This is a genomic window from Bifidobacterium vansinderenii (assembly GCF_002234915.1).
In the GTDB taxonomy this organism is placed as follows: Bacteria; Actinomycetota; Actinomycetes; order Actinomycetales; family Bifidobacteriaceae; genus Galliscardovia; species Galliscardovia vansinderenii.
Genome location: NZ_NEWD01000016.1, coordinates 115,343 through 173,013, shown reverse-complemented (window position 1 = coordinate 173,013; position 57,671 = coordinate 115,343). Strand labels below are relative to the sequence as shown.

Genomic DNA, 57,671 nt, shown 5'->3' with positions numbered 1-57,671 from the left:
GTCGGCGTCCGGTTGTTCGCGGCCCTGTCGGGTCACAGCCCTTCCATCTGTTCGACAAATTCTGATGGGTGTTCGAGGAACTGTGCGGTGGCCACCGCGGCGGCGCCGTTGAGCGTGGCGTCGACGGGCAGATCGGACAGTATGATCTCGGTGGTTTCGTCCAGTACGGGGATGACGCGCTGGGCCACGATGCTTCGCACCCGTTGCAGCATCGGCTCCCCGGCTTCCGCCATGATGTCGCCGATGATGATCTGTTTGGGATTGAAGGCATTGATGATGGTGACGCAGCCGTATCCGATGTAGGTGGACACCTCGTGCACCAGCGCGAGCGCCTCGGGGTTGCCGTTGTGCGCGAGGGTGAACGCCGCGCGGCAGGCTTCGACATGGTGCATGTTCTCGGAGCCGGGGACGAGTCCGGACTCGTTGACCATTTCGTGGAAGGCAATGGCGGAGCAGTAGTTCTCCAGACATCCGACGTTGCCACATTCGCATGGACGGCCGTCGGCGTCGATACTGATGTGCCCGATCTCGGTGGCCGCGCCGAGCTCTCCGTTGACGAGCTCGCCATGGTCCATGAGTCCGAGTCCCACGCCTTCGCCGATCAGGTAATAGCCGAGGTTACGCGAGGTGGCTTCCGGGTTGAACAGGGCCTGGGCGAGGGCGCCGGCGCGGGCGTCCTGCTCGATGAACACGGGCACGCGGAATTCGGAGGCGAATTCGCTGATGAAGTTGACGTTGCGCCAGCCAAGCATGGAGGTGACCACGGCGGTGCGTCCTTCGGCTCGCAGGTAGGGGCCGGGCACGGCCATGCCGATGGCGACGATGGAGTCATCCTTGGCCAGAATGGCACGGATGCGGTTCTTGATGTCCTCGCAGGTCTGCGGGATGGTGTCGTTACGCACCGGGGGCAGCGTCTGCATGGATTCGAGGTTGCCGCCGAGATCGAATACGCCGATCTGGGCGAGGGATCGCGCGAACTTGACGGCGATCACGCGGTACTTCGATTCGTTGAGCTGCAGGCCGATCGAACGGCGCTTCTTGATGCCGTCGAGGTTGCCGGTCTCGCTGATCACGCCCATGTCGATGAGCTGGGCGGTGATCTTGGTGATGGCGGCGGGGGTGAGGTCGAGTTTGCGGGCGATGTGCGCGCGGGAGCAGACGCCGTCGCGGTGGAGCAGCTGGATGATGCGGGATCGGTTCAGCTCTGCCATGGAGGCGTGCGTGCTGCCGGGTGGTGCGATCATGCGTCCTCCTTGACTTCGTTGTCGGCGGCAGGCGGACTTGGTATTACTGTAGCCCGTATCGTCGTCAATCGTTTGAATTACGTGTTGTGAATATATTAACCTCGTTAATCAATTAAATGCAAATGCGACACGCGGACGACGTGGCGATTCTCGGACCGCGTATTCGAACGGACGTTCGTGTATGGTTTGATGACACGGGGTGGAAACGGACGGCGTTTTATCGTTTCGATGTGGGAGAATGTGACCACGAGCAATCATGCTGACGAGTCCGGCGAGTAGGAGGGTGCGTTGCCAAGACAAAGAAATGCGGTCGTTGTCACGCATAGGCAGCTGGCGACCACCGGCACCGAAGTCAAGGAAGTGGTGGAGCAGCTCAAGGCCGTCGGCTTCGACGTGACGATCGTGGACAATCTCGAGGCGCCGCCGTTCGCCGCCAGCGAGGTGCAGACGTTCAACCCAGACACCGAGATCGTGATCGTGCTCGGCGGAGACGGCACGATCCTGCGCGCCGCGGAACTCGTCAAGGGCACCGACGTGCCGATCGTGGGCATCAACATGGGACACGTCGGCTTCCTCGCGGAATTCGAAAGCTTCCAGACCCAGGACGCCATCGCCAAAATCGCCGCGCGCGACTACTCGATCGACGAGCGCGTGATCGCATGGGTCGACGTATGGGTGCCCGGCGCCACCGAACCCATGCACGACTGGGCCCTCAACGACGTAACCCTCGAACGCGCCGACCGCGGCAAGATGGTCGAGCTCAGCATCAGCGTGGACGACGTGGAGATGAGCTCCTTCGGCTGCGACGGCGTGATCGTGTCCACGCCCACCGGATCCACCGCCTACGCGTTCTCCGCGGGCGGGCCGATCATCTGGCCCAACGTGGACGCCCTGCAGCTCGTGCCGCTCGCCGCGCACGCCCTGTTCTCCCGTCCGCTCGTCATCGGCTCCAAGTCGTCGTTCACGCTCGACATCTCCGAGGACTCCTCAAGCGAGGGGTGGATCTGCTGCGACGGACGCCGCCAGCGCGCCCTGCCCAGAGGATCTCGCGTGGTGGTCCGGCAGTCGCCGAACTCGCTGCGCCTGGCACGCTTGGTCGGTGTGCCGTTCACCAGTCGTCTCGTAGGCAAATTCGATCTTCCCGTGATGGGATGGCGTGAGTCGGGCAAGAACCGCGGCTCAAAGGAGGGCAAAGGCCGGTAATGCTCGAGGAACTGGAGATCCGCTCACTTGGCCCCATCCGTCATGCAGTGGTGAATCCGGCCCGCGGCATGACCGCGATCACCGGCGAGACCGGCGCCGGAAAGTCCATGCTGCTCAACGCGCTACGACTGATATCCGGTGGTACCGTTTCTGCGCGCACCGTGTCGGAAGGCGACCGCGAGGCATGGGCGCAGGGTGTGTTCGACGTCACGCCGGGCAGCGCCGTCGGAACGCTCGCACAGGACGCCGGCGCCGAACTCGACGACGACGGACTGTTCCTCTCACGTACCCTGCCCGCACAGGGCCGTTCGCGGGCCGTGCTCAACGGTCGAAGCGTACCGCGCTCCGTGCTACGCGACCTGACCGACCAGCTGGTCGCCATCCATGGTCAGGCCGACCAGCTGCGCATGGCCTCGCCGGCCAGGCAGCGCGAATTCCTCGACTCGTATACGGGCGACGTCAACGAACTCGACGCCTACCGCGCCGCATGGAAACGACTCAACGACTGCGACGCCAAACTCCGGGCGATCACCGAACAGGAGTCGGAGACCATGCAGCGCGCCGACTACCTGCGCGAATCCATCGACCGCATCGACCGCGTCGACCCCCACGACGGCGAGGACACCGAACTCAAGGCCATGCGCGATCGTATCGAGAACTCCGCCGCCATCATGCAGGGCGTCGGCGGCGCGCTCGCCGCGCTCGACCCGGGGCAGATGGGCGTGGATTCCGAAACCGGCGGCGCGCTCGCCATGATCGAACAGGCCGTGCACTCCCTGCAATCCATCGGCGTGCACGGAACCTACGACGAGACCGCGGAACGACTGGGCACGGTGGAGACGGAACTGTCCGACATCGTCTTCACGCTCGGCGGCATGCTCGAGCAGGAGGATGGGGAAGGCGACCTCGACCAGATCAACGGGCGCATCCACGACCTCGACGAACTCACCAGACGATGGGGGCCCACGCTCGCCGACGTGATCGCATGGCGTGAGAAGGCCGGCTACGAGCTTGAGGATCTCGACGCATCCCCGGAACGCGTGGCGCAGCTCACTCGCGAGCGCGACGCCGCCCGTGCCGCGGCGGTTGAGGCCGCCGAACGTCTGGGGGAGCGGCGTCGCGAGGCCGCCGGTGAGCTTGCCGAGCAGGTGACGGGCGAGCTGGAGTCGCTGGCCATGTCCGGCGCCCGGCTCGATATCGAGGTGGAGCGTCGCGCCGACGACGGGCTTGATGCCCACGGCGGCGACGACATCCGCTTCCTGTTCACCGCCTTCCCGGGAGCGCCGCGGCTGCCGATGGGCAAGAGCGCGTCCGGCGGCGAGCTGAGCCGACTCATGCTCGCCTTGGAGCTGTCCGCGGCGCAGAAGGGCTTCTCGTCCGTGGCCGGTCAGGGCATGACGTTCGTGTTCGACGAGGTGGACGCCGGCGTGGGCGGCAGAACCGCCGCTGAACTCGGTAGGCGGCTGGCACGGCTCGCCGAGAACGCGCAGGTGATCGTCGTCACCCATCTGGCGCAGGTGGCCGCATGGGCGGACGCGCAGTTCGTCGTCTCCAAGCACGTTGCCGGTTCCAAGTCCGACACTGCCTCAGCAGACGCCGATACGGTCACCACCGTTGACGAGGTGCGCGACGACATGCGCGTGCACGAGATCGCCCGCATGCTCGATGGCGGCGAGACCGAAACGTCGCTGACGCACGCACGGGAACTGCTCGACGCCTGCCGGCTGTGACGGTCGCGGCGGCACGGTGATGTCGGCTCCCGCGGATAGCGTGGGATCCGTCAAGTTGCAGGGGAACCCGACTCGATGCCGATGGCGTGACGCGTCCGGCGTGCGGTGGAACGGGTTGAGAAAGGCATGACGCCTGACCCTTTGAACCTGTTGGTTAACACCATCGTAGGGAGGAACGATTATGAGCGTACTGACGCCCGTATTGTCCATTGCCGGCTCCGACTGTTCCGGTGGCGCCGGAATCCAGGCCGATCTCAAGACCATGAGCGCCAACGGATGCTTCGCCATGTCTGTGATCACGTCCGTCGTGGCGGAGAACACGGCCCGCGTGATTTCCGTGCTCGACGTGGATCCGAAGATCATCGCCGACCAGATCGACGCCGTATTCGAGGACATCCGTCCCAAGGCCGTCAAGATCGGCATGCTCGACAACCCGGACATCATGCAGGTCGTGGCCGACAAGCTCGTCGAATACAAGGCGGAGAACGTGGTCATCGACCCGGTTATGTACGCCAAGAACGGCGCGCCGCTCATGGACCCCAACTGCATCGACTCGCTCATCAGGATCGTGATTCCCCACGCCGACGTGCTCACGCCGAACATCCCCGAGGCCGAATGCATCTCCGGCCTGAAGATCACCGATCTTGAGGGGCAGAAGGCCGCCGCCAAGGCCATTCAGGAGATGGGCTGCACGTCCGCGCTCGTCAAGGGCGGCCATGCCACCGGCGACGCCATCGACGTGCTCTATGACGGCAAGGACTTCTACGAGTTCTCCGCCAAGCGTATCAACACCAAGAACACGCACGGCACCGGCTGCACGTACTCGTCGGCCATCGCCGCCAATCTTGCGCTCGGTCACCCGTTCCACGAGGCCATCGGCCGCGCCAAGAAGTACGTGACTATGGCCATCGAGCACTCGCTCGAACTGGGCAACGGCAACGGCCCCACCAACCACTTCTGGGATCTGTACGCGCACGGCCTGGCCGGCTTCGACGCCAATGCCTGATCCCCGCCCCGATCTTCGGATGACAGCACCCGCCGGCGACGCATCCGCCCTGGTTCCGTCGGACGCGAACGCCGGCAAGGCCGCCATCTTCGACCTCGACGGCACGCTGCTCGACTCCATGCACGTGTGGACCGACGTGGACAACGAATTCCTGCACAAACGGGGATTCGACGTGCCCGCCGACTATGCCGAATCCATCGCCCACCTGTCGTTCGAAGACTGCGCGGAGTACACGATCCGCCGGTTCGGTCTGCCGGACAGCCCGCAGGATCTCATGGACGAGTGGAACCGCATGGCGTTCGACGCGTACACCACCACCGTGCCGCTCAAGCCGCACGCGGGGGAGTACCTGCGGCATCTCAAGGTCACCGGCGCCAAGCTCGCCGTGGCCACGAGTCTGCCGCCGCGCTTCCGCGAGGCCGTGCTGCGTCGGCTGGGCGTCTACGACCTGTTCGACGCGTTCAGCAGCGTGGACGACGTGGGAGACGTGTCCAAGGACCAGCCCGACGTGTACCTGCACGCCGCCGCTCAGGTGAGCGTGCAGCCGACCGACTGCACGGTGTTCGAGGACATCCTCGTCGGCATCCGCGTGGTCAAGTCCGTCGGCATGCATGCGTGGGCCATGTACGACGCGTCGTCGAAGAACCACTGGCCGCAGATCCAGGCCGTCGCCGACGGCGTCATGCACGACTTCTCCGAAGCCCCCCGAGTCCTCTGACCCCTTCCGTTCCCATCCCTCATGTTCCCTCCCAAGGAAGCCCGGCCGTAATAACACTGGTCCCATTCTTTCGTGCTCCCTCCTTGGGAGGGAGCTGGCCGGCCAAGGCCGGTCTGAGGGAGGGATCGCACCCCTGACCTTCCCCAACCTTCCGCCACCTCCGAAAGGACAATCATGCCCCTTACCCGTTTCCTCCCCGACCACCCCTTCGCCGAACGCCTCTACAAGGCCGCCGAACCCGTATGGGAGGAGGGCGTCGACCAGCCCTTCCTGCGTGAACTCGGCGACGGCACCCTCGACCGCGAGAAGTTCGTGTTCTACATGCTGCAGGACTACCTGTACCTCAACGACTACGTGAACGTGCACGCGCTCGCCTTCGCCAAGTGCGACGATCCGAAGATCCGCACGCACCTGTCGAACGCCATCGCCGGCGCGTCCAACGAGACCGAGCACGTGCACGACTTCTTCCGCGACGTGTTCGGCATCACCAGGCAGCAGATGGACGACGCCCGCCAGTCGGCGTTCGCCCGCGCCTACACGTCGAACATGATCGCCATCGCGCACACTAAGCCGCTGGTCGACGTGCTCGTCGCCCTGCTGCCGTGCGCCTGGGTGTACGCCGACTACGGCACGCGCATCGCCGCGCGCATCGGCGACGGGATCGAGACGAACCCGTACCGCGCGTGGATCGACATGTACAAGACCGACGAGTTCTGGAATTCCGCCGTATGGCTGATCGACGACATCGAGAAGCTCTCCGCCGACCTGACCGAGGAGCACAAGCAGACCCTCGTCGAACAGTTCGTGGTGGGCGTGGAACACGAATACATGTTCTGGGACAGCGCCTACCGCCTCCAGCAGCGCTGGAAGCCCGAGTGGAAGTAGCCTCGGACTCCTCTACTGACGCAAGAAGCCACGATTTCTTCCGGCTCCCCTCCCTAAGGGGAGCCGGACAGCCAGATTCTATCGTTCTCACGCCAGTCTGCGGAACGTGGTCGGGTAGTCGTGCCGGCTGCGAAGCGCCGACACGCCCAACGCCAGTACGCCGGCGCCGAGCATGATCGGCAGCGCCGCCCACGGCGAGACGAGTGAGGACATCAGCGTGAACCCTATCATCGGGATGAACGTGATCAGTATCGGAATGTTGAGCGTGCCGGTGGTGGTTGCACGGGACGCCAGCAGTATCTGCTCATTGACGAACGTGAGCGCCGGCACGGCGATCAGCGTGTAGACCATCTCCGGAGTGAGCAGGGAGCGGACCGTCAGCGCGCCGCCGTACAGGCAATACAGCACCGGCGGCAGCAGCATGACCAGGCCAAGCATCATGGGAAGCACGCTCTTCGCCAGCAGATACTGTGTCATCGAACGTCCCGAGCAGCGCATGGCCTCCACCGTGCCGTCGGTTTTCAGTGGCGCGTTCATGCTCATGGTGAGCGTGTGCCCGTTCGGATAGGAGGTTCCCGCGGTGAGCGCCGGAGGAAAATAGGCGATCATCGGCCCGAACAGCATGAACACCATGGTGGTGTTCTCGTTCCCCAGCCACATGACGAATCCGACGATGTAGACCAGCATCATCACCACCATCAGCACGGTCACCAGCCAGAATGGGCGGCTACGCCTGCAGATCATCCAATCCTTCCAGAGTATTGCCTTCATCAGTATCTCCTTTGCAATAAGTCGCGTTGCGGCATCGCATTATTTCGTATGCAGGCCGAAGTCCACGTCGGTGGTTTCTCTACCGAGCGTGGCGGCTTCCATGAACGTCTGGTAATCCGCGAAATCATGGGTCATGCAGTCCCTGACCAGATGCCTGTTGTCAAGGATCACCACGCGGTCGGTCACCTCCCAGCAGTAGTCGAGATCATGCGTGATCGTCATGATCGTGCGGCCGTCAGCCCGAAGCTGCTTCATGAGTTCGATGAGCAGCTGCCGGGTGAGCGGGTCCACGGCGTTGGTGGGTTCGTCGAGCATGATGAGCTTCGGTTCGAACAGCATGCCCGTCACAATGCCGGCGCGCTTCTTCAATCCCGACGACAGCTCCCTCACCTTCTTGTCCAGATGCTCGCCCAATTCGAATGCCCGGACCATCGGCAGCTCGTCCAGATGTGCGACGTCCACCGGATGCGGATTCTCATGTGTGGCGTAGAGCATGGCACGGAAGCGGATATTCTCTCGCACGGTCATATCGGCGGTCAGATTGTTCGAGTCGGTGAGCTGGAACACGTCCCGCATGGAGGGGAACACGTCCGCGTTGATCACCGCGTCGCCGTGCTGCGGGCGCAGCAGGCCGAGGATCACGCCGAACAGAGTGGTCTTGCCCACGCCGTTGTAGCCCAGAATGCCGATCGACTGGCCGGCAGGAACGTCAAGGCTGATATGACTGAGCACGGGCTTGCGTCTCTTGTATCCGAAGGTCATGTCCCTTACGGATACGGCGATCGGCGTGCCCGCGACGGGCTTGGATTGTCCATTGATGGAATCGGTGATGGGCTTGGTGGTGGTTGCGGTCATGATGAGTGCCTTTCCTTTGAAGAAGATTGACCAGAGAAACAGAACGAATGCGGCCAGTAGCGGTTCGCTCAGCAGCAGGAGGCCGTTTGCGCCGGTGATGACAGTGCGCAGCGATGGTACGAGCAGGCGGAACGCCAGCACGATCAGCGCACCGAGCGCGCCGGACGGTATGAGTGCAACGATCACCTGTGCGATCAGATACTGCCGTTTTGGCCGTCCGCTCGCCGTGAACGCGGTCAGTGTGCCGTTGCCGATGTCGCCGCGGACGAGCTCCATCGCGCAGGTGGGCACGAACGACATGAGAAACAGGATCAGCGTGATCTGCAGCAATACCGTGGCGAATGTTCTGCCGGGCTGGATGACCGTCGCAAGTACGATGAACAGCACCGTCATGATGCCGGTCACGATCAGCATGATCAGCAGTCCGGTATTGCGACGAACCTGCAGCAGATCCTTGTAGAAGATGGCTTTCATATGAGCCTCGAATGCGTGATGAGGGAATTTTGGGCAGGCTCACGCCAACCCAATGACAATGAGTGGTTGATAGATACCTATTTTTGGGAAACGATCTCTCCTGTTGACCCCCTCGCTGAGGGGAGATGGTGTTTCCCCTTGTCCTTCCCCTCGAGGGGAAGGTGTCCGGCAAAGCCGGACGGATGAGGTGACCGTGTTCGGAGCTTGGTTGGTGCTCGGCCGCACCTCCCCTCAAGTCACCTGCGGTGACAGCTCCACTCGGAGAGGAGAGCCGGGGAAGATCGGCTAGCCGCCGGCGACGATCTGCTTCAGAGCGGCGACGTGGGCTTGGAAGGCGGTTCGTCCGACGTCGGTGAACGATACCCAGGTGACCTTGTAGCCCTTGCCGCTGTCACGTTCCGCCTTCTTGCTCAGTGTCACGTATCCACGGTCTGCGAGCGTCTTCAGATGCTTGGAGCAGACGGCGTCGCTCACGTCGAGCGTGTCCCGCAGCGCGTCGAACCGCAGCTTGCCGTACGCGTCGAGCATTCCGCAGATCCGCAGTCGGATCGGCGCGTGAATCGTCTCGTCAAACTTCGGCTCAATCGGAGAATCGTTTGATTTATCAGGCATGTGGATCCTCCTCCGGAACAACGGGGAGCCTGCTTACGCGGGTCCATTCCCGGATGTGCCAGCGTTCCAGCCCATAGATCGCCAGCGCGGTGAGCACGGCAAGGACGACGGCTCCGATCCAATTGCCGCCGATGAATCCCCATGCGAAACCGATCCAGGGCAGCACTATCTGTGCAACCGTGGTCGAGATGCTGGCGACAATGAATTGAGTGTCGTGGGCGGCTTTGCGTTTATTTGGAGCCAGGGTGAACGCCGATATGCCGGTGGCTTTTTGGTAACGGATGATAACAACGAATGCGGCGATCATGAGCAGCGCTAATGCCGCCATGATGGTGATATATCCAATATCCGAATAGAAATATCCGCCAAACATCAAACCGACACCCCAATAGACGAAGGCCATGAGGCCGTAAATCCAGGAAGCGCGAACACACATTGCTCTCATCCCGCGCTCCGATCGTTTGGCCATGCGATCTCGGTCTGAATTCAGTTCATGCAGGCTGTTCAGCGCATCCATGGCTCCGAGGGCGTCGATTCCGGGAGCGGGGCTTGAGGGTGTGGCTTTGCCGCCGTCTGCAACGGTATTCGTCATGACGGGGGCTGTGGCCGTGTCGATGGGCATGTCGGTCCTTTCCTTTTCTGAATCGGTTGCTGCGGCCTGCGAATCGGCCTCCGGGTTTCGTGTTTCGTCTGTCATCGCATCCTCCCGACGATGAACCGGTGAACGGTGGTATGGATCGAGAAAAACCTCTTTCCGTTGTGGAAAGCATACCTCTTTCCAAGATGGAAAGAAGTTCGCGTGTCGCGCTCGCTAAGATGGCATACGGATCGCGTCCGGCGAACTGATCGAACCGTATGGCGGTCGTGAAAAGACAGGCCGCACATCGCCGGACGCCAGTGAAGTCAACGATGTCAGTCAAGGAGAACCGAATATGAAGATCGCCGCTTTCGAAGTGCGCGACGACGAACGCGAATCATTCACCGACGAATCGAACCGGGTCGGCGTGGATGTCGAGCTCCACGCCGAATGTCTCGACCCGTCCAACGTCGGTCTTGCGGCCGGCTGCGACGGCGTGAGCATCCTCGGCCAGAGCCACATCGACGCCGCGATGATCGACGCGCTCGCCGACGCCGGAGTCAAGGTGGTCGCCACGCGCACCATCGGCTACAACCATATCGACCTCAACGCCGCCAAGCGCCGCGGCATCATGGTGCTCAACGCCGACTACGCGCCCAACGGCGTGGCCGAATACACGGTGATGTTCATCCTGCTCGTGCTGCGCAACTACAAGCCCGCCCTGTGGCGCGGCCAGGTCTACGATTTCTCGCTCGAAGGGCTACAGGGCCGCGAGCTGCGCAATCTCACCGTCGGCGTGATGGGAACCGGCCGCATCGGCGCCACCGTGATCCAGTGTCTCACCGGCTTCGGCTGCCGCATCCTCGCCTACGATCCGCATCCGAACCCGAAGGTCGCCGAGCATGCCGAATACGTGGATCTGGAGACTCTATACGCGCAGAGCGACGTGATCACGCTGCACATGCCGCTGCTCGACTCCACATTCCACATCATCAACCGCGAGACCATCGCCAAGATGAAGGACGGCGTGGTGCTCATCAACTGCGCCCGCGGCGAGCTTATGGACCTCGACGCGCTGATCGACAACATCGAGGCCGAGAAGATCGGCGGACTCGGGCTCGACACCGTGGAGACCGAAGGAGACCTGATCCACCGCGACCGCCGCACCGACATTCTCACCAACCGCGGCATCGCCTACCTGCGTCAGTTCCCCAACGTGGTGATGACCCAGCACATGGCGTTCTACACCGACGCCGCCGTGCGCAGTATGGTCTCCTGCTCGGTCGACGGCATCCGCGCCGCGATCGTTGACGGCGATTTCCGCACGCGCATCGCGTAAGAGGTTTCCGGTGCTGATCCCTCCCTCTGTCGTGACTTCGTCCCGACATCTCCCTGCCTCGGAGGGAGAACGACGATGAAGAGGACGTGCTCCCTCCCGGGGAGGGAGCTGTCCGACGTAGTCGGACTGAGGGAGGGTCCCGGATGTCATTCCGCGGATGGTGCGGCATCCGACCTATGATGAACACGTATTCTTCGTGATGTTCGCGCAATACGGAAAGGTTCGACCATGATGTTCTCCGGCATGCCGCTCGCCATGCGGGTGGAGTATGCCGTGTTCATCATGACCGTTCTGCCGTTGATCGTGCTGGGCGTGCTGTCCGCGCTCATTCGTACGCATCTCACCGCGACCTCGGCGCGACTGCGGTCCGAGGGTGGTGTCTCCGCGCGACTGCTGCCATACGGTGCCATGGCATCGTTGATCGTATCCGCGATCATGGCGTCGCTGGTGTTCGGCATGAACAGCATGGGCGATATGGCCTCCACGGCCGGTGCGGACTCAACGTCGTTCGGTGGCGCGCTGATGATCTGCGGCATCGCGATCATGCTGTGTGCACTGACCATGGTAATGCTGGTCGCCGTTGCGATGACATCGTCGACGGTCGGCGAGCTGCTGCGTCTGGCGCTCGGCCTGCCGTCCACCCTGCGTTGCGATCGGCACGTCGCCGACGCCGCACGCTCCTGGGCCCGCCCGCAATGGGTGCCGCGCTGGGCCCGCTTCTCCCTTCCTGACCCCCGAATCTGAATATTGCCCGCCTCTCATCTTTTCTCTTTTCCTTCCCCTTGAGGGGAAGGTGTCCGACAAAGTCGGACGGATGAGGTGACGCCACCTTATGACTTATTCAGATTCATTATTCGCGTACCACTCCCATCTCCGTGAAACAACTATCCCCATACGTGTTCCACATGTTTCACGCTACTGTTTCACGACAACGCGTAGCGGTACACCCACCCGTCAGGACATCATCATGCAATTCATCACCACCGTTCTTCAGCCGTTGGAATGGCTGATCGCCCAACTACTTATCCTTGGCCACGCGCTGCTCGTCGCCCTCGGCATGCCCGACGGACCGGGCCTCGCCTGGTGCCTGTCCATCATGGGGCTGGTGCTCGTCATCCGCCTCTGCCTGCTGCCGCTGTTCATACGCCAGATGGCATCCATGCGGCGCATGCAGTCCATCCAGCCGCAACTCCAACGCATCCAACGCAAATACGCCTCGCGAAAGGACCCGCGCTCGCAGGAGGCCATGCAGCGCGAAACCATGGAGCTGTACCGCAAGGAGGGCGCGAATCCCATGGGCTCATGCCTGCCGGCGCTCGTGCAGATGCCGGTGCTGTGCTCGCTGTTCTACACACTGCAGCGTCTGCCGATGATCGCGAACGGTGCAACGCCCGCGATCGGCGGTCTCGGTCGTGCTGTCGCCGGCGACATTGAGTCGTCGCGATTCCTGGGCGTGCGCGTGGCCGACACGTTCATGACCGCGAGCGGGGCGGGGGAGCGCGTCGCCATCGGCCTGATCGTGGCGTTGATGTGCGTCACTCTGCTGGTGATGCAGTGGCTGCTGACGCACCGCAACACGTCCCGCGAGATCATGAAGTCCCCGCAGTTTCGCATGCAGAAGGTGACGGTGTTCGCATTCCCGCTGATCTACGTATTCTCCGGATTCACGCTGCCGTTCGGCGTGTTGATCTACTGGGTGACCAACAACCTGTGGAACCTCGGCCAGACGCTCGTGCAACTGCACTGGTTCCCCGCCCCCGATTCCATCGCCGGCGAGCGCAAGGCTCTGCGAGACCGTGACCGCGAGAATCGCCGTCGCGGTCTCGCCGGACTGCCGTCCCTTGAGGACCGTGGACGTTGCTCGAATCGTCGAAATGCAACGAGGCCGAATTCCTGAAGACAGGGAGGTGTCCGAAGTGGCTGGTGTGGGGTCTGATCCCGTGCTGTCGAATGTGGTGCGGCGATCTGGCCCTGCAACGGCCACTCGTCGGCCGGGGTCTTGATACTGTCGGCAATTGCCGATGACTCCTATTGCCTGATGTCAATGGCGTTTCGAGTGTGAACAGTGTGGACTATCGGCATGAGCCGGAGATCGTTATTCGTCATATAGCTCAAAAGAGAGATCGGTACTCTCCACTTCAGGTATTTTTTCGATGATCCTCCGCATTATGCCGATCTTGGTTGGTGTATTGCTCTCTGGATTGAACCAGAGGTTATTTGATACCTCGAACCCGCGATTTATTTGTGAGTGAGAGAAGTATCGAGCGGGGAATCTGTCGCTGTCCGCGATCGCGTGAATCGTGGCCGGCGCGATTTCGTACAAGGAGACCAGAACACCTCGGATTGCCTCTACCCATGTTTTTGTCGTATGTCGTGCTCCTTGGAACGTATATGCGGCTATCTTGCGGTTTCGGTAGTCGAAGTCTTCGTCGAGAGAGTGCTGCTCGTGTTCCTTGACTGTGGGGTGGTACGTCGTATCGATTTGCGGCCATATCGTTAGGAAGCGTTTCCAGATAAGCTCTTGCCGTTGAAGAATTTCGTTCCGTCCCCATGTGTCGCAACTCGCGACGTAACGATTCAGCTTGAGGCCGCTATCGGCGAAACCGTGATCACGATTGCGTTTCTCGAGAAATTCGCTGTTTGAATACTGTGAGTTATACCCTGTGAGGGTCAGGTTTCCCATACGGTTCAGCCATTCCTTATGAGTGACGGAAGCATCCTCTCCAAGACTCTCCCGCCACTGTCGTGAGAGAGTTTGCGGCATGATGTGCTCGACGGAAAGAACCCCATCCTCGAGCATGGTAACGATGTTGACGCGTTCCACGTTGTCGGAGTTTTCCAGTCGGTCGTACAGATACAGGCGTTTGCGACCGATGGCGTAGAAGTTGCGATTCCAATACGCCTGTTTGAATTCTTCGTCACGGGGGAAGCGGCTGCTGGCTTCCCTGCGTAGTAACGCGTATTTAAGAGCTTCGCAGTATTCCGCACCGTCGGATACTGCTCGAAGGGCCTCGTAGTGCAGATCCTCGAACACCTTGTTCAGTGCGTTGGTGCCGATACCGCATACCCAGCGCCTGAACAGGTAATTCTCCACGACGTCGAGTGCGTTGACAAGATCTTCGCGCGAAAGGTGTCCGCTATCCGAATACTCCAAAACGGAGAGAAGGAATGGGTTCACTACTCCCATTTCAAGTAGTCCTAGTCGATGCAGTGCGATTTCCGTATTGGGATCGGTATGCAGTCTGCCAATAATGAAACCGTAATATTCCGAAAACCTCAGAAGCTCCTGGAGCAAGGGTTCCATTTCGTGGTTTGTGGCGAACTTGCGGAAAACGGGATAGACGCGATTGATGACGGGGGTTCTTCGGGTTCTTGAAGTGAGATAGTCGCGGATGAAAGCACTGACATCATAATCGGTGTTTTGCTCGATTGGGTTCCAGTACTTCTCGTAGTAGGCCTCTTGTTCGGCTTCCGGAAGATTCATCAAGATGAAGTTCCGGATCTTATCCCCTTCACTGAGCCCCAGACCAGTTGAATTCAGGCTCTCGAAAATGAGCTGTGCGTCGTCGTCTGGTTCGAGTCTGATGTCTATGACTTCTAGGCTTTCGATTGCATCTTTGAGTTGATCGGCGTTGAGATCGGTGTGGGAGATGCGGTCGAGGAAGTACCTATAGTTCTCGGTGATGTTGGACCCCTCCACGAAATTTTCCTCGTTGCCGTTCATGACTTGTGCGAGGGCATTCTGATCGTCCTTGACAAGCTTAAGCTTGAGTTTTTGATCGCTCTCATCGTAACGGTCCACAAGATATTCGTATCGTATGAAATCGTAAAGGTTGGCACGATTGACTTCGATATGGTTTTGCTGTATTTGTGTCAATAGCGCCGCCAAGAGAAGATACGTAGTGGTGATGCGCTGCTGCCCATCAATAAGGATCCGCCTGTCGTCGTAATCTGACTGCGACACGATACTGCCGAAGAAGTGTGATTGGCGATTCTCGTGGGCCACGTCTTCCAAGTCGTCGAACAATCTCTGACATTGTTCTCGTTTCCAGTCGTAGTTTCTCTGATAGATGGGAATGACAAAACGGGTACTGGCTCCCTGAAGCATCTTCGTCAGTCTCTTCGCATCGCCGTGCACGAATCTACCCTCCTTGATGGTTCTCGAGCGGGACGAACGGACATTGCTGCATTCGTTTCATTACGTATTCAACAACACTGTTGATCGGTGAATGCATAAATGTACATATGTTGGACTCTCAGAAGGGTATTGGAGGGGGTATTTGTGCTGTGGATTGCGGTTGTGGTGATTTTACATATTTCCGAAGTATGGAGGGGTGTGTATGTCTCGTTCCTGCGGTTATCGTCAAATTAAAAATAGGGAAGTACTAGGGGGTATTGATCTCAAAAGTGTTATAGTTGATCTATAACAAATAGCATACCTTGATGTGAGGGGAGGTTACGGTGATCATCGAAATCGATCAAAGCGACGACGTGCCCATTTACGAACAGCTGCGGCGACAGGTCATCGAGGCCATCGCCAATGGCGAACTGGTCCCCGGTGACAAACTGCCCAGCGTCCGATCGCTGGCCGTGGATCTCGGCGTCAATCTGCACACCGTCAACAAGGCCTACGCATTGCTGCGCGACGACGGATACCTGAACATGCGCCGAGGATCCGGTGCGGTCGTCGCCGAACGTCGTGACGAAGCAGGCCATGGTTCGGCCGCCGTGGATGGCGCGCAATGGTCCGCCATGAATAATGAGCTGCGCCGAATCATCCTTGAGCACAAGGCACGCGGCGGCACGGCGGAGTCGTTCCTCGACACCGTACGCCACCAATGCGCATCGATCTACGGGTTGCAGAACCCGAGCCGGGATGAGGGACGACGTTCCGGCAACGATGTCTCGTCAAGGAGGTCATCATGAACACGACGACAAGCGTCACGATCATGACGCTGATTACGTTTCTGCTGGCCGCGCTCGTCGCCATCGCCATGGCTGCGATGCCATGGGTGGCCGACCGGCGCGAATGCTTCGGCGTCTCCGTGCCGAGCAGCGCGCATACGGACGATCAGGTGCGCGGACTCAAGCGTGCCTACGCTGCGGCGGTGAGCATGGCCGCGGTCATCATGATCGTCATCGCAGCCCTGATGTGGTGGCGTCGTGGCGCCGTCTCGGCCATGGTGATCATGACCGTGGCTATGCTGCTGCAGCTGCCGGTCGGATTTGCCGCGCAACAGATCTGCCGTCGGCATATGCTGACACTCAAACACGAACACGGTTGGAAGACGGACTCGTCACGCCGGACTGTGCTGGTGGGGGAGAGAATGCCGCGCCCGCTGGGGCTCACATGGGAGCTGTTGCATGTTCCCGCGCTCGCCGTCACGCTCGTTGTGGGAAATCTGGGATACTCCGACATGCCGCAGCGGGTGCCCATGCATATGAACGCCGCTGGCGAGATCGACTCATGGGTGGACAAGAGTCCGATACTCATATGGTATGCCGTCGGACTGCAGCTGATGCTTGCCGTTCTGATGACGGTTTCGCATCTGGTGCTGTTGCATGCGAAGAAGCCGATCAACCCGAATCGTCCCGTATCCTCCGCCTACGCATATGGCGTGTTTTTGAAGGTGTGGAGCGTCTACCTGATCGTGGCCGGCCCGCTGGTGGCGATGGGCATCGGTCTGGGCTTGCAGCTGAGCATGATCGGCGTGGTGGGTCTCGACATGATCGGACTGATCATGATGGTCGTCGCCGTTGCCGCGCTCGCGGCCGCGGTGATGATCGGACTGATCTACGGACAGAACGGCTCGCGGGTCTATGCGGCGAGCCGTGCCGATGATGACCGCGATGCGGCTTCCGACGACGACCGGCATTGGAAGGCGGGCGTGTTCTACTGGAATCCCGACGATCCGGCTGTGATGGTGCCCAAGCGCTTCGGCGTGGGCTGGACGTGCAACTTCGCCCGCCCGCTCACATGGGTGATCATGCTCGCGCTGATGGCTCTATGCCTCGGCAGCATCGCCTTTGCTGTGATGATATAGCGATCCATACAATAATGCCGGCTCCCTCATCGAGGAGAGCCGGCATAAACGTGTTGCGTTTACCGGGCACCGCCCGGCGAACGGCCTACTTTTCGGCGGCGGTGCGGACGTAGTCCTTCATCGCGTCGATCTCCACCACGTCGTCGAAACGCACGTCAGCGGTCTCCAGTCCTCGCAGCGCGGCCGGAGCCGTCGTGCCGGTGGCCTTGGCGAGTACATCCATGCACTCGAAGTCGGTGCCCTCGGCGTCCAGACCGAGCGACTCGTTGACCACACGCGGGAACTTGTACGGGCTGGCGGTGCTCAGCAGCACGCGCGGCGTCAGCGGGTCGCGCGGAATCTGCTGCATCACGAAGTAGCCGCACGCCGTGTGCGGATCGATCACGTAATGGTTCTTCTCCCAGCAGTCGTGAATCGACTCGCGCACCTGATCCTCATCGGCCCAGCCGCAGCCGAACAGGGAACGGATCTTGGCCAGCATCTGCTCGGGCACCTCGAACGCGCCCCACTGGTTGAGGTCGTTCATGAGCATGGAGATCAGACGGGTGTCCTTCTCGGAGAAGTAGTAGAGCATGCGCTCCAGGTTCGACGAGACGAGGATGTCCATCGAGGGGGAGATGGTCTGGAAGAACGGGCGCTGACGGTTGTACGTGCCCGTGGTCAGGAAGTCGAACAGCACGTTGTTCTTGTCGGAGGCGACGATCAGGTGCTTGACCGGCAGGCCGAGCAGCTTGGCGTAGTAACCGGCCAGGATGTCGCCGAAGTTGCCGGTGGGCACGCAGAACTCCACCTCGTCGCCCACGTTGATCACCTGATCCTCGAGCAGCTGCGCGTAGGCGGCGAAGTAGTACACCACCTGCGGCACCAGACGGCCCACGTTGATCGAATTGGCGGAGGAGAGCACCGTGTGCGACTTGTCGGCGAGCTCGGAAGCAAGATCCTTGTCGCCGAAGATGCGCTTGACGGCGGTCTGCGCATCGTCGAAGTTGCCCTTGACCGCGCACACGTTCACGTTGGCGCCGGCCTGCGTGGTCATCTGCAGCTGCTGGACCTGGCTGACCTTGCCCTCCGGATAGAACACGGTGATGGCGGTGCCCGGCGCGTCGGCGAAGCCGGCCAGCGCGGCCTTGCCCGTATCGCCGGACGTGGCGGTGAGGATCATGATCTTCTCGTCCGGATCGCCGTCCGCCGGCGTGGTACGCGCCATGAACCGCGGCAGGATCTGCAGCGCCACATCCTTGAAGGCGCTCGTCGGGCCGTTGAACAGTTCGAGGATGTAGTCGTCGCCCAGGGGCTTGAGCGGCGTGATGGCCGGATCGGACCACTGGTCGCCGTAGGCCTCGCGGATGCAGTCGGCCAGCTCCTCCTCGGTGAAGTCCGGCAGCAGCTTGGCGAGCACGGTCTGCGCGATCTGCTGGTAGCTCTTGCCCGCCAGGGAGGCGATATCGACGTGTTCGGAACCCAGCGAATCGGAGACGAACAGACCGCCGTCGTCGGCGATGCCCTTGCGGATGGCCTGCTTGGCGGTGAGCGAATCGGTGGTGCTGCGCGTGCTGTGGAAAGTGGTCACGGTCAAAACCCTCGGAATCTCCTAGAAAACATTGTGTGGACAGCCGCCAGTCTACCGGCAGCGCTGGGCAAGCACGGTCATCCATCTCATACGGCTTGCGCATGACCGCGGCTAACGCACAACGTTTATGAGACAAAACCGTTGTGTGAATTGGTTCGTTACAAACGCCGTCCTAAACTGAACGGGTCATTCAACATCCGTGTGCAACGAAGTGAGGAGCACCATGACGGAACAGACGTCCTACCCCCAGAAGCCGGGCGACGCGTTCAACGCGCCGATTGCCGAGGCCGATCCCGAGATCGCCGATATCCTGACCGGAGAGCTGCATCGTCAGCAGGACGGCCTCGAGATGATCGCCTCCGAGAACTTCGTGCCGCGTGCCGTGCTGCAGGCGCAGGGCTCCGTGCTGACCAACAAGTACGCCGAAGGCTACCCGGGCCGCCGCTACTATGGCGGATGCGAGCAGGTCGACAAGCTCGAGACCATCGCCCGCAACCGCGCCAAGGAACTGTTCGGCGCCGAATACGCCAACGTGCAGCCCCACTCCGGCGCCCAGGCCAACGCCGCCGTCTACCAGGCGCTCGTCAAGCCCGGCGACACCGTGCTCGGTCTGGCGCTCGACCACGGCGGCCACCTCACCCACGGCATGAAGATCAACTTCTCCGGCCGCTTCTACCACGCCGAAGCCTACGGCGTGAACCCGGAGACCTTCCGCATCGATCCGGAGATCATCCGCCAGCGCGCGCTGGAAACCCACCCCGCCATGATCATCGGCGGCTGGAGCGCCTACCCGCGCATCGAAGACTTCAAGGCCATGAAGGAGATCGCCGACGAGGTCGGCGCCAAGTTCTGGGTCGACATGGCCCACTTCGCCGGTCTGGTCGCCGCCGGACTCCACCCGAGCCCGGTGCCGTACGCCGACGTGGTGTCCTCCACCGCGCACAAGACGCTCGGCGGCCCGCGCTCCGGCTTCATCCTGGCCAAGCAGGAGTACGCCAAGAAGCTCAACTCCGCCGTGTTCCCCGGCCAGCAGGGCGGCCCGCTCATGCACGTGATCGCCGGCAAGGCCGTGAGCTTCAAGGTGGCCGGCACCCCCGAATTCAAGGACCGCATGCAGCGCACGCTCGACGGCGCCAAGATCCTCGCCGACCGCCTCACCGCCGACGACGTGAAGGCCAACGGCATCTCCGTGCTCACCGGCGGCACCGACGTGCACCTGGTGATGGTGGACCTGCGCAACAGCGAGATGGACGGCCAGCAGGGCGAGGACCTGCTCGCCCAGTGCGGCATCACCATCAACCGCAACACCGTGCCGTTCGACCCGCGCCCGGCCTCCGTGGCCTCCGGTCTGCGCATCGGCACCAGCGCCCTGGCCACCCGCGGCTTCGGACCCAAGGAATACGAGGAGGTGGCCGACATCATCGGCACCGCGCTCGCCGCCGGCAAGTCCGCCGATGTGGAGGCACTCAAGGCCCGCGTCGACAAGCTCGTCGAGGACTTCCCGCTGTACCCGGGACTCGATCAGGTGCACTGATCCCCACCGGTCGGTGTTCGATGACCGTCGCTGACGGTCGTCGCTGACGTTGACATATACCGCCATGTCCACCCCGCCTTGGGGAGGATATGGCGGTATATTGGCATGAACGGACGTTTCACGCATACGGAGGGGAGTTTCATGGCCGAACAGAACAGCCCGGCGGACGGCGTCTTCGACGCGGTGTGCGCCATGGCCGACGAGGCCGCACACGCCCAACGAGCGCTTGCAGGGGCGAACACCGAGGTCAAGAACGCGCTGCTGCTCGACATCGCCGACGCTCTGGTAGCCGCCGCCGAGACCATCGAACGCGCCAACGCCGAGGACATGGCCGAGGCTCGCGAATCAGGCATGAGCCAGGGATTGCTCGATCGTCTGCGATTCGACGCGAACCGCATCGCATCCACCGTGGATGGTGTACGCAACGTGGCTACGCTGCCGGACCCGGTGGGGGAGATGGTGCGAGGCCGCAATCTGCCCAATGGCATGCGACTCAATCAGATCCGCGTGCCGATCGGCGTGATCGGCATGATCTACGAGGCCCGTCCGAACGTGACCGTCGACGTGGCATCGCTGTGCCTCAAGTCGGGCAACGCAGCGCTGTTGCGTGGCGGCCACGCCGCCCGACGCACCAACGAGGCCACGCTTGCGGTGATCGGCGACGTGCTGACCGCCCACGGCTTCGATCCGTCGCTGGTGGCCAGCGTCGACCGGTTCGGCCGTGACGGCGCCACCGCCATGATGCAGGCGCGCGGCCACATCGACCTGCTGGTGCCGCGCGGCGGCGCCGGCCTGATCCGCGCCGTGGTGGAGAACTCCAAGGTGCCGGTCATCGAGACCGGCGCGGGCAACGTCCATATCTACGTCGACGAATCGGGAGACCTCGCCAAGGCGCTGCCGATCATCATCAACGCCAAGACGCAGCGCGTGGGCGTGTGCAACGCCGCGGAGAAGCTGCTCGTGCACGCGTCGGTCGCGGAGGAGTTCCTCCCCGTGGTGGCGCATGCGCTCACCGAGCATGGCGTGAGGCTGCACGCCGACGAGGCCTCGCTGAGCATCATCGTCAACGCCGGCATCGACGGACTCGACATCGAACCCGCCACCGACGAGGACTGGTCCACCGAATATCTCGACTACGAGATGGGCATCAAGGTGGTGAACTCGCTCGACGAGGCCATCGACCATATCAACACGTACTCCACCGGCCACACCGAGGCGATCATCTCCGAGGACTACTCGCATATCGAACGCTTCACCAGCCGCATCGACTCGGCCGTGGTGATGGTCAACGCCTCCACGCGCTTCACCGACGGCGGCATGTTCGGACTGGGCGCCGAACTCGGCATCTCCACGCAGAAGATGCACGCCCGCGGCCCCATGGGACTGGAGGAGCTGACGACGACCAAGTGGATCGGATACGGAACGGGACAGGTGCGCGCATGAGCGAGAACAACGAGAACGAGTACGACTTCGACGAGATGGTCCGCCGGGCCGAAGCCTCCGGAGAACGCAACATATGGCTGCGCGTGGCCGCGGAACGACTGAGCATCGTCCGCTACGTGTTCCTGGTGCAGATCGAGGACGGCATTCCCACGGCGCCGCAGCGCGCCGCGCTGGAGTATGCGGACGCGGTGCTGATCGGCTGGCCCGACACGGACGCCGAGGACGTAGTCGATGTGCAGGGCGACGAGCTGAGAGTCATCACCGGACACGTGAAGATGATGGAGGAGTACATCTCCCGCTTCCGCGAATGCGAGCGCGAGAACAGCATCGACGGCATGACCGACGTGCTGATTCGTATCTCGGAGCAGGTGGCGGAGATCCGCAAGCGGTTCCAGCCAGGCTTCCCGCTGCCCACGTTCGCGGAGATCCGCCGCGTGGTGCAGGAGGAATGGGACGAGGACATGGACCGCATCGACCCGGATTCCAGCGGCAGCGCCAGCGAGGTGGAAAACGAGTCGAAGGTCGAGGACGCGGAGCAGCGCGCCGGGGGTCAGGCATGAGCGGCACGGCGAGCGAATCCTCCATGAACGACTCGTCCGCCTTGAACGAGCTGCCGTCGCGGAACATGTCTGAGCTCAGCGGGCTGGGCAAGGGCTCGTGGGGCCGTCGTTCGGCGCGTGGCAATCGGCATCGTGTTCCGCGCATCGGCATCATGGGCGGAACGTTCGACCCGATTCACAACGGTCATCTTGTGGCCGCGTCCGAGGTGGCGTGGGTGTATGACCTCGACGAGGTGGTGTTCGTACCCACCGGCCGGCCCGTGTTCAAGCTCGACAAGGCCGTGACCAATGCCGAGGACCGGTATCTGATGACCGTGATCGCCACGGCGTCGAACCCGCAGTTCACCGTCTCCCGCGTGGATATCGACCGTCCCGGCGTGACCTACACGATCGACACGCTGCGCGACATCCATGCGGCCCGTCCGGACGCCGAGCTGTTCTTTATCACCGGAGCGGACGCGGTGGCCGAGATCATGCGGTGGAAGGACGCCGACGAGATGTGGGGACTCGCTCATTTCGTGGCAGTCTCCCGTCCCGGATACTCGCCTGACCTGCAGACGCTGGACGTGCCGGCGCGTGCGGTCGACATGCTCGAGATCCCCGCGCTGGCGATCTCGTCGACGGATGTGCGCCGCCGCAGCCGCGACGGCGAACCGGTGTGGTATCTCGTGCCGGACGGCGTGGTTCAGTACATCTCGAAACACGGCCTCTATCACTGATCATCATTGATATTCCAAGGAAAATCACGGCCTGAGCATAGGTTGGCTGTCAAAGTCGGCCTCTATAGTGGGCAATTGTCGTCGGACCTCACACACGTTTGGAGATATGGTGAGCGCAATCCTTGAAGGAAAGCCTGATAAGAACCTCATTCTCGTCACCGGAAGGGCCCATCCCAGGCTGGCCACCGATGTGGCGGACCAGCTTGGCATCGATATTCTGGAGACGACGTCGTATGATTTCGCCAATGGCGAGATGTATGTGCGCTACACCGAATCGGTGCGTGGCGCCGACGTCTTCGTTCTGCAGAGCCACACCACGCCGGTGAACAAGTCGATCATGGAGCAGCTCATCATGATCGACGCACTCAAGCGTGCTTCGGCCCGTTCCATCACCGCCGTGTGCCCGATGCTCGGCTATTCCCGTCAGGACAAGAAGCACCTCGGACGTGAGCCCATCTCCTGCCGTCTGGTCTTCGACCTGCTGGCGACCGCCGGTGCCGACCGCATCATGAGCGTCGACCTTCACGCCGCGCAGTCCCAGGGCTTCTTCGACGGTCCGGTGGACCATCTCATCGCCATGCCGGTGCTGGTGGATTATGTGCGTGACCGTCTTGACCTGTCCAACATCGCCGTCGTGTCGCCCGATGCCGGCCGCATCAAGGTGGCCGAGCAGTGGGCCCAGCGTCTTGGCGGATGCCCGCTGGCATTCGTGCACAAGACCCGTGACATCACGCGCCCGAACCACACCGTCGCCAACCGTGTGGTCGGTGACGTCAAGGGCAAGGACTGCGTGCTCGTCGACGATCTGATCGACACCGCCGGTACGATCGCCAGTGCATGCCAGGTGCTCAAGGACGCCGGTGCCAAGTCCATCACCGTGGCCGCCACGCACGGCGTGCTGTCCGGTCCCGCGGTGGAGCGTCTCAAGAACTGCGGCGCGCGTGAGATCGTGCTCACCGACACCGTGCCGATCCCGGTGGAGAAGCGTTGGGAAGGCCTGACCGTGCTGTCCATCGCCCCGCTGCTGGCCAGCGCCATCAAGGCCGTGTTCAACGACGGTTCGGTGGCCGAGCTGTTCGACACCTATCCGACCCATCACGGACAGGGATTCCTGTTCGCCTGACCGATCGCGACACACTGCGGTACGGTTGACATTCCAACGGTGCCGCGGTTCCGTCCGTCACGTTCTCGAGGTCATGGCATAATAGAGACTCGGCGGTTCGTCCGCCGTTCCCCCATGGTGTAATGGCAGCACACGGGTCTTTGGAACCCTTTGTCTTGGTTCGAGTCCAGGTGGGGGAGCATGACCACAAGGGTCCGATGACGCTCGCGTCGTTCGGACCCTTTTCCATATCGACGATTATCGGACGATAATCAATCGACAACCATCAACAGCGGATCCATGTGGATCCGCGATCACAAGGAAAGTGAAGATTCCCATGGCATTCAGCGCCGCGATTATCCTGGCCGCCGGTGAAGGCACCCGCATGAAGTCCGCCGATCCGAAGGTGCTGCACACTCTGGCCGGCAAGACGTTCCTCAATCGTGTGATGTCGTCTATTCGCGCGCTTGACCCGGGCATTCTGGCCGTGGTGGTGCACTATCAGGCCGAGCGCGTGGCCGCGGCCGCCCGTTCGTACGACGAGAACGTGACCATCGTGCAGCAGGACGACATCCCCGGCACCGGCCGCGCCGTGCAGTGCGCCATGGAGCAGCTCTCCGCAAACGGCCAGCTGGACGGATCCGTGCTGATCGCCGCGTCCGACATGCCGCTGCTCGACAGCGACACGCTGCGCCAGCTCATGGACTTCCACGCCGCGTCCGGAAACTCCGCCACCGTGCTGACCACCATCCTCGATGATCCGACCGGCTACGGTCGTATCATCCGCGATTCCGAGGGCCACGTGCTGCGCATCGTGGAGCAGAAGGATGCCAACTCCTCCGAGCTGGCCGTGCACGAGGTGAACACGTCGGTGTACGTGTTCGACGCCAAGGTGCTGGCGCAGGCCATCGCCGGTCTGTCCAACAACAACGCCCAGGGCGAGTTCTACCTGACCGATGCCTTGGAGAAGGCCAAGGGCTTCGGCGGCGTGGGCGCCTACGCCGCGCCCGACGCGCTGGCCGTGGAAGGCGTGAACGACCGTGTGCAGCTCGCCTCGCTCGCCAAGCAGCACAACCGCCGCGTGTGCGAGGCGTGGATGCGTGCCGGCGTGACGATCCTCGACCCCGACACTACGTGGATCGAGGACGACGTCGAACTCGCCCGCGACGTGACCGTCCTGCCCGGCAGCTTCCTGCAGGGCCACACCACCGTCGGCGAGCGTGCCGTCGTGGGCCCGTACACCACGCTGATCGACGCGGTGATCGACGAGGAGGCCGTGGTCGAGCGCTCTCGCGTGCAGGGCAGCCACATCGGCAAGGCCGCCAACATCGGTCCGTGGACCTACCTGCGCCCCGGCAACGAACTGGGCGAGGGCACCAAGGCCGGCGCGTTCGTGGAAATGAAGAAGGCGCACATCGACAACGGCACCAAGGTGCCGCACCTGAGCTACGTGGGCGACGCGCACGTGGGTGAGCACACCAACATCGGCGGCGGCACTATCACCGCCAACTACGACGGCAAGCGCAAGCACCACACCGAGATCGGCTCCGGCGTGCACGTGGGCGCAGGCAACCTGTTCGTGGCCCCGGTGACCGTGGGCGACGGAGTGACCACCGGCGCCGGATCCGTGGTCCGCCACGACGTGCCCGCCGACTCCATGGTCTACTCGGAGAACACGCAGCACGTGGTCGAGGGCTGGAAGCCCGCCGAATAGTCAGATTGCCGGCCTACGGGCCGGCACTGCGTAGCGACAGCAACGACACAGCAACGACAGTGTGAAAGGAGCGTCCGTGCCCGCAGCACAGGATTCCATCGATTCCGTACGTGTCGCCGCCCAGGCGGCCGACTCCATCAAAGCCACCGACATCGTGGCGTTCGACGTGAGCGAGACGTTGGGCATCACCGACGCCTTTCTGGTCGCTTCGGGCTCCTCAGACCGTCAGGTCGTGGCCATCGCCGACGAGGTCGAACGCCAGCTGCATGAACGCCGCCATCTGGACGCGCGCAATTGCGAAGGCAAGACCGAAGGTGAATGGGTGCTGCTCGACTACGGCGACTTCGTGGTGCACGTGATGCTCGCCGACAAACGCGAATACTACGATCTGGAACGCCTGTGGGCCGACTGTCCGGCCATCGACCTGCAGCTCGAGCATCCGGAGACCACGTCCGCCGATCCGGCGTCGGCAGAGGAGCGCTGACATGACGCAGAACAGCCAGAGCCATCCCGGCGCCGCGGAACACGTTCGTTCGGTCACGCTCGTCCGTCACGGGCGCACGGCGTACAACGCCGCCGGACGCCTTCAGGGCCAGACCGACATTCCGCTGGACAGCGCCGGCATGTGGCAGGTGGAACGCGCCGGCGAATCGTTGCGCAACCTCTATGTGCGCGACGTGGACGGCCATGCGGCCGCGAAGCAGCTGGTCGTCAGCTCCGACCTGATCCGCGCCATGCAGACCGCCCACGCGTTCGCCGATCCGCTCGGCCTTGAGGTGCATCCCGATCCGCGCGTACGCGAGCGTGACTTCGGCGACTGGGAGGGACGCACCCTACGGGAGATCAAGGAACGCTGGCCCGAGGACTTTGTCTCATGGCTGGGATTCCGTGGCGGTGAAATGAACCACGGCGCCGAAGACAAGCGTGACGTGGGCGCGCGCGGCGCTGAGGCGGTTAACGACTGGGCGCATCGCGCCGGGAACGACACTGATCTGTTCGTGTTCTCCCATGGCGCATGGATCTCGCAGACTCTGCAGACCCTGCTGGGCCTCAGCGTCGTGCATCCCGATTTCGCATCGCTGATGTCGATGCGCAATGCCCACTGGGCGCGGCTGATACCAATGGACCAGCCGGACGGTACGATCCGCTGGCGTCTCGCGTCATTCAATCAGGGGCCGGCCGCCGTGGAGAACGGCGGATGGGCGGATCCCAAACTTCCGTAGGCCACCGACGCGAAATGACATGGAAATACGGTCATGCGAGGCTTGCCCGGCACGTTTTCATCCGATGCATGACCGTACGCTCCATTTACGTATCCGTTACATCCTCCCGTCCGTCAGTCAATCGATTCGAACGGCTTGTGACGGGGATGTGACGGAGTGTGAGAATTTGTGTGCAGATGAACGGTTTCCCGCCGTGTCGTATGTGATTTCGTCTACGCTGACCCCTGATAACGGAATACATCACAACTGAAATTTTTTGTAGAGGGGTCCATTGTTCAAGAAGTTCTTTAAGAACATATCGACCGTTCCCGTCATCGCCGGTGCGCTTGCCGCGGTGACGTCCTTCCTGTTCTCCGCGAAGATCGGCATCGCGGGTTCGGTGATCGGCACGGCGGTCGGCTCCATTGTCTCCACGGTGGCTTCACAGGTCTACCAGAACGTACTGCGCGAATCCGGCAAGAAGATCCAGGAGGTCGTGCAGATCAATTCCGATGACGACGATGCCGAATCGTCGTCCGAAACCGAACAGTCCACGCAATCCGATTCCACGACAGGCGTGTCCGCGGACGGTCAGGCCGCCGAATCCGACGCCACTCAGGTGCTGGGCGGCGCGTCCGCCGACGGCACCCAGGTCATGCCGGCCGTGGGGGAGGGCACCCAGACCCTTCCCGCGGTGGACGGCGACGCCACTCGCGTACTGTCCTCCACCGGAGCCGCGATCGATGGCACTCAGGTCATGCCCGCTGCCGGCCGATCCACGGCATCCCGCGGCGGACGTACCACCATTTCCGGTGCCGCGGGCACTGGAACCAAGAACGTCAAGGGCGTACTCGCCGCGTCAAAGGCTGCCGAACAGTCGAACCATCGCAAGGCGATCATCATCTCCGTGGTCACCGCGCTCGTGGCTGTGGGCATCAGCGCCGGCGTGGTCCTGCTGCTCACCAACGGTCAGGGCACCGACGACGTGGTCCGTCGCCACCTGCCCTCGCAGACGCAGACCACCCAGACCGTGACGCCGAGCGAAACCGCCACGACCACCACGCCGACGGAAGGCAAGACCGGAAGCGCATACGAGCCCACGGACGAGTCCACCAAGAGCACGGGCGAAAGCACCGGCAGCACCTCCGAGTCCACCAAGGGCACCAGCGGCACCGGCTCCTCCAGCGATTCGACCTCCGGCACCAGCGGCAGCACCGGCACCGGTTCCACTGGTTCCGATTCGACCTCTGGCACTGGTTCGAGCAGCTCGAACTCCGGCACCGGTTCCACTGGTTCCGATTCGACCGGTTCCGGTACTAGCGGTTCCACGGGCTCGGATTCAACCTCGGGCACGAGTGGCTCCAGCAGTTCGAATTCCGGTTCCGGCACCAGCGGCACCGGTTCCGATTCATCCGGTTCCGGCACGAGTGGTTCCAGCGGCTCGGACAGCGGTACCAGCTCCGGCACCACCACGGGCAGCTCCGGCACCACTGCTATTCAGTAAGCCGAAATTCGGGAGTCCAGACGAGACATCGCAGACCATGCTGCCTGCGATGTCTCGTTCGGACTCCCAAATTTGATGGTCCGAAATTTGGTAGTCGGAACGTGACATATTTGGTGGCTTGTGAGGGTTCACGGTGTTGTGTTTCGACTACCAAGTTTGGGAGTCCGGATTTTGGTAGTCCAGATGGGGCGGAAGCCGGGGAGCCGGGGGTGAGACACGCCGAGGTTGCGTGGATCCGGGTGGTTGCGTAATATGTCTCAAGTCGAAACGACCGGTTGGTTGTGGCCGATGGCCATCTGACTGACGGGGCTATGGCGCAGCTGGTAGCGCATCTCCATGGCATGGAGGGGGTCGGGGGTTCGAATCCCCCTAGCTCCACGGACGAGGTCCGGGATCCGAATGGGTCCCGGACCTTTTTCAATTTCCCCGCCGTTCCGCCCGGCTGTGGTCCGTATCGTGGAACCGGAGCCCGGTTTCGTTCCGTCATGCGGGAATATCCCCTCTTTGGGGCGTCAACATCCCGTTTTCGCGTCGTTTTTCGGGAATTTGACGCCCCAAAGAGCGGAAAACGGGCATTCGACGCCCCAAATCGTGCGGATAGTGCGGGAACATCCAAACGATCATGCGTCTTTCGAAACCGCACGCATACCATGACGGGTATGAAGCGGGGAACGATCATCGTCATCGCAGTCGTAGCCGTGCTGGCAATCGTCGTGGGCGCACTGTTCTGGTGGAGGACCACGGTGCCCGACGGCGATCGTCATGCCACCGGAGTCACGGCATCGTCCTCGGTCGGCACATACGACGGAACCCCTAAGGTTTCGGTCACGAACATCACCAGTCCCGTGGACTACGACAACGACGACGTGGACGACTACACCGACATCGTCGGTGGTGCCCGCGCCGAGGCCAAACGCCACCCCACCTATGACGACGGCTACTATCAGGGCGGCTACCCGCCCTCCGACAGGGGAGCGTGCACCGATCTGGTCTGGCGTGCGTTCCGCGACGCCGGCTACGATCTCAAGGCCATGGTCGACACCGACATTTCGACGAATCGCGGCCATTACCCGGCCATCGCCAAACCGGACCCCAACATCGACTTCCGCCGTTCCGGCACACTCGACGCGTTCTTCTCCGTCTACGGGCAGACGCTCACCACCGCCATCCGTCCGGGCGATGCGGACAACCTGTCCCAATGGCAGCCTGGCGACATCGTCGTCTTCGACCACGACCAGCACATCGGCATCGTATCCGACCGGCGCAACGATCAGGGCGTGCCCTACATCCTGCACAACAATCATCAGCAGGGCAGCATGGAAGAGGACTATCTAAGCCGGACCAAACGTCGCACCGTCACCGGCCACTACCGGTTCGACGCGAGCCGGGTGCCGCAGGACGTCCTCAAGACGTGGCGGGGCTGACGCCGAAGTCAGGGGCGGGGCTATCCTTGTTGAGGTATTTGTGAAGACACTGTTGGTGAAGACACAGGTATTGACAACGAACGAGAACGATGGGCGTACGTGAACAGCAGGTACGACGACCGGGTGAAGGCAGGTGATGTGCGATGATGAGGACTTTCAGCACCGTCAGTGGGCAGATCGAGCAGATCGAGAAACCGGCTCCCGGATCATGGATATGCCTGAGCGAACCCACCGACGTGGAGCTCGCCACCGTCTCCGAAATCTGCCACATCGATCTGGCCGACCTGCGCGCCCCGCTGGATGACGAGGAGAGGTCGCGTGTGGACGTCGAAGACGACTACACGATGATCATCGTCGATATTCCGACCGTGGAGGAACGCGGCGGCCGCGACTGGTACGAGACCATCCCGTTGTCGATCATCCTGGTGGACGACGTGATCATCACCGTATGCATGCAGGACACGCCGGTGCTTCATCCCTTCATGGAAGGCACGATCCGCGGATTCAACACGTTCATGAAATCCCGATTCATCCTGCAGATCCTGTACCGCAACGCGACCATGTACCTGCGCTACCTGCGCATCATCGACCGCGAGAGCGACAAGCTGGAACTCAAGCTGCGCCACTCCATGCAGAACCGCGAGATCCTGATGCTGCTCGAGCTGAGCAAGACCTTGGTCTACTTCACCACCTCGCTCAAATCGAACGAGATCGTGATGGAGAAGCTCAACACGCTCACCCGCATCCGCCAGTATCCCGACGACGAAGACCTGCTCGAGGACGTGATCATCGAGAACAAGCAGGCCATCGAGATGGCGAACATCTACAGCGGCGTTCTTGCGAACATGACCGACGCGTTCGCCTCGATCGTGTCGAACAACCTGAACAACGTGATGAGGATCTTCACCATCATCTCCATCACGCTGTCGATCCCCACCCTCGTGTTCTCCATGTACGGCATGAACTTCCAAGAGGGCATGCTCGGCATGCCGTTCACCGACAAGCCATGGGGATTCATCGTGGTGATCGGCATATCGCTGCTGGTCTCCGTACTGGTGACCTGGTTCCTCACCCGCTCCCGCATGTTCAAGTAGGCCGCCGTGACGATACGAAGCACGGCGATCAGAGCCGTGGCCGCGCTGCTGGTGGGCGCCATGACGCTGCCGCTCGCCGCATGCGGACGCAATCCGCTCGACGTGAGCGAGGTCACCGGTCCGCGGATCGTGATCGGCGTGACCTTCGACCAGCCGGGCATGGGACTGCGCAAGGGCAGCCAGTACAGCGGATTCAACGTCGAGGTGGCCGAATACGTGGCACACAAGCTCGGTTATGCGAAATGGCAGATCGTGTGGGAGGAGGCCCCATACGACCAGCGCGTGACGATGCTCGCCGACGGCGACGTGGACATGGTCACCGGCATGTACCTCGACAAAAACACCGCAGACGACGCAACGGCGATGGCCGACCTCGGCTACGACTTCGCCGGCCCCTACCTCGACGGACGGCAGGACGTCATGATGCTTGCGCAGGACGCCGGCGACGTCCACTCGATCAACGATCTCGAGGGACGTCGCGTATGCGTGGTCACCGGCAGCCGGACCGCGGACGATCTCAATCAGGCGCTCGGCTCATCGGTCACCATGCTCGAACAGCCCAGCGCAACGCAATGCACCACCGCACTGATGACCGGCATGGTGGACGCGGTCTCGGCCGAGGCGGCGGTACTGGCCGGCATGGCGGCGTCGGCGGACACCGCCAAGGTGACGACGCTCGGACTCGACTACGCACAAGGCGAATACGGCATCGGACTGAAGACCGGCAGCGACCAGCTCTCCGCGCGGGTGAAGGCCGCGCTCGCCGACATGAAGCAGGACGGATCGCTGACCCGCGCATACGTCCGGACGCTGGGAGCGGTGGGATACAGGCCCTGACCTTCCCGATCCACGGCCGACGTCTCGCCGGCGGTTCACCAACTGGGACGACCGATGCGGCGTGTCCGGATGTGTGGTGATAATTGCCCCTGTTACTTGGAATTTTGTCAGACAAAGGAGCAACATGGCGCAGGACGCAACCGAGGCCGATGTCGCACAGCGGAACGAGAACGGGGAGCCCGCCTTCCGATACAACGCCGCTCTGGCGCAGAAGATCGAAGAGGACTGGCAGAAGCGCTGGGATGATGAGGGCACCTTCTGGGCGGCCAACGTCAACGGCGATCTGAAGGACGGCGAAGGACGCAACGCCGAGGGACGTCCCTCGTACTTCGCCATGGACATGTTCCCCTATCCTTCGGGCAAGGGCCTGCACGTGGGCCACCCGCTCGGCTACCTCGCCACCGACGTGGTCAGCCGCTACCATCGCATGAAGGGCGAGAACGTGCTGCACGCCATGGGCTACGACGCCTTCGGCCTTCCCGCCGAACAGTACGCCGTGCAGACCGGCCAGCACCCGCGCGTGACCACCGAGGCCAACATCGCCAACATGCGCCGCCAGCTGCACCGCATGGGCCTGAGCTTCGACAACCGTCGCTCCTTCGCCACCATCGATCCCGGCTACGTGCGCTGGACGCAGTGGATCTTCTCCCGCATCTACGACGCCTGGTACGACGAGGACGCCACCAACCCCAGCGGTTCCAAGGGCTCCGCCCGTCCGATCAGCGAGCTGGTCGCCAAGTTCGAATCCGGCGAGAAGGCCATTCCGGGCCACGAGTCCGACGGCAAGGCCTGGTCCGACCTGACCGAGGCCGAGCAGCAGGACATCCTCAACGACTTCCGTCTCGCCTACATCTCCAAGTCCCCGGTCAACTGGTGCCCCGGTCTGGGCACCGTGCTCGCCAACGAGGAGGTCACCGCCGAAGGCAAGTCCGAGCGCGGCAACTTCCCCGTCTTCCAGCGCGAGCTGCGCCAGTGGTCCATGCGCATCACCGCCTACGGCCACCGCCTGATCGAGGATCTCGCCACCATCGACTGGCCTGAAAAGGTCAAGCTCATGCAGCGCAACTGGATCGGCGAGTCCCACGGCGCCTCCGTGCACTTCGCCGTGGCCACGCCGAACGGCGAGCGCGACATGGAGATCTACACCACCCGTCCCGATACCCTGTTCGGCACCACCTTCGCCGTGGTCTCCCCGGAGCACCACCTGCTCGAGGACGTGCCCGCCGAATGGCCGGCCGAAACTCCGGAGCAGTGGAAGGGCGGCTATGCCACGCCGGTCGAGGCCGTGAAGGCCTACCGTCTGGCCGCCGAGTCCAAGACCGCCAAGGACCGTGTGGACGAGGGCGGCGAGAAGACCGGTCTGTTCACCGGCCTGTACGCCGTCAACCCGATCACCGGTGTCAAGCTGCCGCTGTTTACCGCCGACTACGTGCTCATGGACTACGGCACCGGCGCCATCATGGCCGTGCCGGGCGGCGATCAGCGTGATTACGACTTCGCCGTGAAGTTCGGTCTGCCGGTCATCTACACCGTGCAGCCGCTGCCGGAGTCCGGCGACGATCTGGCGAACTACGAGGGCAAGGCCCCGTTCGTCAGCCACGACGGCATCGTGATCAACTCCTCCGTGGATGCCACCGCCGCCAAGGGCGACGCGCTGAGCCTCGACGGCCTGCGCGTGGATGACGCCATCGCCAAGGTGAACGCTTGGCTGGAGTCCGCCGGCGTGGGCAAGGGCACGGTCAGCTACCGTCTGCGCGACTGGCTGTTCAGCCGTCAGCGCTACTGGGGTGAGCCCTTCCCGATCGTCTACGACGAGGACGGCACTCCGCACCTGCTGCCCGATTCGGCGCTGCCGATCAACCTGCCCGACGTGCCCGACTACGAGCCGCGTACCTTCGACCCGATGGACGCCGAGTCCAACCCGGAGGCGCCGCTGAGCCGTAACGAGGACTGGGTCAAGGTCACGCTCGACCTGGGCGACGGCGAGAAGACCTACTACCGCGACACGAACACCATGCCGAACTGGGCCGGCTCCTGCTGGTACTACATGCGCTACCTCGATCCGACCGACACCAAGCACATGGTGGAGAAGGACGAGTTTGACTATTGGATGGGCCCGAACCACAACGCCACGGCCGGCAAGTCGGGCGGCGTGGACCTGTACATCGGCGGCGTGGAGCACGCGGTGCTGCACCTGCTGTACTCGCGTTTCTGGCACAAGGTGCTCTTCGATCTGGGCTACGTGGACTCGGCCGAGCCGTTCCACAAGCTGTTCAACCAGGGCATGATCCAGGCGTACGCCTACACCGACGACCGTGGCCAGTATGTGCCCGCCGCCGAAGTGGTGGAAGGCCCGGCTGACGAGAACGGCGAGCCGACGTTCACCTGGAACGGCCAGCATGCCAACCGCGAGTTCGGCAAGATGGGCAAGAGCCTGAAGAACATCATCACGCCGGACGACATGTACGCCAACTACGGCGCCGACACGTTCCGTCTGTACGAGATGAGCATGGGCCCGCTGGACGAGTCCCGTCCGTGGAACACGCGCAACGTGGTGGGCGGTATGCGCTTCCTGCAGCGTCTGTGGCGCAACGTGATCGACGAGAACACGGGCGAGGCGCACGTGTCCGACGCCGAGCTCGACGTCAAGACGCTCAAACTGCTGAACAACACGATCCACGACGTGACCGTGGAGATGGAGGCCATGCGCCCGAACACGGCGATCTCCAAGCTCATCGTGCTCAACAACCACCTGACCGGTCTGGACTCCGTGCCGCGCGCCGCGGTGGAGCCGCTGATCCTCATGCTCTCGCCGATCGCCCCGCACATCTGCGAGGAGCTGTGGAGCAGGCTCGGCCACGCCAAGTCGCTGGCGCACGAGCCGTGGCCGGTGGCCGACGAGCAGTACGTGGGCCAGGATTCCGTCACCGCCGTGGTGCAGGTCAAGGGCAAGGTGCGCGGCAAGCTCGAGGTGAGCCCCGACATCTCCGCCGAGGAGCTGGAGAAGCTCGCCCTGGCACTGCCCGCCGTGCAGTCCCGTCTGGGCGGCCAGCCGCCGCGCAAGGTGATCGTCAAGGCCCCGAAGATCGTCTCCGTGGTGCCCGCCAACTGATCCGGTTCCTCCGGTTCCCCGCGTAAAGCGGTATCCCTGTAGGCTCCCGCGCTGAGGAGGCTGCCATGTCTGGCATGGTAGCGCTTCTTGGCGGGGGAGCCTTCATGTTTTCGAGGCGTCTGCTGCCTGCCACCCTGCTGCAGGTTCCGGCGAGGGGGCTCCATTCGGCCACATTGGCACATGAGCCTTGCGTCTCCACCAAATCAAGGTTCATGGTGGAAGCGTGTCCAGACCTGCACCTGCCAACGATCCTTTTGCTCAGTCATGGCGCATCTGTGACCTGCCCGTCACCGATGTGCCGCTTCCTGCCGGGTTCGTCATCGATGACGGTCCGGCATATCCCGCGCAACAGACGGAGGTTTCGTTTCCTGTGGACGGTGCCTCTCCGTCCGTCATGCTGGGCATGCTCGCCGGCGTGGCGGTAGACGACGGCGGTGCCGATGATCTGCTGGAGCAGCGGTCCGCGCGCGATCGGCCGCGACTGGCGTTGGAGCCACGGCACGCGACCATCATCATCCTGATCCTTGTACTGGCACTGAGCCTCAGCCTGACTCTGCTTGTGCAACAGGGCGTGCGCCTCAGCTCCATGTCATGGGATGAAGGAGCCACCCGCGCCTCAGACGCTCCCTCGGCATCCCCGCCGGCATCATCCTCGTCACCCGGACCCACCTCTTCCGAATCATCGTCAGCCCCTTCGGACACCGGTTCCCCAAACGAACCATCCGCCACGCCTTCACCCACGCCGACCACCACCTCCACGTTGATCGATCTCAACACCGCCACCGCGGAACAGCTGCAGACCATCAAGGGTATCGGTCCGGTCACGGCGCAGCGCATCATCGACCATCGTGCCGAAATCGGCCGTTACACCAGCGTCGACCAGCTGCTCGACGTCACCGGCATCGGCGCCAAGACGCTGGAGAAGATCCGCCCCTACGTGGAGGTGCGATCATGACGGGCGCTCGCGTTCGTCTAGCTCGGCGTCGCATATGTCGCCGTCCGTACCGCAGTCGCGAACAGGGCAGCCGTGACTGGCGCATGCTGCCCTGCGTGATCGCGGTCTGGTCCGCTCTGCTCATCGAGCACACGGCATTCGGAGGAATCATCGCCGATTCCTCACCCGACGTGACATCGGTGACCGGCGCGACGTCGATGGCGTGGCATGTGATCGGTCTGGTTCTGCCGGCGGGCATAGCGCTGATGGCCATGATCGCGTTGCTCATGATCGTTCGTCGTAATCGTCGGCACTGCAATCGCCGTGGTCACCGTAATCGTCGACATCGGCATCGTCGCCGGCGGATTCGCCGACGGTTCGCCGTCCCATACCGCCATGGCATCGTTATCGTCGCCGCGATGGCCTGTGCCTGCGTATCCGGCAGCGCCGACGATCTGGTGCGGTCCGCGGATCCGATCGCGCGCACCGTTGCCGACGGCGGTGGCGACGCCGTGGTGATCGGCATGGCGACCGCTCCGATGACCACGGCGGCATTGCGCGACGCCGACTGCCAGACCGATGTCCGAGTACAGGGCGTGGCCGTCGACCGGATCCGTTCCCCGTCGTCGATCACGGTCCGCGTCTACGCGTCCGGCCGCTCCTGCATCTTCAGACAGGGGGCCGTCTACCGCATCTCCGGGACATTGCGCCAGCCGCGATTCGGCGAAGCATCGGCCTGGCTGATCGTCGATGACGGGGCGGGCGCTGCCGGACCGAGGGCGAGCGAGATCAGGGAACCTGCATGGTGGCGTCGTGCCGGCACCGCCATGCAGGAGTCCTTCATCCGCGTCACCCGTAGTCTTCCCGATCATGCTCAGGTGCTGGTACCGGGGCTCACGCTCGGCGTGCTCGGTCAGGACACCGTCATGACGCCATGGACGACGTCCATGCGGTCCTCTGACGCGGCGGATACGTACGCTGCTGCCGCGGCTGATGTGGACGAAGGCTATGCGCAACGGTTGGAGGACGATTTCAAGCAGGCCGGCATCATGCATCTCATGGCGGTATCCGGCAGTCATTTCGTCCTCGTCGCCATGCTGGTGCGACGGGTGTGTGCACGATTCCTGATTCCTCGATGGGCTACGTCCGTGGGCATTGTCGGCGCGTATGCGATGCTGGCCGTACTGGTCTATCCGTCCGATTCAGTGCTGCGGGCCGCGATCATGGGCATGGGCGGCGTCGCCTGCCTTCTGGTCGGCAGACGGGCGCAGGCCTTGTCCGGATTGAACTGGACGGTGATCTTCACGCTGCTGATCGAACCGTCTATGGCCCGCAGCTACGGTTTTGCACTGTCCTGCACCGCCGTATACGGACTGGTGCTGTGCGGCGACGTCGTGACACGATTCCTACGCGGGTTCATGCCACGTCCGGTGGCCGACACGATGGCGGTGACCGTGGCCGCGCAGATCTTCGCCCTGCCCGTGCAGGTCATGATGACGCCGCAGCTGCCGGTGCTTGCCGTTCCGGCGAATATGATAGTCGCCCCGTTCGTGGCGTTCTCGACCATTGCCGGACTCCTGTCGCTCTGCGTCTCATGGGCCATTCCACCGCTGGGTTCCGCATTCGCATGGGCGGCCTGCCTCGGCACACTGCCGCTCGAACGATGCGCCACGCTGATCGGTGGATCCCGGTTCAGTGCCATGCCGTGGCGGGAGGGTGTGACGGGCGCCGTGGTCGTGGCGTTGGCCGAACTCATCGTGCCATTGACGATCATGGCGGTCCGTGCACTGGCCCGATCGGTCATTCATGAAACACTCCGGCGACCGGCACATGGATACAACCATTCCGCGCGCGATGACGCCGATGACGGAACCCCGTACCGTGCCCGGTACATGGAACGCGCCGGCGCATGGTGGCGCGAGACACGCGCCATGCTGTTTGAACGGGACGTCGGCGATGTCCAGCATTGACGGAACATTAGGAGGCATGGCATCAGCACAAGGCAAGGGAGTGTCGCCCGTCCGCATCGTATACGGCGGCGACCGGTTCCTCAACACCCAGAACATGCGCGACCTGTGTCACGAGGCCTGCGAGCGCCGGCCCGACGCGGAGCTTGTGGAACTCGATGCCGCCGAATGCGACGCCTACGCCTTCGACGAGGCCGTCAGCCCGTCGCTGCTGTCCGACGTCTCGATCGTGGAGATCCGCAACCTGCAGTCCGTCGACGACCGGCTCGGCGATGCCCTGATCGCGTACACCAAGCAGGCGAAGGCCGACCCGTCCAATTCCAGCATGCTGATCTGCCAGCATGAGGGCGGCCCCAAGGGCAAGCGCATTCTCGACGCCATGGTGCGTGCCGGAGCACAGCGCATCGACGTGCCCGATCTGAAGAAGGCCGACGCGAAGATCAACTTCGTCTACCAGCGGTTCGAACGCGAGGGCAGGCGCGTCGACCCGCTCGCAGCCCAGCAGCTCGTCGGCGTATTGGGGGAGAAGACCGGTGAGCTCGCCGCCATGTGTTCCCAGCTGTGTTTCGACTTCGACGACGAGGTCATCGGCCTCGACCGTGTCAACCAATATCTGATCGCCAACCCGCAGGTTACCGGCTTCATGGTTGCCGACAAGGCCATGGAGGGCCGTACGGCGGAGGCCATCGTCGCCATGCGATCCGCCATCGAACAGGGCACCGATCCCATCGCCCTGATCGGCGCGCTCGCCATGAAGCTGCGCACGCTCGCCAAGGCGTCCGCGGTGAAGTCGGGCGCCATCTCGCAGGCGGAGGCGAAGACGAATCCGTGGGTATTGAAGAACGCCACCCGACAGCTGCCCGGCTGGACATCCGCCGGATTGTCCCGCTGTATCCGCATGCTCGCCTGGGCCGACGAACAGAGCAAGACCAACGGCGGCGATCCGGTCTACGCGCTGGAACGCTCCATCGAAACCATCGCCGTCAAGGGCCGCGGCTGAACGCCGTCGCACCACCATTCACCAATCATCGAGGACACATGAACGAGACCAACGACCATACGACGACCATTCCGGACAACGCGACCGTCATACAGGCGCCGACCGCCGACGACATGCGACGAATCGGCCGGGAGCTGGCGCGCATCGTCCACGGCGGCGACGTGCTGCTGCTGTCAGGACCGCTGGGCGCCGGCAAGACCACCCTCGCCCAGGGATTCGGCGCGGGGCTGGGTATCGACGAGCCGATCGTGTCGCCCACGTTCACCATCGCCCGCGAACTCGACGGCAGGTTCGCCGACGGCACGCCCGCGCATCTGGTGCACGTGGACGCCTACCGTCTCGGCGGCAACACCTACGCCCCCGGACAGGACGCGGTCGGGCGACTCCTCGACGAACTCGAATCTCTGGGGCTCGACGAGGAGCTTGAGGATCCCCGCGACAACACGGTGATCCTCATGGAATGGGGCGAACAGATGGTCGCCGCCCTCGCCCCCGAACGCTTGGAGATCCACATCGACCGGCCCGTGGACGGCACCGCGGCGGTGCGCGCCGACGGCGAACTGACCGGCGACGGCAACCGCATCGTGACCCTGATCCCGGTCGGCGATGCATGGCGCAGCCGCCAACTGCCGGCATAGCACCGATCGGTGTAGACTCACTACAGGTTTTCGCAGGGTCTGACGCAGACAGGGAGGAACACATGGGCTGCACACTGGTGATCGACACCTCATACGGGTCGACGGTGGGCGTCGTGGGACACGAGCCGATCATCGAAACCGACTCGCGCACCCACGTCGAAAAACTGCAGGGCAACATCGCCCGTGCCATCGAACAGTCCGGCAACACGCCGCAGGACATCGACACGATCATCGTAGGCACCGGCCCGGCGCCGTTCACTGGACTGCGCGCCGGCATCGTCACCGCGAAAGCGCTCGCCTTCGCCACCGGCGCCACGCTCATCGGGCAGAACATCCTCGAACCGCAGGCTCGTTGGAACCTCGTCCGGCGCGCCGAGAACGGCACGTCGGACGCCGAAGACGCCACCCGTGTGCTCACGCTCGCCGTCAACGATGCCCGCCGCAAGCAGCTGTACTTCGAACTGTGCGAAGTGTCGTCCGGAGCATCCGGCGCCGATCATGACGACGCCGTCATCGTGCCGCTGATCGCCATGGACATCGACTATCCGTCCTCGATCGTGGAACGCGTGAACCAGGCCGTGACCGAATACGCCGCCGCACATGGCATCGATCCCGCAACGATCGTCGTCGACGTGGTGGGACACGGCGCCGGCAAATACGCGTCGACGCTGCAGGGCATCGAACGTCTGGGAGACATCGTCGACGAATCCGTGCTCGACCAGCCGGACGACTGGTCCATCTTCGCCGCGCAGGCCGTGGTCGGACACGCTTCCGATCCCGACGCTCCGATCGAGCCGCTGTATCTGCGTCGCCCCGACGCCGAAGTGCCCAGCCCGCTCAAGCACGTGCTCAACCATGCCGGCGCGGAAAGGACCGCCTGATGCTCGTCGCACTGGACGATCTCGATCGAGACACGGTCGTTGCGGCGTTCGCCGGACTGGAAGCCGAACTGTTCGGCAGGGGAGCCTGGAGCGAAAACGCCATCCGGCAGGAACTCGACGCCCCGGCCCGCACCTACGTATTCGACGTGGACGACGAAACCGGAACCATCCATGGCTACGCAGGATTCTGGTACGACGGCGACGATGCGGAACTCATGACCATCGGCGTGGCCAAGACCCATCAGCGTCGAGGTATCGCGGCCGCACTGCTCAACAGGCTGCTGCGCGACGCCGAACGTCAGGGGGCACGCCGCATGCTGCTCGAAGTACGCGTGGACAACGATCCCGCCATCGCGCTCTACCAACGGTTCGGGTTCACCGTCATGGGCCGTCGCAAACGCTACTACCAGCCCGAAGGCATCGACGCGTACACGATGAGCGTCGACATCAGGCCCCACGTCATGGGATTCCAGACGACGGAGGCGGAATCGCCGAATGCGTCCCCCAATCCCGAGAACAACACCAACCACCACAGTGAAGACAGCGAAGACAACGAAGGAGCGGCACAATGAGTGAACCCGTGGTGCTCGGCATCGAATCCACCTGCGACGAAACGGCCGCGGCCGTGGTGCGCGGAGGCGCCCTCCTGTCGAACGTGGTCGCCTCCTCCATGAACGAACACGCACGCTACGGCGGCGTGATCCCCGAAATCGCCTCCCGTGCGCACGCCGAGGCGTTCGTGCCCGTGGTCTCCAAGGCGCTGGCCGATGCCGATCTCGACATCGCCGACGTGGACGCGATCGCCGTGTCCGCGGGCCCCGGACTTGCGGGATGCCTCGCCGTGGGCGTCTCCGGCGCCAAGGCTTTGGCCTATGCCGCCGGCAAGCCCATCTACGGCATCAACCATGTGATCGGGCACATCGCCGTCACCCAGCTGCAGTTCGGCCCGTTCCCCGAGGACACGCTGGCATTGATCGTCTCCGGCGGCCACACGTCGCTGTTGCACGTCAAGGATGTGGCACGGCACGTCGACGTGGTAGGCACCACGCTTGACGACGCGGCGGGGGAGTGCTTCGACAAGGTGGCCCGTCTGCTTGGCTTCCCCTATCCGGGAGGCCCTCACATCGACCGTCACGCGCAGCAGGGCAATCCACATGCCATCAAGGTGCCGCAGGGACTCACCCAGGGCAAGGCCGGCGCCAAGCACCCGTACGATTTCAGCTTCTCCGGCGTCAAGACTGCCGTAGCTCGCTGGATCGAGGAGCGTCAGGCCGCCGGCGAGACCATCCCCGTGGACGACGTGTGCGCCTCGCTGGCCGATTCGGTGGCGTCCGTGCTGGCCAAGAAGGCCGTGCGTGGCTGTGAGCAGTATGATTCGCGTACGCTGATCGTGGGTGGTGGCTTCTCCGCCAATTCGCAGCTGCGTGCCAAGCTGCTCGAGGTCGGCGCGCAGCATGGCATCGAGGTGCGCATCCCCGAGATCAAGCTCTGCACCGACAACGGTGCCATGGTGGCCATGCTTGGCTCGAATCTGGTGCAGGCCGGCGTCAAGCCCAGCAGCCCCGATTTCCCCATCGATTCCGCCATGCCCATGTCCAAGATCTGCATGGAGTAGTCGCGAAGCCTGCGAAAGGCGGCCGTGTCGATCCGGCATGGTCGCCTTCGCGATTATCGGCCTCGATGCCGGTCGGCAATGGTGCCTACTTGTCGCCTTCTGGTTCAGTCCCGGGGATCCTGCCCCAGATGGACGGTCTCCGCTTCGATCGCCAACTCGGCCAGACTGATGTGCAGGGCATCGCAGATCGCCCACAGCTTGTCGAGACTTACCGAACGTTCTCCGCGCTCGACCCGACCCATGTAGGATCGGTCGATTCCGGCGTTCAATGCCAGACGTTCCTGACTGAGCTTGCGTCCCTTGCGTAATCGAACGATGGCCTGCCCGAGCTCTCTGCGTCGCTGCATTGCCGATTCATGCGGAGTCATGCCTTCCGATGGTGTTCTGTTCGTAACCATAGGGGCCATGGTCTGTTTCCAGGGACAAAAGGTCCACGGCATATAGTCCGTATTTATGCCTATGGTGGTTCTCTGGCAGACGAACTGTGCTACGGTAAAGTGCTACTAGCGTTCGTAGCTCCGTGGGACATTTCAGGGAGAAGGAAGATTCATGAATATTCTTGCCGAGCTTGAATATATCGGTCACAACACGGCTGCGGTGGCGGATCTTTTGTCCAATATCGACGATGACACGTTGACCGCCGTTTTCAATGCACTCGATCCTGCCAAGGACACGTTCTATCGAAATGTGGCCGGCGTGGAAATGATGAAGCGCAATCTGCCGATTGATGGACAGGGCGACATCGTGGTGGAGAAGAGCTGGCCGGGAGATCTGCAGTAGCGCTCGATTGTGCAGGCCGTGAGGCATCCGTCTGCGTTGTCGTGTGACCATGCGATTCGCGGCAAAAACAGAAAAACCCCGGAATCATAACGATCCCGGGGTTTTGTGGTGCGCCAGACAGGATTCGAACCTGCGACCTTCTGATCCGTAGTCAGATGCTCTAATCCGCTGGGCTACTGGCGCATGTTGTCTAACTCAACAACTCAATTAGAATAACTCACACTTCTGTGCATGGCAAATCGGCGTGTCGTCTCTGGATGGTATGCTGATATCCGTTGTTTTTCAAGGCCTTGGATGGGGGTATGCGTGTCTGAACCGAAAACCGAGGAAAGAATCGGGGGAGTGCGGCGGTCCATTCGTCACGTGGCAGCATCGGATACGATCTCCGGCCTGATCATGCTGGGGTTCGCTCTGGCGGGACTGCTGCTGGCGAATATTCCCGTCACGGCTCATGCGTTCGAGGCCGTGGCCGAGATCCATATCGGTATACCCCACACCAACATCGATTTGGGAATCGGCCACTGGGCGCAGGACGGTCTGCTCACCGTGTTCTTCCTGGTAGTCGGTCTGGATCTCAAACAGGAGCTCACCACGGGATCGCTGGCCAGCCCCAAAGCTGCCGCAGTACCCATGGCCTGTGCTGTGGGCGGTATGGCGGTGCCTCCCGTGCTGTTCCTGCTCACCGCGTCGCTGTTTTCCGCATTCGGCCCGGGGCCGACGGGCATGGATGTGGTGGCCACCGGCGCGGCCCACGGATTTTCCGACATCGCGCACGGCTGGGCGGTGCCCACGGCCACCGACATCGCGTTCTCGCTGGCCGTACTCGCCCTGTTCGCCAAAGGGCTGCCCGGATCCATCCGCGCGTTCCTCATGACGTTGGCCACCGTGGACGATCTGCTTGGCGTGATCGTGATCGCTCTGTTCTTCTCCAGCCTCAACGCATGGTACTGGTTTCTTGGCATCGCGGTCTGTGCCGCGGCATGGGCGTGGCTGGTCAGACGCCGCCGTGTGCCATGGATCGCCGTGGCGGTGGTCGGCGTCCTCGCCTGGGTGACGATGTTCGAGGCCGGTGTGCATCCCACGCTCTCCGGCGTGCTCGTCGGTCTGCTGACACCGGCTCGTGAGATCCATGGTGAATCCACTCCGCGTGCCGAACGGTACAAGGACAAGCTGCAGCCGTTCTCCGCACTGCTGGCCCTGCCTATCTTCGCACTGTTCGCCACGGGCGTGCATTTCGAGACGCTGAGTCCGGCGATGCTGCTGTCCCCGGTGGTTCTGGGCATCGCCGTCGGTCTGGTGGTTGGCAAGCCGGTAGGCATCATGCTCACGGCATGGCTGTCTACGCATCTTGCCGGTCTGAAACTCGCCAAGGGGCTGCGCGTACGAGACCTGTTCCCGGCGTCATGCGCATGCGGCATCGGATTCACCGTGTCGTTCCTTATCGCGTCGCTCGCCTATGCCGACGTTGAACTGTCCGGCGAAGCCCGATTCGGTGTACTGATGGGATCCTTGGTGTCAGCCACGATCGCCGGTATCCTACTCAGCCGACAGGCGAAGCGCTTCCGCGCCCTCGCCGAGAATCGAGTGACCGATGGTGACGATGACGACGCCAATACCGGTGCCGGCGATATCGAGATCGTAGGTGCCGACGGCAGCGTGACCGTATCGATTGATAAGGTGAGGCCGTCGTCCAGTCCATTGGCCGACCGGACGCAAAGGAGCTGAACACGTGGCAAAGATCGTAAAGAAGAACGGCAAGAAGTCCAAGTCGGGCAAGAACAGCAAGACTAGGGATCGCGTAGACGATCAGGCCGAAATCAAGCCGGGCAAGAAACACGGCAAGATCCATGGCAAGACGCGCGGGAAAGAAGTCTCATCCGCCGGAATCGAGGAAAACACCCGGCCTATGACGGCGCAGGCATCCGATGACGAGATCGCCTCATCGGCCATGCCCGCCGAATCGGACTCCCCGTACGACGGCACCTACTATCGCGGTCCGGTCGTCATGCGCGGATCCATGATTCCGAAGGACACCACCAGCGGCAACCTGCTGCGCGCCGACGACCGTACCGACTGGCTGCACATGGACCCATGGCGTGTGCTGCGCATCCAATCCGAGTTCGTCGACGGTTTTGGCGCGTTGGCCGAAATCGGACCAGCGGTGGCGGTGTTCGGCTCCGCCCGTACGCAGCGCACCGATCCCGCCTACAAGGCTGCACGCCGTATGGGGCGACTGCTCGCGGAACGCGGCGTGGCCACAATCACCGGAGGCGGTCCCGGCATCATGGAGGCCGCGAACCGCGGCGCATCGCTGGCCGGAGGCACGTCGGTGGGACTGGGCATCGAGTTGCCGCGCGAACAGGGGTTGAACAACTACGTCAATCTGGGTATGACGTTCCGCTACTTCTTTGTGCGCAAGACCATGTTCGTCAAGTATTCGTCCGGCGTGATCGTCTGCCCCGGCGGGTTCGGCACACTCGACGAAATGTTCGAAGTACTAACCCTAGTGCAGACGCACAAGGTCACCACCACGCCGATCGTGCTGTTCGACACGAAGTACTGGCAGGGACTGTTCGACTGGATCAACGGCACGCTGATGGACCGCGGCATGATTTCGCCGATCGACCCGAATCTGGTGACGCTCACCGACGACCCCGACGAGGCGGTGGCCTACGCCACGCGCCTCATCGGCAAGTAGCAAGTAGCGGCTAGCGCTTGATACTGAGGATCATGCCGGTGCCTACGGGAATCAGCGCCGAATCGAAACGTTCGTCGTCGAACGCGTCATCGATCAGTTGACACATGTGCATCATTCTGCCTCCGGTTTCCGGTGAATCCACCGTATTCGCCGGGTCGGCGGCAGAATCATGACCGGCGGCGCCACGCAGCGCCAGCGCGTCACACAGCATGAGCACGCCGTCACGGCGCAGCAGCCGATCGGCATGATCGAACGCGCCGCTGTAGTTCTGCTCGTCGCCGGTCACGATCACCATGTCGTAGTCGCCGGGGTTGAGACGGGGCAGAAACACGTCGGCCTTGGCGTTGACCACGCGCAGCTTGACATGCGTATGATCCTGCATGCGGGCGAACGCGCGGCGGATCAGCGTGGTGCCCTGCGCCGACGAATCCACTGCGGTGAGCTGACCGGGGGTGTCGGCAGGCAGCTCGTTCAGAGCACCGATCAAATGCACGGTCTCCACCAGCGCGCCGGTTCCCAGAATGATCACCGAACGCGCACGGGTCTGCCGAACCTGAATCGCCATGAACCGGGCCTGCGCGGCCGAACCCTGCTCGAATCCGGCCTCGAGCGCCTGTCTGCGCAGATCGTGCAGCAGGTCCGACTCATTGTCGTAGGCGGTGTCCTCGATGAATTCCCAACCGTTGGCGAGCTTGGAATAATCCCGTCCGCTCATCACTCGGCCTCCGACGACACCCTCGCCGCATCCACCTTCTGAATGGTCTGCCACAGTTCCTCGCCAACGTCGATGCCCTTGGGGCAGTGCATCGAACAGGCGCGCACGGACTGGCAAGCACGGGCGCCATCCGGCTCCATCAGCGCGGTCAGTCGGGAGGCAGTCGCGCCGTCACGGGAATCGTTGATGAACCGGGACGCCGCGATCATGGCGGCCGGTCCCACGAACGCATCGCCGCCGGCATAGACCGGGCAGCTTCCCTCGCACACGCCGCACGCGATGCAGTTGCTCAGCAGTTCGTACCGGGCGAGCTGCTCGGGATTCTGCAAATACTCGAACGCGTTGATCTTGCCCTCGTCGGTGACCTGCAGATCGCCGGACGCCTTGAGATACGGTTCGAGCTTGCGAATCTGGTCGAGCATCGGATCGATGTCGGCGATCAGATCACGCTGGGTGGGGAAGCCGGGCAGCGCCGCCAGTTCGATGACCAGCGTGGTGTCCGGATCGAGCGCGTCAAGATCCAGAGCATGCGCATCGGCGTCCACAGGCTCGCCGGTGGGACGGAATCCGTCGTCGCCGACGAAACCGGGGGTGTCGGGACGCACCCAGTCACGCACCTTGGCGGTGCACAGCAGCGTGGGAGTGCCGTTGATGGCCACCGCGTCCGAGCCGCACATGCCGTGACCGCACGAGTAGCGGAAGGCGAGTGACGGATCCTGCTCACGTTTGACGGTCAGCAGACAGTCGAGCACGGAATCGCTGGCATGCACGTCAAGTGTGTATTCCTGCGTCCAGCGCTTGCCGCGCGCACGGTTCGTGCGGCCCGCCGCAGCGTCACCGCCGAACGGCGACTTCGATCGGGATCCGAACGGGCTGCCGCCGCGACGACGGCCAGGGCGTTCGGGCTTCGGGGTGAAACGGGAGACGCGCAAGGTTACCGTAAGCATACGGTCAACTGCGGCATTGGTCATGAATGTTCTTCTCCTCGCAAATTCGTACGTACTGCCACCACAGTTTACTCAGCGTGGTGACTCGGGGGCATGGCATGAGTCAGTATTGACGGGCCTTCGGCGGGTATGCGGTGATCGTCACCGGCTGCCATGCGACTCCGCGGTCACGGGTCACCATGGAGTGCGCCAAGAAGCGTTCGTCATCACGCTGCGGGTGGTCGGTGCGGTAGAGCGAGCCGCGCGACTCCTCACGGGCATCGGACGCGGCAAGCATCACGGTGGCGAGCGTGACCAGATGCCGGGCCTCGAGGATTGCGGTGAGCTCCTGATTGTAGGCGGCAGTGTCGCTGTGCGCGTGCAGGCGCTCGGCGCGAGGAGCCAGTGTATCGTCGATCGTGGCGAGCGCCGTGGCGATGCCGTCGTGGTCGCAGCGCACAGCGGCGTGACGTTCCATGAGCGCCCCCAGATCGGCCATCAGACGGTAGGGGTTGTCGTCGGTCTGCGCGCCGCCGTTCGCATCGTCGGCGTTGTCGGCGTCGCTGTCGTTGTCGTCGGCGTCGGCGTTGGCCGGCTGCAGCAGCGCCTTGATCCCGCGCTCGCGGTTGTCTGCCGCGTCATCCACGGCCGTGGAGTCGACGTCGATCAGCTCCTCGTCCGGCACACCAGCCATGGGGTCGTCGGCGATGGCGTTGGCGATTGCGGCACCGGTGCGGGAGCCGAACAGGCAGGCGTCGAGCAGCGAGTTCGCGCCCAGACGGTTCGCGCCATGCACGCTGACACAGGAGCATTCGCCGGCCGCGTACAGGCCGTCGACGATGCGACGGGATCCGTCGACCCATTCATACACGTTGCCGTCGGCGGTGATCGGAATGCCGCCCATCGTGTAGTGTGCGGTCGGCTTGATCGGGATGAGGTCGTGCGCGGGATCGAGTCCGGCGTATTCACGCACCGTGTCGCACACCTCGGGCAGTTTCTCCTTGAGCGTCTGCTCGCCGATGCCGGTCAGATCGAGCCATACGCAATCCTTCGGGCCGTTCGGATCCTTCGGATCGGCCACGCCGCGGCCGGCGTCTACTTCCGCCACGATGGAGCGGGATACCACGTCTCGTGCCGCCAGATCGCCATGGCCCGGGGCGTACCGGTCCATGAAGTGTTCGCCGTCGGCGTTGAGCAGGCGTCCGCCCTCGCCTCGCGCCGCCTCGGACAGCAGGATGCCGGTGTGTGCCAGCCCGGTGGGGTGGAACTGCACGAACTCGGTGTCCTCCAGCTGCAGCCCGGCCTCGAGCGCCAGCGCCATGCCGTCGCCGGTCAGGTCCCACGAGTTCGACGTGGTGTGGAAGAGCCGTCCGGCGCCGCCGGTGGCCAATACGATGTTGCGTGCGTTCACTCCATGCACCTTGCCGCTGTGGGTGTCGATCACCACCAGTCCGCGGGCCGTGGTATGACCGTTGCCGTCACGCTCCACCACGAGGTCGCTCACATACCATTCCTCGGCGAATTCGACGCCCTCTTTGACGCACTGCTGCCACAGGGCGTGCAGGATCTGATGGCCGATGCGGTCGGCCGCGTAGGCGGTGCGGCGTACCGGCTGCTTGCCGAATTCCGCGGTGTGGCCGCCGAACAGACGCTGGGCGATGTGCCCGTCCTCGGTGCGGGAGAACGCCACGCCGTCATGCTCCAGACCGATCACCGTGGCGGGGGCCTCCTTCGCGAGGATCTCGGCCATGTCCTGATCGGCGAGCCAGTCGCTGCCCTTGATCGTGTCGTAGAAATGCCAGTGCCAGTCGTCATGGTCGATGCTGCCCAGGCTGGCCGCGATGCCCCCCTCTGCGGACCCGGTGTGGGAACGCAGCGGCTGCAACTTCGAAATCACCAAAATACGAGGGGTGCGCCCCTCCTCCTTCATCTGCGCGAACCGGTCCGACCTGACCAGTCCCAGACTTGCCGACAGGCCTGCCGCGCCGGCACCCACGATTACCACGTCATACTGTGTTTCCAACTGCTTCGGACTCATAGGTTCGATTGTCCCACAAGCCATGACCGGCATCGTCGGGCGGATAATGGAAGTTATGGAACGGACGTTTTCTCAACGGGTCTACGATGTGGTCCGACGTATTCCGGAAGGCCGTGTGGCCACGTACGGCCAGGTGGCGGCGTTGGCGGGTGCTCCGCGTTCGGCGCGGTTCGTGGGGTTCGCGCTGCACTCGAATCCCGAGCCCGGCGTGATTCCCTGCCATCGCGTGGTGTTTCGCGACGGTTCTTTGGCGCCGGGCTTCGCCTTCGGCGGCCCCGAACGACAGCGTGCGCTGTTGGAGGAGGAGGGCGTGGTCTTCATTCCGCCGTCCGATGGCAAGCCGTGTGGCGCGGACGGGTGGAAAGTAGACCTTGACCGTTGCCAGTGGCGGGAATGACGGGTACGGCCGGCTCCGATCGGTTTCCACCGGCTATAACGGGTGCCGTACGCTGAGGTGGTCCTCGGGCATGGGCCGGGGGCGCGCGGAGCTGGCGAGTGTGATCGTGCCGTCCTCGGCCACGATGATACGGTTCGCTGATTCCAGTGCGGTGAGTGCCTGCTGGGCTCCGGCCACGCTGATGACCTTTCCCGGATGACGGTCGCGCAGCTCGGCCAGTATGGTGTCCGCGGTGCAGACGGCATGCCGCCGGAGCATTACTCGGATGGCGGTCAGTGTCATCGACTGCAACGGGTCGGTGACGTCCCCGTCATCCGGGGCATCGCCGACCTGACAGGCATCATCCGCCATGTTCGTTCTGGTTCCTGCACCGCCGACATCAGACTCGCATGACGAGACCGACAGATACGGCGTGTGTTCGGCGTGACAGATGTCGCTGAGGTCGGTGGCCGAGGCGAGCAGCACCGCCTTGCCGTCGTGAACCAGTCGGTTGCAGCCGGTGTTGTACGGTTCGTCGATGTCTCCGGGGGCTGCGACCAGCGTGCGGTTCATTTCCGCGGCCCACGTGGCGGTGTTCAATGCCCCGGAGCGGTGCCGGGCCTGCGCCACGACGACCACGCCGGCCATTGCGGCGATGATGCGGTTGCGCAGGAGGAACCGTCTCGCTTCGGGAATGGTACCGGGCGGCATCTCGCTGATCAGCGCGCCGCCGCCGGTGAGCATGGCGTCGAACAGTCTGAAGTTGCAGGAGGGGCCGCGACGTTCCACTCCGCCGGCGAACACTGCCACCGTGCGTCCGGCATGGTCGGGATCGTCCACGCCGTCGCGTTCCTCACGTGCCGCCAGTGCGCCCCAGTGCGCCGCGGCGTCCGCCCCCTTGGCTCCGCCCGACACTACAAGATGACCGTGGCGGGCGGCCTGCAGCCCCACGTTACGGGCCACGAACCGTCCATAGTCGTTGATGTCCCGAGAGCCGACAACGGCCACCGGCTCGTCGCAGCTGACCAGTGCGGTCGGGTCTCCCATACCCCACAGACACAGTGGCGGCGCCCAATCGGAGCGTATGGCCAGATCGTCGATCTGATGCGGCCAATACGGGGAGGCGGGGCCGATGATCCACTGCCCACCATGGAAGGTGAGACGATCGGCCAGGGGCTCCCATGCCTGGAACGGCAGCGTGGCGAGCCGTTCACGCCACCGGGAGAGCGCCGTATGAAATCGTTCCAGACCGCGGGCGTCGGCACGTCGTCCCCATCGCGCGGTGCCGACGATGAACAGGCGATCCAGTTTGGTCTGTGCCTTGCCGATCGACGCGTCGATACGATCCATATGGTCGAGCCAGTCCGGTGGGGATGCGGTGAGGGGAGCGGATATCAATGCCAGAAGAAGGCTTGCGGATTGCGTCCCCTTGAGTGCGGCGAACATCAGGGCGTCCGGGCCATCGGTGCAGAAGGACAGCGTGGCACGGGACAAGGAGTCGGCGTCGAGGGCGAGGGGATGGGTGTTGCGGGTGGGGAGCGTGGTGGGGTCTGGCATGGGGTGGTCCTTGATGTGGAGGGCGGTGTTGGGGTTAGGGGAACGGCTAGCGAAGGCGGGTGCGTAGGGCGATGCCGGAGGACACGTCCTGCGCGTCGGGGCTGGTGCGCCCCGCCACGTCGGCCAGCGTCCAGGCCAGACGCAATGCCCGGTCGGCGCCGCGCAGGCTGAGCCGTTGCTGCTCCAAAGCCTGAGAGAGCGGTGCCATGGCCTTGCTCGACGTATTGCGTCGCAACCAGTCGCCGCTGGCCTTGGCGTTGCATGGCCAGTTTTCGAACCGGTAGCGTTCGGCCGCGGCGTTGCGGGCTTCGATCACCCTAGCGCGGATCGTGGCACTGGACTCGGCCGGGGTCTCGCAGACGGGGGAGAAGGTGGAGATGGGCGGCACGGTGATCTGAATGTCGATGCGGTCGAGAATCGGACCGGACAGACGATTCCAGTATCTGGTGCGTTCCTTGGAACTGCATACGCACTTTTCCCCCGTACCCCAACCGAATCCGCACGGGCAGGGGTTCGCCGCCATGACCAGCTGGAATCTGGCTGGATAATGGGCGTTGCCCTTGGAACGGGAGATCGCCACGTATCCCGTCTCCAACGGTTCTCGGATAGTCTGCAGCACGCGTGGAGGGAATTCGGGCGCCTCGTCCATGAACAGCACGCCGTTGTGTGCGCGGGTGATGGCTCCGGGTCGAGCCATGCCGGAGCCTCCTCCCACCAATGCCGCCACGCTGGCGGTATGGTGCGGCGCCTCGTATGGGGGAACATCGGTGATGCCGTATTCGGTGAGCGTGCCGCACAGTGACCGGATCGAGGCGACCTCCAGTTGCTGACGTTCGTTCATCGGCGGCATGATCGTGGGCAGACGGGAGGCCAGCATCGTCTTGCCCGTTCCCGGAGGCCCGACCATGATGACATGGTGACCGCCAGCGGCCGCCACCTCCAGGGCCCACTTCGTATGCTCCTGCCCCATGACCTGATTCATGTCCAGTCCCGTCGCCGGCTCGTCGGTCAGTGGATCATCGAATGACGGCGCCCGAAGATCGTAGGAAATGTCGGGAATCCGATATTTGGTCTTGCCTCCCATATGCTCGATGAGTTCGCCCACATGACGAACCGGTACGACATCGATGTCTGGCACGAGTTCTGACTCCTCGAGATTGCCGTGGGGAATGAACGCCCGGGCGATGCCGCTATTGCGTGCATGCAACAGAATCGGCAGCAGACCGGCCACCGGAAGTACGCTGCCGTCGAGCTTGAGCTCGCCCAGCACCAGCGTATCGGCCAGCGAGTCGTGGGGGATGGCGCCGCCCGCGCACAGTACGCTTGCCGCGATCGCCAGATCATGGCCGGCACCGCTTTTGGGAAGAGATGCGGGAGACAGGTTTACGGTCACCCTCGTCTCCGGCCAGGAGAATCCGGCGGATGCGCAGGCCGACTTCACGCGTTCGCGGGCTTCGGACAACGAGGTGTCGGGCAGGCCGATGATGCTGAAGTACGGCAGCCCGGGGGAGATGTACGCCTGCATGCTTACGGTGAACGCCTTCAATCCGTGCAGGCCTACGGATAGCGTCGTGCCGATTCGCATCAGAACGCTCCCGGTATCAGTTGCACCTGAGGGGCCCGACGTGAGCCGTGCACACTGATGGCGAGCACGTCGAACCGTACGGACGTGTGGGGGAAGTCCCGTCCTCGCTCCTGCAGCCATTGCATACCGGCGCGGCGCAGCGCGGTCTGCTTGTGTGCGTTCACCGCGGACTGGGGACTGCCGAAACTGGCGTTGCGGCGGGTCTTGACCTCTACGAACGAGAGTCGGTCGTCGGGGGTGAAGGCGATGATGTCGAGTTCCCCGTAGCGGGAACGCCAGTTGCGGTCCACAATGCGCCAGCCGCGGCGCTCGAGCCAAAGGACGCCGTAGTCCTCGCCAAGCGCGCCGAGTCGCTTCGGTGTGAGTCCGGGTTCATGCAGCGCGGCGGTGAGTCTGTTGAATCGTTCGAAGGGATTGGAGACGGAGGATCCGGCGACGGTGACGGATCCTGTTGCGGAAGAGAGAAGGGAAACCGGGAATGCTGGGGTGATGGTTGAATCTGTCATGATTCGAGTCCACCACCGTAGGATGCGCCGTGACCAGAGCGGCGCGGCTATGTGGTCGAATGTGGCCCCCTCGGGACCGGACGTGGCGGGCCCAGTCCGCCGTGAAGGGACACAGCTCCCCTCGGGGAGGGGAGCCATAGCTGTTATGGAACGGCTACTTCACCAGATCGGTGAGTTCGCCGAGGTTGAGCTCGAAGCTCACGCCGCGCTCTTCGAAGTGCGGCTGGTTACGGGTGGACTGCATGGCGGAACGGACGAATTCGCCGGCGATGCGGGCGCTGTCGGCGAGCGTGCGTCCGGCCATCACCGCGCCGCACAGCGCCGAGGCGAAGGCGTCGCCGGTACCGTGGATCATGTACGGCAGCTTCTCGTGCGCCAGCTCGAGCACGCCCTCGGTTCCGGCCGCGGCAGTGGCCACATAGTTGCGGATCTTGCCGTCGCCCCGGTCGATGCCCTTGAGCACCACGCTCTTGGCGCCCAGGTCAAGCAATGCGCCCACCCAGTCGGCTGCCTCCTCGGGAGTCAGGTTCTGACCCGGGTAGTCGCGTCCGGTCAGAATCGACGCCTCGGTGAGGTTCGGCATCAGCACGTCGGCGCCGTCGGCCAGCGCGCCCATCGCCTCGCACAGTTCGACGGTGTACGTGGGATACATGTGGCCGCCGTCGCCCATCACCGGGTCGACCAGACGCAGGGCGTTCGGGTACTCGCGGTACAGGCGCTGGATGATGGCCACCTGATCGGCGCTGCCGAGGAATCCGGAATACACGCCGTCGAGCTCCACGCCCTCCTTGCCCCAGGCGTCAAGGTAGTCGTTCAGGATATCGGTGGTGTCGTGGAACGTGTAGTCCTTGTACATGGTGTGCGCGGAGAACAGTGCCGTGGGCACCGGGCACACGTCGCAGCCGGCGGCCGACAGGATCGGGATGGCCGCGGTCAGCGAGCACTTGCCGTAGCCGCACATGTCGTGCACGGCCGCGATGCGGGGGATGTAGGCGGGATCACGCTGGTAGAGCACCGCGTCGTCGTTCGTGGTCATGGTTCTCACCTTTCTCGAAGGTTTCGGATCAGGCCCTGCGCGGAGGGCGTCGGGCCGTTCCCGTCCAGACTACCGTCGCACGGCGATGAGCGAACCGGGTCCTCTTCGGCGTGTCACACGCGAAAACCATGACGAAGGGGCGTTTCCTACCCATGGCAAACCCTTTGCGGTCCCAAGGGTTGGGAAAAGGCTATAACCAAGCCCGATAGCGAAAAGCCCGTTTCGGCTTGAAACCAAGCCCTCCGACCGCATATTGTCACTACCAACAACACAACAACCCACCACACAAGGAGACAATCCCATGGCTGAAGCCAACAAGAACTACCGCTTCGAAACCCTGCAGCTGCACGTCGGTCAGGAGCAGGCCGATCCGGCCACCGACTCCCGCGCCGTGCCGATCTACGCGACCACCAGCTACGTGTTCCACAACTTCGACCACGCCGAGGCCCGCTTCGGCCTGGCCGATCCCGGCAACATCTACGGCCGCCTGACCAACTCCACGCAGGGCGTGTTCGAGGATCGCATCGCGGCCCTCGAAGGCGGCACCGCTGGCCTGGCCGTTGCCTCCGGCGCCGCGGCCGTGGAATACGCGGTGCGCAACATCACCCAGTCCGGCGATCACATCGTCGCCGCCAAGAACATCTACGGCGGCACCTTCAACCTGCTGCGTCACACCCTGCCGCGCGACGGCATCACCACCACCTTCGTTTCCGCCGAGAACCCGCAGGAGTTCGAGGACGCCATCCAGGAGAACACCAAGCTCGTCTACTTCGAGACCTTCGGCAACCCGAACGCCGATCTGCCGGACTTCGAGGCCATCTCCGAGATCGCCCACAAGCATCATCTGCCGGTGATCGTCGACAACACCTTCGCCACCCCGTACCTGTTCCGTCCGCTGGAGCACGGCGCCGACGTGGTCGTTGAGTCCGCCACCAAGTTCATCGGCGGCCACGGCACCACGCTGGGCGGCGTGATCGTGGAAGGCGGCAAGTTCGACTGGGCCGCCGTGCCGGGCAAGTTCCCGACCCTGACCGAGCCGGATCCGTCCTACCACGGCCTGAACTTCTACGAGGCTCTGGGCGGCGCCGCATTCGTGACCCGCGTCCGCGCCATCCTGCTGCGCGACACCGGTGCCACGCTCTCCCCGTTCGCAGCGTTCCTGCTGCTGCAGGGCACCGAGACCCTGTCCCTGCGCGTCGAGCGTCACGTTGAGAACGCGCTGAAGGTTGTCGAGTACCTGCAGACCGTGCCTGAGGTGGAGTCCGTCTCCCACCCGAGCATCGAGGGCCGCAAGGATCACGAGCTGTACAAGAAGTACTTCCCGAAGGGCGCCGGCTCCATCTTCACCTTCGACATCAAGGGCGGCAAGGATGCGGCACGCGTCTTCATCGACAACCTGCACCTGTTCAGCCTGCTGGCCAATGTGGCCGACGCCAAGAGCCTGGTGATCCACCCGGCCTCCACCACGCACTCCCAGGAGACGCTGGAGGAGCTCGAGGACCAGGGCATCCACCAGGGCACCATCCGTCTGTCGATCGGTACCGAGAACATCGAGGACATCCTCGACGATCTCAAGGGCGGCTTTGAGGCACTGCGCGCCTCCGGTCTCGCCAAGTGACGAATCGCTGACGGGGGAACTTACTCGCGCATAGAAATACGGGCGTGCGCCGCTGGGGGATGCGGCGCGCGCCTTTTTCATGTTTTCATGTCGCTTGCGCCGCGGCACGTGGCTGCACGACGCCGCTCAGTCGTCGCCGCAGACGTCGTCCATGAATTGGCGCACATAGATCAGTGCGGAGCCGATCACATCCTGATCGGGACGGCATACGCTCTTGCGAATCGTAAAGTCGTTGTCGGGGAACGCGCTGATCCGCAGTACGCGGTCGCGCAGATCGGCGATGTCGTCGGTGGTGAAGAACTGGCCGGCCTGCCCGCCCACGATCACATCGCAGTTGAGCACGGTGCACATGTTCTTGATCGCCAGCGCCAGATGATCGAGATAGACGCCGAAGATGCGCCGGTGCGTGTAGTCGTCGTCACGCAGCTGATTGAAGAACTCGTCCAGCGTCTCGTCATGGTGATCGAGCAGCACGCGCGCCGAACAGTACGCATCCGCGCAGCCCTTCTGCCCGCAATAGCAGTCGTTGCCGTCCGGCACCAGAGTCATATGCTCGATCGTGCCGTTCTTCATCGTGCCGCCCTGCCGCAGCCTGCCGTCGATGATCACCGCGCCGCCCATGTACGGTTCGAGATAGATGCACAGCGCGTCGCCGATCGACGGGTCCATCCACAGTTCGGCCATGGCCGAGGCGTCGGAATCATGGATGAACGTGCACGGCACCTTCAGCTCGCGGGCGAACTCGTCCACGCTCAGACCGGTATTGCCCAATATATCGCCGAACGCAATACTGCGGCCATCGGCGGAGACGATGCCCTGCATGCAGAACGCCACGCCGATCACGCGTTCGCCGTCCTCGCCCAACGATCCGATGAACTGCTCGATGAGCTGGCAGATGCGGTGATAGTAGGCGTGAGCGTGACGGTAGGGGAGCCGACCGGTGGCGCGTTTGATGCACGTGCCGCGCAGATCCACCGCACACAGAATGATCTGCCGGGCCGTCATGCGAACGCCGATGGCGATGGCGGCGCGATTGTTGAACGTGTAGATCTGTGGCTTGCGTCCACCGGTCGATTTGAGGAAACCCCCGCGGCGGATCAGCCCGTCTGCCTCCAGATCGCGTAGGTTCTGGGTGATCGTGGGCAGACTCATGTTCAGGGCGCGCATGATGTCCTGTTTGGACGAGCCCTGGTTGCGGTAGATGTGGTCAAGCACCTGATGACGGTTGTGCACCTTGACCTGCGCCGTTGTTGCAGTTGCCAATCGAAAAGCCTTTCTTCCCGGTTTATTGTATCGGTGACGGCGGGCAATCGCGCAATTGCGCTGTCCGTGGGTGTTTCGGCGACGAATTCATCGATCGTGGGTACGATGGCAGGGAACGTTCAACAGATCGGATGGGTGCCATGGGACGACATACGGCGCAAGCGGTGCAAGCACGTCGTGAACACGACGACACGGCGAGAGAAGCACGCGGCACGGCACGGACGACGGACGTCCGGAACGGCGTATCCCGGGCGCGGGCGCCGCG

52 protein-coding genes, 3 tRNA genes and 1 riboswitch (1 of these 56 cut by a window edge) are annotated in these 57,671 nt (G+C 63.2%); of the genes, 38 read left to right on the top strand and 17 right to left on the bottom strand.

Translation table 11 applies throughout. The features are described 5' to 3' along the window. Window positions 1-32: 32 nt before the first annotated feature. Window positions 33-1,244 carry an ROK family transcriptional regulator gene (locus tag Tam10B_RS06950; RefSeq protein ID WP_093960521.1) on the bottom strand — a complete coding sequence of 404 codons (1,212 nt, stop codon included), beginning with the start codon at window positions 1,242-1,244 and terminating at the stop codon, window positions 33-35. A 288-nt stretch (window positions 1,245-1,532) separates the two neighbouring features. Between Tam10B_RS06950 and Tam10B_RS06945 the strand changes: the two genes are divergently transcribed. The 5 genes from Tam10B_RS06945 to tenA all read left to right on the top strand — a co-directional run bounded on the left by Tam10B_RS06945 (window position 1,533) and on the right by tenA (window position 6,786). Beyond that, window positions 1,533-2,447, top strand: coding sequence for an NAD kinase (locus Tam10B_RS06945; protein WP_093960520.1), 915 nt, complete (start codon window positions 1,533-1,535; stop codon window positions 2,445-2,447). Then, window positions 2,447-4,177 (top strand): DNA repair protein RecN, encoded by a 1,731-nt coding sequence (gene recN, locus Tam10B_RS06940; RefSeq protein ID WP_093960519.1) that lies wholly within the window; start codon window positions 2,447-2,449, stop codon window positions 4,175-4,177. The genes Tam10B_RS06945 and recN overlap by 1 nt, the downstream gene beginning before the upstream one ends. 49 nt (window positions 4,178-4,226) lie before the next feature. Beyond that, window positions 4,227-4,366: riboswitch (TPP riboswitch) on the top strand. Continuing rightward, window positions 4,359-5,183 (top strand): bifunctional hydroxymethylpyrimidine kinase/phosphomethylpyrimidine kinase, encoded by an 825-nt coding sequence (gene thiD, locus Tam10B_RS06935; RefSeq protein ID WP_198947549.1) that lies wholly within the window; start codon window positions 4,359-4,361, stop codon window positions 5,181-5,183. (Overlaps the previous riboswitch by 8 nt.) Window positions 5,184-5,202: 19 nt before the next feature. After that, the gene (locus Tam10B_RS06930) at window positions 5,203-5,901 is read left to right on the top strand and encodes an HAD family hydrolase (RefSeq protein WP_093960518.1); all 699 of its coding nucleotides are present in this window, start codon (window positions 5,203-5,205) and stop codon (window positions 5,899-5,901) included. 174 nt (window positions 5,902-6,075) lie between these two features. Continuing rightward, window positions 6,076-6,786 carry a thiaminase II gene (gene tenA, locus Tam10B_RS06925; protein ID WP_093960517.1) on the top strand — a complete coding sequence of 237 codons (711 nt, stop codon included), beginning with the start codon at window positions 6,076-6,078 and terminating at the stop codon, window positions 6,784-6,786. A gap of 87 nt (window positions 6,787-6,873) precedes the next feature. Here tenA and Tam10B_RS06920 read toward each other — a convergent pair whose 3' ends face one another. The 4 genes from Tam10B_RS06920 to Tam10B_RS06905 all read right to left on the bottom strand — a co-directional run bounded on the left by Tam10B_RS06920 (window position 6,874) and on the right by Tam10B_RS06905 (window position 10,195). After that, entirely contained in the window at window positions 6,874-7,557 is a 684-nt protein-coding gene (locus tag Tam10B_RS06920; RefSeq protein WP_093960516.1) for a hypothetical protein, read from the bottom strand. 39 nt (window positions 7,558-7,596) lie between these two features. Beyond that, window positions 7,597-8,886, bottom strand: a complete 1,290-nt coding sequence (locus tag Tam10B_RS13550; protein ID WP_233133632.1) for an ATP-binding cassette domain-containing protein — start codon at window positions 8,884-8,886, stop codon at window positions 7,597-7,599. Between the two features lie 285 nt (window positions 8,887-9,171). Further along, window positions 9,172-9,498, bottom strand: coding sequence for a transcriptional regulator (locus tag Tam10B_RS06910; protein ID WP_093960515.1), 327 nt, complete (start codon window positions 9,496-9,498; stop codon window positions 9,172-9,174). Beyond that, window positions 9,491-10,195, bottom strand: coding sequence for a hypothetical protein (locus Tam10B_RS06905; protein WP_143248587.1), 705 nt, complete (start codon window positions 10,193-10,195; stop codon window positions 9,491-9,493). The genes Tam10B_RS06910 and Tam10B_RS06905 overlap by 8 nt, the downstream gene beginning before the upstream one ends. Window positions 10,196-10,430: 235 nt before the next feature. Between Tam10B_RS06905 and Tam10B_RS06900 the strand changes: the two genes are divergently transcribed. From Tam10B_RS06900 to yidC, 3 genes are all read left to right on the top strand, one after another. After that, complete coding sequence (locus tag Tam10B_RS06900; protein WP_093960513.1) at window positions 10,431-11,414, top strand: D-isomer specific 2-hydroxyacid dehydrogenase family protein; 984 nt, start codon at window positions 10,431-10,433, stop codon at window positions 11,412-11,414. A gap of 228 nt (window positions 11,415-11,642) precedes the next feature. Further along, window positions 11,643-12,158 (top strand): hypothetical protein, encoded by a 516-nt coding sequence (locus Tam10B_RS06895; protein WP_093960512.1) that lies wholly within the window; start codon window positions 11,643-11,645, stop codon window positions 12,156-12,158. 223 nt (window positions 12,159-12,381) lie between these two features. Further along, complete coding sequence (gene yidC / locus Tam10B_RS06890) at window positions 12,382-13,311, top strand: membrane protein insertase YidC (protein ID WP_233133631.1); 930 nt, start codon at window positions 12,382-12,384, stop codon at window positions 13,309-13,311. A 198-nt stretch (window positions 13,312-13,509) separates the two neighbouring features. Here the strand turns inward: yidC and Tam10B_RS06885 are convergent, their stop codons facing one another. Next, entirely contained in the window at window positions 13,510-15,552 is a 2,043-nt protein-coding gene (locus Tam10B_RS06885) for a DUF262 domain-containing protein (protein ID WP_093960511.1), read from the bottom strand. Between the two features lie 323 nt (window positions 15,553-15,875). On the opposite strand from Tam10B_RS06885, the gene Tam10B_RS06880 reads away from it, so the two are divergent. Further along, complete coding sequence (locus Tam10B_RS06880) at window positions 15,876-16,340, top strand: GntR family transcriptional regulator (RefSeq protein ID WP_093960510.1); 465 nt, start codon at window positions 15,876-15,878, stop codon at window positions 16,338-16,340. Further along, the gene (locus Tam10B_RS06875) at window positions 16,337-17,458 is read left to right on the top strand and encodes a DUF1648 domain-containing protein (protein ID WP_093960509.1); all 1,122 of its coding nucleotides are present in this window, start codon (window positions 16,337-16,339) and stop codon (window positions 17,456-17,458) included. Before Tam10B_RS06880 ends, Tam10B_RS06875 begins: the two co-directional genes overlap by 4 nt. Before the next feature lie 85 nt (window positions 17,459-17,543). On the opposite strand, the gene thrC is transcribed toward Tam10B_RS06875, so the two are convergent. Next, window positions 17,544-19,028 carry a threonine synthase gene (gene thrC, locus Tam10B_RS06870; RefSeq protein ID WP_093960543.1) on the bottom strand — a complete coding sequence of 495 codons (1,485 nt, stop codon included), beginning with the start codon at window positions 19,026-19,028 and terminating at the stop codon, window positions 17,544-17,546. A 223-nt stretch (window positions 19,029-19,251) separates the two neighbouring features. On the opposite strand from thrC, the gene glyA reads away from it, so the two are divergent. From glyA to tsaD, 22 genes are all read left to right on the top strand, one after another. Continuing rightward, the gene (glyA, locus tag Tam10B_RS06865; RefSeq protein WP_093960508.1) at window positions 19,252-20,562 is read left to right on the top strand and encodes a serine hydroxymethyltransferase; all 1,311 of its coding nucleotides are present in this window, start codon (window positions 19,252-19,254) and stop codon (window positions 20,560-20,562) included. 141 nt (window positions 20,563-20,703) lie between these two features. Next, complete coding sequence (locus tag Tam10B_RS06860) at window positions 20,704-22,005, top strand: glutamate-5-semialdehyde dehydrogenase (RefSeq protein WP_093960507.1); 1,302 nt, start codon at window positions 20,704-20,706, stop codon at window positions 22,003-22,005. After that, window positions 22,002-22,565, top strand: a complete 564-nt coding sequence (locus tag Tam10B_RS06855) for a phosphoribosylglycinamide synthetase (protein ID WP_093960506.1) — start codon at window positions 22,002-22,004, stop codon at window positions 22,563-22,565. The genes Tam10B_RS06860 and Tam10B_RS06855 overlap by 4 nt, the downstream gene beginning before the upstream one ends. A gap of 65 nt (window positions 22,566-22,630) precedes the next feature. Continuing rightward, entirely contained in the window at window positions 22,631-23,284 is a 654-nt protein-coding gene (gene nadD, locus Tam10B_RS06850; RefSeq protein WP_408606640.1) for a nicotinate-nucleotide adenylyltransferase, read from the top strand. Window positions 23,285-23,390: 106 nt separating this feature from the next. Continuing rightward, on the top strand, window positions 23,391-24,407 hold the full coding sequence (locus Tam10B_RS06845) for a ribose-phosphate diphosphokinase (protein ID WP_093960504.1): 1,017 nt from the start codon (window positions 23,391-23,393) through the stop codon (window positions 24,405-24,407). A 108-nt stretch (window positions 24,408-24,515) separates the two neighbouring features. Next, window positions 24,516-24,586 (top strand) — tRNA-Gln (locus tag Tam10B_RS06840). 137 nt (window positions 24,587-24,723) lie between these two features. Next, the gene (glmU, locus tag Tam10B_RS06835) at window positions 24,724-26,100 is read left to right on the top strand and encodes a bifunctional UDP-N-acetylglucosamine diphosphorylase/glucosamine-1-phosphate N-acetyltransferase GlmU (RefSeq protein ID WP_093960503.1); all 1,377 of its coding nucleotides are present in this window, start codon (window positions 24,724-24,726) and stop codon (window positions 26,098-26,100) included. A 76-nt stretch (window positions 26,101-26,176) separates the two neighbouring features. Next, window positions 26,177-26,584, top strand: a complete 408-nt coding sequence (rsfS, locus tag Tam10B_RS06830) for a ribosome silencing factor (RefSeq protein WP_093960502.1) — start codon at window positions 26,177-26,179, stop codon at window positions 26,582-26,584. 1 nt (window position 26,585) lies between these two features. Further along, entirely contained in the window at window positions 26,586-27,323 is a 738-nt protein-coding gene (locus tag Tam10B_RS06825; RefSeq protein WP_093960501.1) for a histidine phosphatase family protein, read from the top strand. Between the two features lie 271 nt (window positions 27,324-27,594). Continuing rightward, window positions 27,595-28,806, top strand: a complete 1,212-nt coding sequence (locus Tam10B_RS06820) for a hypothetical protein (protein ID WP_093960500.1) — start codon at window positions 27,595-27,597, stop codon at window positions 28,804-28,806. Window positions 28,807-29,111: 305 nt separating this feature from the next. Further along, window positions 29,112-29,184, top strand: a tRNA-Ala gene (locus Tam10B_RS06815). Between the two features lie 281 nt (window positions 29,185-29,465). Further along, on the top strand, window positions 29,466-30,230 hold the full coding sequence (locus tag Tam10B_RS06810; RefSeq protein ID WP_158214155.1) for a DUF1287 domain-containing protein: 765 nt from the start codon (window positions 29,466-29,468) through the stop codon (window positions 30,228-30,230). Between the two features lie 143 nt (window positions 30,231-30,373). Then, window positions 30,374-31,324: a magnesium transporter CorA family protein gene (locus Tam10B_RS06805; RefSeq protein WP_093960498.1), complete on the top strand. Its 951-nt coding sequence runs from the start codon at window positions 30,374-30,376 to the stop codon at window positions 31,322-31,324. 6 nt (window positions 31,325-31,330) lie between these two features. After that, window positions 31,331-32,161, top strand: coding sequence for a transporter substrate-binding domain-containing protein (locus tag Tam10B_RS06800; protein WP_143248586.1), 831 nt, complete (start codon window positions 31,331-31,333; stop codon window positions 32,159-32,161). Window positions 32,162-32,285: 124 nt separating this feature from the next. Beyond that, complete coding sequence (gene leuS, locus Tam10B_RS06795; RefSeq protein ID WP_093960496.1) at window positions 32,286-35,273, top strand: leucine--tRNA ligase; 2,988 nt, start codon at window positions 32,286-32,288, stop codon at window positions 35,271-35,273. Window positions 35,274-35,496: 223 nt separating this feature from the next. Then, window positions 35,497-36,228 (top strand): ComEA family DNA-binding protein, encoded by a 732-nt coding sequence (locus Tam10B_RS06790; RefSeq protein WP_233133630.1) that lies wholly within the window; start codon window positions 35,497-35,499, stop codon window positions 36,226-36,228. Next, window positions 36,225-38,177 carry a ComEC/Rec2 family competence protein gene (locus tag Tam10B_RS06785; protein WP_093960495.1) on the top strand — a complete coding sequence of 651 codons (1,953 nt, stop codon included), beginning with the start codon at window positions 36,225-36,227 and terminating at the stop codon, window positions 38,175-38,177. The genes Tam10B_RS06790 and Tam10B_RS06785 overlap by 4 nt, the downstream gene beginning before the upstream one ends. 16 nt (window positions 38,178-38,193) lie before the next feature. Next, window positions 38,194-39,174, top strand: a complete 981-nt coding sequence (gene holA / locus Tam10B_RS06780) for a DNA polymerase III subunit delta (RefSeq protein ID WP_198947548.1) — start codon at window positions 38,194-38,196, stop codon at window positions 39,172-39,174. 38 nt (window positions 39,175-39,212) lie between these two features. After that, window positions 39,213-39,812, top strand: a complete 600-nt coding sequence (gene tsaE / locus Tam10B_RS06775) for a tRNA (adenosine(37)-N6)-threonylcarbamoyltransferase complex ATPase subunit type 1 TsaE (protein WP_093960494.1) — start codon at window positions 39,213-39,215, stop codon at window positions 39,810-39,812. Between the two features lie 62 nt (window positions 39,813-39,874). Further along, entirely contained in the window at window positions 39,875-40,693 is an 819-nt protein-coding gene (gene tsaB / locus Tam10B_RS06770; RefSeq protein ID WP_093960493.1) for a tRNA (adenosine(37)-N6)-threonylcarbamoyltransferase complex dimerization subunit type 1 TsaB, read from the top strand. Beyond that, a complete protein-coding gene (gene rimI / locus Tam10B_RS06765) occupies window positions 40,693-41,265 on the top strand; it encodes a ribosomal protein S18-alanine N-acetyltransferase (RefSeq protein ID WP_093960492.1) in 573 nt (190 codons plus the stop codon). The genes tsaB and rimI overlap by 1 nt, the downstream gene beginning before the upstream one ends. Then, entirely contained in the window at window positions 41,262-42,308 is a 1,047-nt protein-coding gene (tsaD, locus tag Tam10B_RS06760) for a tRNA (adenosine(37)-N6)-threonylcarbamoyltransferase complex transferase subunit TsaD (RefSeq protein WP_093960491.1), read from the top strand. The genes rimI and tsaD overlap by 4 nt, the downstream gene beginning before the upstream one ends. 104 nt (window positions 42,309-42,412) lie before the next feature. Here the strand turns inward: tsaD and Tam10B_RS06755 are convergent, their stop codons facing one another. Beyond that, a complete protein-coding gene (locus tag Tam10B_RS06755) occupies window positions 42,413-42,676 on the bottom strand; it encodes a helix-turn-helix domain-containing protein (protein WP_233133629.1) in 264 nt (87 codons plus the stop codon). Between the two features lie 181 nt (window positions 42,677-42,857). On the opposite strand from Tam10B_RS06755, the gene Tam10B_RS06750 reads away from it, so the two are divergent. After that, window positions 42,858-43,088, top strand: coding sequence for a hypothetical protein (locus Tam10B_RS06750; RefSeq protein WP_093960489.1), 231 nt, complete (start codon window positions 42,858-42,860; stop codon window positions 43,086-43,088). Between the two features lie 106 nt (window positions 43,089-43,194). Here the strand turns inward: Tam10B_RS06750 and Tam10B_RS06745 are convergent. Further along, window positions 43,195-43,271, bottom strand: a tRNA-Arg gene (locus Tam10B_RS06745). A 150-nt stretch (window positions 43,272-43,421) separates the two neighbouring features. Here Tam10B_RS06745 and nhaA point away from each other — a divergent pair. Both nhaA and Tam10B_RS06735 read left to right on the top strand, forming a co-directional pair. After that, a complete protein-coding gene (gene nhaA, locus Tam10B_RS06740) occupies window positions 43,422-44,813 on the top strand; it encodes a Na+/H+ antiporter NhaA (RefSeq protein ID WP_269843585.1) in 1,392 nt (463 codons plus the stop codon). Between the two features lie 223 nt (window positions 44,814-45,036). Further along, complete coding sequence (locus Tam10B_RS06735; RefSeq protein ID WP_093960540.1) at window positions 45,037-45,786, top strand: LOG family protein; 750 nt, start codon at window positions 45,037-45,039, stop codon at window positions 45,784-45,786. 10 nt (window positions 45,787-45,796) lie between these two features. On the opposite strand, the gene Tam10B_RS06730 is transcribed toward Tam10B_RS06735, so the two are convergent. From Tam10B_RS06730 to Tam10B_RS06720, 3 genes are all read right to left on the bottom strand, one after another. Then, window positions 45,797-46,501, bottom strand: coding sequence for an O-methyltransferase (locus Tam10B_RS06730; RefSeq protein WP_093960487.1), 705 nt, complete (start codon window positions 46,499-46,501; stop codon window positions 45,797-45,799). After that, the gene (locus Tam10B_RS06725) at window positions 46,501-47,472 is read right to left on the bottom strand and encodes a succinate dehydrogenase/fumarate reductase iron-sulfur subunit (RefSeq protein ID WP_198947547.1); all 972 of its coding nucleotides are present in this window, start codon (window positions 47,470-47,472) and stop codon (window positions 46,501-46,503) included. The genes Tam10B_RS06730 and Tam10B_RS06725 overlap by 1 nt, the downstream gene beginning before the upstream one ends. A gap of 79 nt (window positions 47,473-47,551) precedes the next feature. Further along, window positions 47,552-49,465, bottom strand: a complete 1,914-nt coding sequence (locus Tam10B_RS06720) for an FAD-binding protein (RefSeq protein WP_093960486.1) — start codon at window positions 49,463-49,465, stop codon at window positions 47,552-47,554. A 55-nt stretch (window positions 49,466-49,520) separates the two neighbouring features. Here Tam10B_RS06720 and Tam10B_RS06715 point away from each other — a divergent pair, with 55 nt between their 5' ends. After that, window positions 49,521-49,862 carry an MGMT family protein gene (locus tag Tam10B_RS06715; protein ID WP_093960485.1) on the top strand — a complete coding sequence of 114 codons (342 nt, stop codon included), beginning with the start codon at window positions 49,521-49,523 and terminating at the stop codon, window positions 49,860-49,862. A gap of 33 nt (window positions 49,863-49,895) precedes the next feature. Here Tam10B_RS06715 and Tam10B_RS06710 read toward each other — a convergent pair whose 3' ends face one another. The 4 genes from Tam10B_RS06710 to Tam10B_RS06695 form a co-directional block, all read right to left on the bottom strand. After that, window positions 49,896-51,398, bottom strand: a complete 1,503-nt coding sequence (locus Tam10B_RS06710) for a DNA-processing protein DprA (protein ID WP_093960484.1) — start codon at window positions 51,396-51,398, stop codon at window positions 49,896-49,898. Between the two features lie 46 nt (window positions 51,399-51,444). Beyond that, the gene (locus tag Tam10B_RS06705; RefSeq protein ID WP_093960483.1) at window positions 51,445-52,983 is read right to left on the bottom strand and encodes a YifB family Mg chelatase-like AAA ATPase; all 1,539 of its coding nucleotides are present in this window, start codon (window positions 52,981-52,983) and stop codon (window positions 51,445-51,447) included. After that, window positions 52,983-53,489 carry a YraN family protein gene (locus Tam10B_RS06700; protein WP_093960482.1) on the bottom strand — a complete coding sequence of 169 codons (507 nt, stop codon included), beginning with the start codon at window positions 53,487-53,489 and terminating at the stop codon, window positions 52,983-52,985. The genes Tam10B_RS06705 and Tam10B_RS06700 overlap by 1 nt, the downstream gene beginning before the upstream one ends. A gap of 154 nt (window positions 53,490-53,643) precedes the next feature. Continuing rightward, on the bottom strand, window positions 53,644-54,525 hold the full coding sequence (locus Tam10B_RS06695; RefSeq protein WP_093960481.1) for a pyridoxamine kinase: 882 nt from the start codon (window positions 54,523-54,525) through the stop codon (window positions 53,644-53,646). A gap of 301 nt (window positions 54,526-54,826) precedes the next feature. Between Tam10B_RS06695 and Tam10B_RS06690 the strand changes: the two genes are divergently transcribed. After that, window positions 54,827-56,143 (top strand): O-acetylhomoserine aminocarboxypropyltransferase/cysteine synthase family protein, encoded by a 1,317-nt coding sequence (locus Tam10B_RS06690; RefSeq protein WP_093960480.1) that lies wholly within the window; start codon window positions 54,827-54,829, stop codon window positions 56,141-56,143. Between the two features lie 126 nt (window positions 56,144-56,269). Here the strand turns inward: Tam10B_RS06690 and Tam10B_RS06685 are convergent, their stop codons facing one another. Next, the gene (locus Tam10B_RS06685) at window positions 56,270-57,406 is read right to left on the bottom strand and encodes an ROK family transcriptional regulator (RefSeq protein WP_093960479.1); all 1,137 of its coding nucleotides are present in this window, start codon (window positions 57,404-57,406) and stop codon (window positions 56,270-56,272) included. Window positions 57,407-57,546: 140 nt separating this feature from the next. On the opposite strand from Tam10B_RS06685, the gene Tam10B_RS06680 reads away from it, so the two are divergent. Beyond that, a protein-coding gene (locus Tam10B_RS06680; protein WP_093960538.1) for an ABC transporter ATP-binding protein crosses the window boundary here: on the top strand, window positions 57,547-57,671 show its start. The gene runs 787 nt beyond the window's last position; only the first 125 of its 912 coding nucleotides appear in the window; the start codon lies at window positions 57,547-57,549; its stop codon lies beyond the right edge, outside the window.

Bases quoted from the DNA above. Each gene is read 5' to 3' on its own strand.
- Tam10B_RS06690 (WP_093960480.1), top strand. From the start codon at position 54,827: ATGGCTGAAGCCAACAAGAACTACCGCTTCGAAACCCTGCAGCTGCAC.
- Tam10B_RS06810 (WP_158214155.1), top strand. From the start codon at position 29,466: ATGAAGCGGGGAACGATCATCGTCATCGCAGTCGTAGCCGTGCTGGCA.
- tenA (WP_093960517.1), top strand. From the start codon at position 6,076: ATGCCCCTTACCCGTTTCCTCCCCGACCACCCCTTCGCCGAACGCCTC.
- nadD (WP_408606640.1), top strand. From the start codon at position 22,631: ATGTCTGAGCTCAGCGGGCTGGGCAAGGGCTCGTGGGGCCGTCGTTCG.
- Tam10B_RS06905 (WP_143248587.1), bottom strand. From the start codon at position 10,195: ATGACAGACGAAACACGAAACCCGGAGGCCGATTCGCAGGCCGCAGCA.
- Tam10B_RS06710 (WP_093960484.1), bottom strand. From the start codon at position 51,398: ATGCCAGACCCCACCACGCTCCCCACCCGCAACACCCATCCCCTCGCC.
- glmU (WP_093960503.1), top strand. From the start codon at position 24,724: ATGGCATTCAGCGCCGCGATTATCCTGGCCGCCGGTGAAGGCACCCGC.
- tsaE (WP_093960494.1), top strand. From the start codon at position 39,213: ATGAACGAGACCAACGACCATACGACGACCATTCCGGACAACGCGACC.
- yidC (WP_233133631.1), top strand. From the start codon at position 12,382: ATGCAATTCATCACCACCGTTCTTCAGCCGTTGGAATGGCTGATCGCC.
- leuS (WP_093960496.1), top strand. From the start codon at position 32,286: ATGGCGCAGGACGCAACCGAGGCCGATGTCGCACAGCGGAACGAGAAC.
- Tam10B_RS06845 (WP_093960504.1), top strand. From the start codon at position 23,391: ATGGTGAGCGCAATCCTTGAAGGAAAGCCTGATAAGAACCTCATTCTC.
- Tam10B_RS06805 (WP_093960498.1), top strand. From the start codon at position 30,374: ATGATGAGGACTTTCAGCACCGTCAGTGGGCAGATCGAGCAGATCGAG.
- Tam10B_RS13550 (WP_233133632.1), bottom strand. From the start codon at position 8,886: ATGAAAGCCATCTTCTACAAGGATCTGCTGCAGGTTCGTCGCAATACC.
- glyA (WP_093960508.1), top strand. From the start codon at position 19,252: ATGACGGAACAGACGTCCTACCCCCAGAAGCCGGGCGACGCGTTCAAC.
- rimI (WP_093960492.1), top strand. From the start codon at position 40,693: ATGCTCGTCGCACTGGACGATCTCGATCGAGACACGGTCGTTGCGGCG.
- Tam10B_RS06910 (WP_093960515.1), bottom strand. From the start codon at position 9,498: ATGCCTGATAAATCAAACGATTCTCCGATTGAGCCGAAGTTTGACGAG.
- Tam10B_RS06755 (WP_233133629.1), bottom strand. From the start codon at position 42,676: ATGACTCCGCATGAATCGGCAATGCAGCGACGCAGAGAGCTCGGGCAG.
- holA (WP_198947548.1), top strand. From the start codon at position 38,194: ATGGCATCAGCACAAGGCAAGGGAGTGTCGCCCGTCCGCATCGTATAC.
- Tam10B_RS06785 (WP_093960495.1), top strand. From the start codon at position 36,225: ATGACGGGCGCTCGCGTTCGTCTAGCTCGGCGTCGCATATGTCGCCGT.
- Tam10B_RS06750 (WP_093960489.1), top strand. From the start codon at position 42,858: ATGAATATTCTTGCCGAGCTTGAATATATCGGTCACAACACGGCTGCG.
- Tam10B_RS06860 (WP_093960507.1), top strand. From the start codon at position 20,704: ATGGCCGAACAGAACAGCCCGGCGGACGGCGTCTTCGACGCGGTGTGC.
- Tam10B_RS06920 (WP_093960516.1), bottom strand. From the start codon at position 7,557: ATGAAGGCAATACTCTGGAAGGATTGGATGATCTGCAGGCGTAGCCGC.
- Tam10B_RS06735 (WP_093960540.1), top strand. From the start codon at position 45,037: ATGCCCGCCGAATCGGACTCCCCGTACGACGGCACCTACTATCGCGGT.
- Tam10B_RS06695 (WP_093960481.1), bottom strand. From the start codon at position 54,525: ATGACCACGAACGACGACGCGGTGCTCTACCAGCGTGATCCCGCCTAC.
- Tam10B_RS06700 (WP_093960482.1), bottom strand. From the start codon at position 53,489: ATGACAGATTCAACCATCACCCCAGCATTCCCGGTTTCCCTTCTCTCT.
- Tam10B_RS06715 (WP_093960485.1), top strand. From the start codon at position 49,521: ATGGAACGGACGTTTTCTCAACGGGTCTACGATGTGGTCCGACGTATT.
- tsaD (WP_093960491.1), top strand. From the start codon at position 41,262: ATGAGTGAACCCGTGGTGCTCGGCATCGAATCCACCTGCGACGAAACG.
- Tam10B_RS06950 (WP_093960521.1), bottom strand. From the start codon at position 1,244: ATGATCGCACCACCCGGCAGCACGCACGCCTCCATGGCAGAGCTGAAC.
- Tam10B_RS06720 (WP_093960486.1), bottom strand. From the start codon at position 49,465: ATGAGTCCGAAGCAGTTGGAAACACAGTATGACGTGGTAATCGTGGGT.
- recN (WP_093960519.1), top strand. From the start codon at position 2,447: ATGCTCGAGGAACTGGAGATCCGCTCACTTGGCCCCATCCGTCATGCA.
- Tam10B_RS06895 (WP_093960512.1), top strand. From the start codon at position 11,643: ATGATGTTCTCCGGCATGCCGCTCGCCATGCGGGTGGAGTATGCCGTG.
- Tam10B_RS06705 (WP_093960483.1), bottom strand. From the start codon at position 52,983: ATGCGAATCGGCACGACGCTATCCGTAGGCCTGCACGGATTGAAGGCG.
- Tam10B_RS06855 (WP_093960506.1), top strand. From the start codon at position 22,002: ATGAGCGAGAACAACGAGAACGAGTACGACTTCGACGAGATGGTCCGC.
- Tam10B_RS06725 (WP_198947547.1), bottom strand. From the start codon at position 47,472: ATGACCAATGCCGCAGTTGACCGTATGCTTACGGTAACCTTGCGCGTC.
- thiD (WP_198947549.1), top strand. From the start codon at position 4,359: ATGAGCGTACTGACGCCCGTATTGTCCATTGCCGGCTCCGACTGTTCC.
- Tam10B_RS06825 (WP_093960501.1), top strand. From the start codon at position 26,586: ATGACGCAGAACAGCCAGAGCCATCCCGGCGCCGCGGAACACGTTCGT.
- Tam10B_RS06730 (WP_093960487.1), bottom strand. From the start codon at position 46,501: ATGAGCGGACGGGATTATTCCAAGCTCGCCAACGGTTGGGAATTCATC.
- Tam10B_RS06930 (WP_093960518.1), top strand. From the start codon at position 5,203: ATGACAGCACCCGCCGGCGACGCATCCGCCCTGGTTCCGTCGGACGCG.
- tsaB (WP_093960493.1), top strand. From the start codon at position 39,875: ATGGGCTGCACACTGGTGATCGACACCTCATACGGGTCGACGGTGGGC.
- Tam10B_RS06875 (WP_093960509.1), top strand. From the start codon at position 16,337: ATGAACACGACGACAAGCGTCACGATCATGACGCTGATTACGTTTCTG.
- Tam10B_RS06900 (WP_093960513.1), top strand. From the start codon at position 10,431: ATGAAGATCGCCGCTTTCGAAGTGCGCGACGACGAACGCGAATCATTC.